Below are 57,671 nucleotides of genomic sequence, written 5' to 3'. Positions count from 1 at the left end.
CCGGGGCCGCGGGCGCCGCCGAAGATCAGCGCGGTCTCGGCGGAGGCGGTTCCGGCGCCGAACACCGTTCCCGCGGCTACGAGACCGACGGCGAAGGTTCCGGCCAGCAGGCCTTGCGGCACGCGTCGGACGGCATCTCGTGACCGGCTCCGACCACGGACTGCTTCGCGACGCCGACGTCCTCCGTTGACTCCAGGCATCCTGCCGTCTCCCTTCTGAGCACCACCCGTCGGCGGTGTCATGCTGTCGCTCATATCCCCAGCAGGCCGATCGTGATGAACAAAGCCCCTGCCGCAGTAAGAATCATCGCCACGTCGCGCCGCGTGCACGAACGGATCCAGGTGTGCACGCGGGTCATCCACACCAGCGTACGTTGCGGCGCGATCAGGTAACTCAGGAGTGGGATCTCTACGAGTGCAAAGGCCACCAGGTTGAATGCGATCACCGCACCAACCTGTGTGCCGGGTGCGACACCGGACGCGTGTATGACCGCCAGTGCCGCCAGGTAGTCGACCGAAGGCAACGCGATACCCAGCCCGCTGACACCGGCGACCCACAGCGAATTACCTTGCATCACTGCCCGTATCCGGTCTCTCAGACCGACTCGCGGCGCCGCGAGTGCCACTTGGCCGGAGCCGGACTCCTCAGCCGCCGCCTCTGCCGGTTGCACCCGCCTCGCACCCACATTCGCCGCCACCAACGCCGCGGCGATCAGGGCGAGGATGCCGATCCCGATCTGCATCCTCGGCACGGTGAGCGTGCCTGCGGCCAGCGGTGCGGCGTCGAGGACAAGCAACGCCGTCCCGCCGACCACCAGGCCCATGAGGAACCCACCGCACAGGAACGCCAGCAATTGATGCACCGGCCGGGGTCGGTTCAGCATCAGCACGGTCAGCCCGATCCGCACCGGTTCGAGGCTGACCGCGATGGCCATCAGCAAAAGGGTTGCCCACATAGTGGTTTCAGCGCTTCGGTTCAGCCCCGATCAGGCGTCCAACCTCGCAAACTCCTGTCGGCGGTACAGCTCTGCACTCGCCTGACGACGGACCTTGCCGCTGGTGGTGATCGGGAGCGAGCCGGGGGCGACCAGTGCCAGGTCGGCGGGGTTGAGTCCATGCGCCGTCGAGATGGCGGAGATCACTTCGCGTTTCATCAACGTGAGACGCTCGGCCAGGGCCTCCGGGCTTTCGTCGGAACGCTTCTTGACCTCGATGACGGCGACCAGCTTCTCTTCCTCGTCGTGGTTCACCGCAATCGCAGCGACGCGCCCACGGGAGATCGCCGACACCGTGGCCTCGATGTCGTCCGGGTAGTGGTTGCGCCCGCGGACGATCAGGAGATCCTTGACCCGGCCGATGATGAACAACTCACCTTCGGAGATGAAGCCCAGATCGCCGGTCCGCAGCCAGGTTCCGTCGGGTACGCCGTCGACCGTCGCGCCGAACGTCTCCTGCGTCTCGTCGGGTCGGTTCCAGTACCCGGCCGCGATGTTCTCGCCCTGTGCCCAGATCTCACCGATCATCCCGGCGGGCACCTCGATGCGGGTTTCCGGATCGACGATCCGTACCGCCGGGCTCTGCGGGGTCCCGTAGCTGATCAGCGCGGTTCCACTGGCACACCGCTCGGCGTGCCCGGCCGCCAGTTTCTCGGGCTCGAAATGAGCCACCACCGGCGGCTTCCCCGGCTCGCGTGTCGCGACGTACAGCGTGGCCTCGGCCAGACCGTAGGACGGGCGAATCACCTTGCCCTGCAGATTGAATGCCGCGAACCGCTTGGTGAAGCGTTCGACGGTCGCCTGGTGGACGCGCTCGGCCCCGCTGATGATGCTCAGTACGTTGCCCAGATCGCAACCCGCCATATCGTCATCGGTGGTCTTGGCCGAGGCCAGGTCGAAGGCGAAGTTGGGTCCGGCGGTCAAGCCGGTGGGGACGCTGCCGAGCTGCTGCATCCAGCGTGCCGGCCGGGCCAGGAATGCCAGCGGGCTCATCATCACGGTGCGCCAGCCACCCAGAATCGGCGCAACGATGCCGGCCATCATGCCCATGTCGTGGTACAGCGGCAGCCACGTCACGACCGTTGTGTCTGACGGCGGCACCCGGTTGTAGTCCGGGTAGAAACTGGCCATCATCTGCTCGAAGTTGGCCGTCAGGTTGCGGTTCGACACCATCACGCCCGCGGGGGTCCGCGTCGAGCCGGAGGTGTACTGGAGGTACGCGGTATCCGGAGCGGCCTCGCGCCTCAGGCGAACCGCCTTGCGGGCATCGAGGTCGAGCTTGTCGACCTCGAGCACGACGGGCGCCGGGTTGCCGTCCTGCGCCACCGCATACGGAGTCACAGTCTCGGAGATGGCGGACGTGGTGAGGATGACGGTGGGCGCCGCGTCACGGAGGACAGCGGTGACCCGCTCATCGTGATTGCCGACCATCGGCGTCGACAGCGGAACACAGACCACGCCGGCTTCCAGCGAAGCCAGGAAGGCGACGATGTAGTCCAGGCCCTGCGGTGCGAGGACCACGGCGCGGTCTCCCGATGCGGCGTGGGCCTGCAGCTCCCCCGCCAGATTTCGGATGCGCCGGTAGAGCTGGCCCCAGGTCAGGGTCTCCTCGACGCCGTCCCAGTCACGTTCGTAATCGACGAAGGTGTAGGCGATATCGTTGGGCTGCATGCTCGCCCGTTCACGCAGCACGCCGTTGAGTGTTGACTCAGCCATCAAGTGTGCCTTCCTGTTCTGACTTCATTCCGCGACTCACTTGCGCGACCCTGCGCCGAGGTTCTCCAGCACCCGCGCACACGTCGATTTCAGCACCTTGACGTACCGACCGACCGATTCATGCGCTTCGGGGTTGTTCGGGTAGACCACAGAGACCGCCGTCCGGTCCTTCAGACGCACCAGGAACACCGTCATCTGGTACGAGTACACACCGTCGCTGAACATTCCGATCCGCATCGATTCCAGCTCGGTGGTGAGCAGGACCGACAATGGCGCCGCTCCCGCGTCCAGGAAGTTGATCACCTGGAAGTTCGGCCTCGGCCAATCCAATTCGGGTCTCAACTCGAGCACCCGATAGAACGGGACATCCACGAGCTGATGTCCGGCGTCGAAGGATTTCTGTGCCGCAACGGCCGATTCGGCAAAGGACCTGCCCGCGATCGGAACGGTGATCGGCACCAGCCCGGTAAACCAGCCCATCGTCATGAGATCGGCGGTGGTCTTGCGGGTATCGCTCGGGGTCAGCCCGTAGTAGGTGTCCGCTCCGGTCAACTCATGCTCGGCCAGCCCCGTGCAGGCGAGCATGCCACCGATGAAGCGGGCCCCGGCAGCGACGCATGCCGACTCGAAATTGGCTGTCTGCTCCTCGTCCATGAGGGTCTCGACCCACATCTCCGCTCCACACGGCTCGAGCGGATCGCCCAGGGGCAGTGGGAAGTCCGGCAGGCTGCCGTTGTTGTTCGTCGCGAAGTCGGCCCATGCCTTGACTTCCGGCGAGTCCGCCGTCAACGAGCCGAGAAGTTCCTTCTGACGCATGCAGAAGGCGTCGTAGCTCCCCGCCTCCGGAAGTGCCAGCGGAGCGCCACCACCGACGAGGGTGGTGTACATCGCGTGGAACTCCATGAGCGTGACACCCGCGAACGTCGCATCCATGTGCAGGTGGTCGATGCTCACGTAGATCGTGAATCGATCCGGGTACTGAACGATGCCGTAGGTGAAGCAATCCCAGTGCAGCGGATCCGGTGTCGACAGCGTGAGCTGACGCAGCTCCTCCGACGTGAGATCGCCGTGCCGGGTGGGCACGAACTTGATGTCGGCCGGGTTCGTCATCTGGTGACGCACGATGTTGTGCACATCGTGGTACTCGAACCAGCTGCGGAACGTGTCATGCCGGCGCACATGGGCATTGACCACATATGTCATCGCCCTGATGTCGCATTGCCCTGGAATATCACATGTCACGATCACCAGACGGGAGTAGTCCAGGCCCTTGGCTCGCTGATCGACGAAGCCCCGCAGGTGCTGGGCCTGCATGTAGCTGACCGGCACGTCGCTGACAGGCGCTTCAGCGGCCTTGGCGCACGAACCGGGCGAAGCACGCCAGGACACAGCAGAACCGGGCGGAGCTTCCCACTCCTCGATCGAACCGATCGCAACGGAACCTAACAGCAACGTGACTCCTCTATAAAATCAACCGAATTCGGCATCACGCCGTCGGTGTCAGCTCCGTGTCGGCACTGGCGATCAATTTCTCGCACAGCTTGTCGGCGAGCCCGCGAACGGTCGTGATGTCCGCCGGGCTGATCCGCACCCCGGTCTCGGTCTCGATCCTGGTCCGTACCTCGAGGTTGCCGAGCGAGTCGATGCCGTACTCGGCCAGCGGACGGTCCGGGTCGATCGAACGACGCAGCAGCACACTGATCTGGTCGGAGACCAGACGACGCAACCGCGAAGGCCATTCGTCCTGCGGAGTGGCATACAACTCGGTAAGGAAGCCGCTGGCGTCGGAATCCCCGGAACTGGCAGGACGGAACGACTCGGCGAACGGGACACGCTTGGCGAAGTCGGCAAGCCAGGACACACCCACGATCGGCGTGTAGCCGGCGTACCCGCGGTCGTGTCGCAGGATCGTCTCGAAGGCGTGTGCACCTTCGTCGGGAACGATCGCCGAGTCGGAGGCCTCGGCGAATCCGGTGCCCTTACCGATCTCGGTCCACGCTCCCCAGGCGATTGCACTGGAGCGCAGCCCTTCATTGCGCCGCCACCGGGTGAATCCGTCCAACCAGCTGTTGGCCGCCGCATACGCACCCTGCCCGGGCGAGCCCACCAGAGCCGCAGCCGACGAGAAGCAGCAGAACCAGTCCAGCGATTCCGACCGCGTCGCCTCGTGGAGGTTCCACGCGCCCACGGCTTTTGGCGTCCAATCTCGGGCCACCAGATCATCGGTGATGTTGGTCAGTGTGGCGTCTTCCACGACCGCCGCCGCGTGCAGGACACCCCGTAGCGCAAGCCCGGTGGCCGTTGCCGCCGACACCAGCGCCTCGGCGGTGGCCGCATCGGCGATGTCGCCGGTCACCACCTCCACCTCGGTACCGAGGCCCCGAATCCGGTCGAGTTCGACCAGCGCTTCGGCGGACGGCTGGGACCTGGCGTTGAGCACGATCCGGCCGCAACCGGCCGACGCCATCTTCTCGGCGAGGAACCGTCCAAGACCGCCGAGTCCACCGGTGATCACATACGCGCCATCGGAGCGGAAGGCCGGTGCGTGCTCGGGCGGCACCACGGCCGTATCGGATCCCGACTCCGGGACCTCCAACACGAGCTTGCCGGCATGCCCTGCCGCATCCATCAGTTCCATCGCCGCCGCCCAGTCGGTGAACGGATAGGTCTTGATCTCCGGAAGGGGTAGTGCGCCTTCGGCAATCTTGCCGAACACGGTGTCCAGCAGACGACGGACGACGTCGGGTCGCCGCTGGCTCAGCGTCGACAGGTCGACCGCGTGGAAGGACAGGCCCTCTCGGATCATCGCCGGCGTGAGGCTGGCGTCGCCGCGGAGATCGGCCACCCCGGTCTCCACGAACCGGCCGCCGAAGGCGAGCAGTTCCAGCCCGGCACGCTGCGCCGACCCGGTCAGCGAGTTGAGCACGACGTCGACACCGTATCCATTGGTGTCGCGGCGGATCTCATCGGCAAAACTCAGCGTGCGTGAGTCGTAGACGTACTTGATGCCCATGTCGCGCAACAGTTGTCGACGCTCGGGACTGCCCGCGGTGGCGAATACCTCGGCACCTGCTTCGCGTGCGATGGCGATGGCCGCCAGACCGAGGCCGCCGGTTGCCGAATGAATCAGCACCTTGTCCTGCGCCGATATCCGCGCCAGATCACGCAGCGCGTACCACGCCGTTGCGTGTGCGGTGGGCACAGCGGCGGCGCTTGCCGTCGCCAGCCCGTCGGGCAGTGCGACGGCAAGGTCGGAGGCACACGTGACGAACGTGCCCCAGCAGCCTGTTGTCGACACACCGGCGACCCGATCGCCCACCTTGTGGTCGGCGACGTCGGGTCCGACGGCCGTGACGATTCCGGCGAAATCGCGGCCCAGGGTTCCGGATTGCTCCGCCAGACCGGGATACCGGCCGGAGGCGGCCAGGACGTCGATGAAATTCAGGCTCGACGCGCCGACCCTCACCTCGATGCAACCGCGCTCGGGAGCGGTCCGCTCAAAGGCGGTGAGCTCCAGAGAACCGAAGTCACCCGGCGTACGGATGCTCAGGCGCACCGCGTCGGTGGACATGTCGACGTTGGTGGACAGACGCTCGTCGGCAGCCAGCGGACTCGCTCCCAGTCGCGCGGTGTACCACTTGCCGTCTCGCCAAGCGGTCTCGTCCTCGGGGCTGCCGGTGAGCAGTTGACGGGCAATGTCTTTGGCGTCGGTCCGCTCATCGATGTCGATCTGAGTCGCATGCAGCTGCGGTTGTTCGTTCCCGATCACCCGGACCAGCCCGCGAAGGCCGATCTGGTCGAGGTTGATCGCGTCGCCGGACAGCACCGATTGCGCACTACGAGTGATCAGATGGAGACGGGGGGCTTGATCGTCGACCTCGATGAGTTCACGCACGATGTGAACTACCCGCTGGACATGTTGCAGACCCCGGGAAGCCGATTGCCGGTCCCCCGCATCCGCCGCGCCGGCCAAGACCACGACGACATTGCTGTACGAGTCGGCGTCGAGGTGGTTGCGCAGTGATTCGGCATGGGCCGAGTGGTTCGCCCCTTCGGGCCAGACCACGGTCGACACGTCGCCGAGATCAGGTTCGAGCGCATCGGCCAATTCGGTGGCCAGCAGATCCGCTTCGTCGGGTGTGATCAGCAACCACCGGCCCGTTCCGGACGTCTGCACCTCCGGAAGCTCCTGCTCTTGCCAATCGACGGCGAGCAGGCGCTCGTTGAAGACGCGTTCCCGCTGACCGCTTTCAGACATTCCGGTGCCCAGGCGCAGGCCCCGAACGACCAGCAGCACCTCACCGTCCTCATCGAGGAGATCGAGATCGGCTTCCACGCTGGTGGCGTCGGCGCTGGTGACCTGCAGCAGGCAGTAATGCGCTGCCCGGGTCGAACCGGATGCCCGCAGGCTGTTCACGCCGAGCGGGAGCAGCAGCCCGCCCGGATCCTCGCCCTCGGCGTACGCCGCCACAGACTGGAAGCACACGTCGAGCAGGGCCGGATGGATCTGGTAGGCGCCCTGTTGGGACCGAATCGCACTGGGCAGGGCCACCTCAGCCAGGACACTGGTGACCGGACCCTCGGCGGTATATGCCGCCGCCAGGCCGGAGAATGCTGGCCCGTACTGAATGCCCTTCTCCGCGAACCATTTACGCAGCCCATCCCCCTCGACACGGCGAGGGTGGGCGGCCTTGAGTTCGGTGAGATCGTGCCGGGCCGGAACATCGGACGGATCGGCCTCGACGATCACCGCCGCCGCACGCCGGAGCCGTTCGCCCTGCTTGGCCGTCTCGACGAGGAAGTCCACCGCGCCCTCGGGTGTCACCGTCGCCTCGGCGGAGACCAGGGTCTCGTCGTCGAGCAGCAGCATCTGCTCGAAGGTGATGTCCCGTACCTCGCAGGCATCGCCCAACAGCGAGCGACCGGCGACCAAAGCCATCTCGCAATACGCGGCGCCCGGAAGTGCAGCCACATTGTGGACCTGATGGTCGGCCAGCCACGGCTGCGCTTCGACACCGACGTCGGCCTGCCAGACATGCCGCTCGGGATCCTCGGGAAGGACCACGTGCGCGCCCAACAACGGGTGGACGCTGAGCAGATGGCCACCGCCCGGAACGTGCTCGCGGGCATCCCGGCTGACGGTCAGGGGCTGGCGGGTCCAGGTGGGAAGCGGCGCGTCGGACAGGGTGCCCGCCGGGTACAGCGTCGCGAAATCGACTGCCGCACCAGCGCTGTGGAGGTCTCCGACATACTGCAGCAGACCGGTGGGCATCTGCGTCTCGCGTCGCATGCTCGGCAGCGCCGCGATGCTGATGTCCAGGCTGCGGGCGACCTGTTCGGCCGGGTGGACCAGCAGTGGATGCGGGGCCAGCTCACCGAACACCCGGTAGCCGTCCTCGAGTGCTGCCTGCACGGCGGCCGAGAACCGCACCGCGTGGCGCAGATTGTCGACCCAGTAATCGGCATCCGTATACGGCTCGTCACGAGGGTCGTAAGAGGTTGACGAGTAGTACGGCACCGACGGAGTGAGTGGGGTCAGGTCCGCGAGCGCCTCGACGAGGTCATCGAGGATCGGGTCGACCTGCGGCGAGTGCGACGCGACGTCGACCGCGACCTCGCGCGCCATGATGTCCCGTTGTTCCCAGTCGGCGACCAGTTCCCGAATGCGTTCGGTGGTACCTCCGACCACGGTGGACCGCGGCGAGGCGATCACCGAGATCACGACGTCGGTGATCCCGCGTGCGGCGAGTTCGGACAACACATGCTGAGCGGGCAGTTCGACCGATGCCATCGCGCCCGAACCCGAGATGCGCATCATCAGGGTCGAACGCCTGCAGATCACCTTCACGCCGTCCTGCAGCGACAGCGCGCCCGCCACCACCGCGGCGGCGGCCTCGCCCATCGAATGGCCGATCACCGCTCCGGGCAGCACTCCCCTTGACTTCAACGCCGCAGCGAGCGCTACCTGCATCGCGAAGATCGTCGGCTGCACCCGGTCAATTCCCTTGACCGGCTCGGGATCTGAAATCGCTTCGGTCACAGAGAAACCCGACTCTGCCGCGATCAGGGGCTCCAGCTCGGCAATGGCTGCCGCGAAGGCAGGCTCATTGGCAAGCAGCTGGGCGCCCATGCCGGCCCACTGCGAGCCCTGACCCGAGAACAACCACACGGGTCCGCGCTCGCCGGTACCCACCGCCGGCTCGTACACGGCGTCGCCCTCGGCGACCTCGCGCAGGGCTGCGGTGAGTTCCTCGGCGGTCGCCGCCGTCACCGTGGTTCGGACCGGCCGATGAGCGCGCCGCCTCGTCAGCGTGTACGCCAGATCAGGCAACGGCTGATCGCCGGCCTCATGGGTCAGCCAGTTGGCCAGCCGGCCCGCAGTGCGGCGCAGTTCATCGGCGGAGGTGGAGGACACCGCGAAGATCATGGCCTCGGAGTCGCCGTTCGACTCGCCGGCAGGTTCGGACCCGGCGTCAGGCGCCTGCTCGAGCACAGCGTGCACGTTGGTGCCCGACAAGCCGTAGGACGACACCGCCGCGCGACGGGGATGCGCCCCCTCGACGGGCCACTGCATCAGTTCGGTGGGCACCACCAGCGAGCTCTTGAGTCGAGCCATCGGCTCGGGCAATTCGGTGAAATGCAGGTTCGCCGGGACAGAGCCGTGCTGCAGCGCGAGCACGGCCTTGATCAGACCGATCGCGCCGGATGCCGACTGGGCGTGTCCGATGTTCGTCTTCACCGAACCGAGTGCGCACGGTCCGTCGGTGCCGTACACCGCAGCCAAACTCGCGAACTCGATGGGATCGCCGACCGGAGTTCCGGTCCCGTGGGCTTCGATCATGCCGACCGTCACGGGATCGACCCCACCGGCAGCCAGGGCCGCGCGGTAGACCGCACTCTGCGACTCCTCCGACGGGGTCGCGATGTTGATCGTGTGGCCGTCCTGGTTCGCCGCGGTCCCACGGATCACGGCGAGCACCCGGTCGCCGTCCCGCTCCGCGTCGGCAAGGCGCTTCAACAGCACCATCGCGACGCCTTCACCGGAGACGAACCCATCGGCACTGACGTCGAACGCGTGGCAGCGACCTGTGGGCGACAACATTCCCTGTGCCGAACCCGCGACCATCTTCTTCGGATCGAGCAAGAGCGAAGCGCCGCCGGCCAGGGCCAGGTCGCTTTCCGACTCGTGCAGGCTCCGGCACGCCATGTGAATGGCCAGCAAGCCCGATGAGCATGCCGAGTCCACTGTCAGCGCGGGCCCGTGAACACCGAGCGCGTAGGCAACGCGACCCGACGCGAGGCTGAAGTTCGTCCCGGCGAAGCCGTAGGCGCCGTCGAGTGCATCGGCCTCGGCGGCCACCATCTGGTAGTCGTTGTGCGTCATGCCGAGGAACACGCCGGTCAGCGAGCCGGAAACGTCGGTCGGGGCCAACCCTGCGTGCTCGAGGGCCTCCCACGACGTCTCGAGGAGCAGACGGTGCTGCGGATCGATGGACGGCGCCTCACGCTCGCCGTATCCGAAGAAGTCGGCATCGAACCCCGTGACATCGTCGAGGAACGCACCCCACTTGGACACCGAACGACCGGGCACGCCTGGCTCCGGGTCGTAATACTCGTCAGCGTCCCAGCGATCCAGCGGAACCTTCGTGACGAGGTCATCGCGTCGCAGGAGCGCCTGCCAGAACCCCGCCGGTGAGTCGATCCCGCCGGGCAGCCGGCAGCCCATGCCAATGACGGCAATCGGGGTGACTGGTGTTTCGGCCAAGTTGGCTCACCTCTCTCGATGCGATCGACCAGCAAAGCATCGATCAACATACTTAGAACGCGGAAAAGAATGTGCGCTACGTCGCCCACAACGGACGGTACCGAATCCCCGTATCCGGCACGAGTCGTTGCCAACGCGGCTCCGTAGCCTAGCGCGTGGGCCAACCTAGATGTTGGAAACATCTGATCGCAAAAACACTCCGATGTTCGCTACGCCGATCCATTTTCGCGAAATGGCAGGGCCGGTCAATTTCACTAGCGAGGCCCCACGAGGGCAACTCCCGGCACCTCATAATGCACTACTTCTACTGTGCCACAGCATGTTTCATGGCAAAGCCGAGCATTCCCAGATGGCGGTGAAAAATTATCCCGCTAACTAGTGCGGCACTAGTTTTGAACACTGAAACACGTATTCACAGGTTGTCCATCGTTTGAAAACGGTGTTCAGTTTGCCGCGTACAGTAAATTCATAGGTTGTCTTCAAATAGTTAGCCAGTGACCGGCACGCAAACTCTCGAAACCGTAGTTGAACCCAATTCATGTTCCACGCAAGCATGACCCGGATAATGGTACGATTACGTACCCGAGAAGCGCATCAGCTAATGGGTTTTGTTGACACCGCAACCTAACAACCAGCAGCGATCATGGAGATCGCAAGAATTTCGCAACCCCTGTGCGCGGCGATGCACCAACGGAGGCGGCCACCGGGCGCCGCCTGAGACTCAGCCCACGTCACGGTTGAACCCGTGACTGAACCCACTATCGGCACCGGAAGCAAACGAACCAGGGTTAACGGCGGAGATGCGCTGCACAGTAAGGAAAGGTGTCCCATGAATGGGACTGGATGTGATGTATATCACTGCAGGTAGAAGGGCCGCGGTCGGTATCGGAGGCCCGCCCGTACCCCCCGCAACGACACGAGCCGGCCTGACGTCATCCGTCAGGCCGGCTCGTGTCGATAAGAGAGAACTACCCCGCCGCGGGCTTGGGCACCTCGTGTGGGGCCGCACCGAGATCGGGTACAGCCACGTATCCCCGCTCACGGGCGCGAGTCACGTCCTTGCGAATCAGTGCGTTCAGACCGACGAACGCAGCCATGTCGAGCACCATCGGGGTCAACAAGCGGTTGTGCACAAAGCCGATCGCCAGGCCACTGGCCGGGTCCGCCCAGCCGACCGAACCACCGAGCCCTACGTGGCCGAATCCGGGCATGACCCCGAACGGAACCGAGTGATATCCGAGATGGAAGCCGAGCGGCACCCCCAGATTTCGGTCCGCACGTATGCCGGGCGGACCGGTCAGCCCGGCCACGGTGTGCTCAGACAGGTATTCCACGCCATCGAGACGGCCCCGGTTCGCGATCGCGCCGTACATCCTGGCCAGGCCGCGGGCCGTCGCGACGCCGTTGACCGCGGGCGCCTCCGAGTCCAAGAACGGGGTATCGCCTTGAACCAGCGACATCACGCCGGGGAAGTACATCGATCCGAACGCACCCGAGAAGTTCAGCGCGGCGATCCGTGGCGCCACGAAGTCGAAGACGTGGTTGGGCCACCGCCGTTGCGGAAGCAGAATCTGTGCGGCCCGGGTGGGAGCCTGCACGGGTGGTCGCCCCAGGTGCAGACCGTCTGTCCCCAACGGCTCTGCCAGCTCGATGCGGAACAGCTCGCGCATGCTCTGCCCCGTCACCGCACGAGCCAGGCCCGACAGCAGCCAGCCGTAGGTCAGCGCGTGATAGGCCGGCTTTCCGAACAGAAGTGAGTTCACCGGCGCAGTGGCAACCCGACTCTCCATCACCAGGTGATCCATCAGATCGGCTTTGCTGACGCCGTTGAGTTGAGACAGCCCGGCCTCGTGCGCCATCACCTGCCGCACCGTGATCGAGGATTTGCCATTGGCCCCAAAATCAGGCCAATACGCGCTCACCGGGCAGTCGTATTCGATCAGACCGCGGTCGACGAGGCGATGGACGACCGTCGAGGCCATCCCCTTCGTCGCGGAGAACACCATCGCGCCGGTGTCGGCTGTCCAATGCTGGGTACCGTCGCGGTCCGAGTAACCGGTCCAGACGTCGACGACAGGCTCACCGTCCTGAAGGATCACCAGCGCTCCGCCGCCGTACTTCCGGCCGGGGAACAACTTCGAGAACCCGCGGACCGTACAGGAGAAGTGCCTGTCCGCCGCGCCTTGGACGCCGTGTGGGAGCGCCTCGTCGCGCTCACCGCTGTGATCGGTCACACACTTGAATTTACCTGGACCCCCGGCAAATTTTACAAGCGTTACCTACCTGTTAGCCGAGGCTCGGCCGCCCGGTCAGGAACTCGGCTTCTCGTCCACCTTGAAGTCGATGTTGACCTTGCCGGACTCGACCGCCTTGACCGTAGCCGTGACGCCATATTTGGTGCCGTTCTTGGCCGTCAGCACACAATGTTGGGTCGCCCCCACCTTGCCGACGATACCGTCGTCGCAGGTCACGGACTTGGCCTTGGTCTTGGCCGCGGCTTCTAGCTTCTCCTTGGCCATGGTTTGCAGCTTGGTCTTGGCCACGGTGGGCTGTGCACCGGTCGACGGGCCGGTCGCCCCGCCGCCGCACGCGGTCAGCACCGCACCACCGACCATCGCGGCCGCCACGAGCGCACGCAGTTTCGCGTTCACGTCCCTCATCTCCGGGTCAGCCCAGCCTTTCGCTTCGGTGTCGCTGCGAACAGCCTAAGTGCGGTAGACGAGGTGTCAGTCGGCCGCGTCGAGAATTTCCTGGGCAGCCAGCGCCGGGGTCAACTCGCCCTCGCGCACCCGGCGTTCCACCTCGTCGCGGATGCTGCGCACACCCGGATGCGACATCACCCGGTCCAGCACGGTGTCACGCACCATCGACCAGGTCCAGTCCACCTGTTGGGCACGACGTCTGGCCTCGAACTCCCCCGCCTCGGTGAGCACCTCACGGTGTTTGAGCACCGTCTCCCACAGCTCGGCCAGCCCGTGGCCTTCGATCGCGCTCATCGTGAGAACCGGTGGCCGCCATAGCGTTTCGCGCGGGTAGATCAGCCGTATGGCGCCGGTCAGTTCACGGGCGGCCGCCTTGGCCTCGATGGCGTGTTCGCCGTCGGCCTTGTTGACGACGATGACATCGGCCAGCTCGAGCACACCCTTTTTGATGCCCTGCAACTGGTCGCCGGTGCGGGCCAGGGTGAGGAACACGAAGGTGTCGACCATGTTCGACACCGTGACCTCGGACTGCCCCACCCCGACGGTCTCGACCAGGATGACGTCGTAGCCCGCCGCCTCGAGCAGCACGATGGTCTCCCGGGTGGCCTTGGCGACCCCGCCGAGCGTCCCGGAGGTCGGCGACGGCCGGATATAGGCATCCGGATGGACCGCCAGGCGGGCCATTCTGGTCTTGTCCCCCAGGATCGAGCCGCCGGTCCGGGTCGACGACGGGTCCACTGCCAGGACCGCGACCCGGTGGCCGGCCTCGATCAGGTACATGCCGAGGGCTTCGATCGTCGTCGACTTGCCGACCCCCGGCACCCCGGTGATACCGACGTGTTGGGCTTTGCCTGCGTCTGGCATGAGCTCCAGCAGCAACTGCTGAGCCTGGTCACGATGATCGGCCCGGGTGGACTCGACCATCGTGATGGCCCGCGCCAGCGCGGCGCGGTCACCACTGCGGACGGCCGCCGCCAGTTCACGAACGGAAGCCACTATTCGCTCAGCTGGTACCCGAGCCGGTCCGCCAACTTCTGCAGCAGGCCGATGGCGGCATCGGCGATCACGGTGCCAGGCGGGAAGATCGCGGTCGCCCCGGCCTCGTACAGCTCGTCGAAATCCCCGGGCGGGATGACCCCGCCGACGACGATCATGATGTCGGGGCGGCCCACCTCGGCCAGCGCGTCACGCAGCGCTGGCACCAAGGTGAGATGCCCCGCAGCAAGCGAGGACACCCCGACCACATGCACGTCGTTGTCGGCGGCCTGACGGGCCACCTCCTCCGGGGTGGAGAACAGCGAGCCCACGTCGACGTCGAAGCCGATGTCGGCGAACGCCGTCGCGATCACCTTCTGCCCACGGTCGTGTCCGTCCTGGCCCATCTTGGCCACCAGGATGCGGGGCCGACGGCCGTCGGCCTCGGCGAACTTGTTCACCAGCTCCGTCGCGGTAGCGATGTTGCTGCCCTTTCCAACCTCGTCGCGGTAGACGCCCGAAATCGTACGGATCTCGGCCTGGTGGCGCCCGTACACCTTCTCCAGCGCGTCGGAGATCTCACCCAGGGTGGCCTTGGCGCGGGCCGCATTGATGGCCAGGGCCAGCAGGTTGTTGCCGAGTCCGTCTTCGCCCGCGGACCCGGTGGCCTCGGCGGCGCGGGTCAGCTCGGCCAGTGCAGCCTGAGTCGCCGACTCGTCGCGATCGGCACGCAGCTGCTGCAGCTTGGCCAGCTGCTCGGCGCGTACCCGGCTGTTCTCGACCTTGAGGACCTCGATCTCCTGGTCCTCTTCCACCTGGTACTTGTTGACGCCGATCAGCGGTTGGGCACCGGAGTCGATACGGGCCTGGGTCCGGGCGGCCGCCTCCTCGATACGCAGCTTCGGAATCCCGTCGCTGATCGCCTGCGCCATGCCGCCGTGCTCGTTCACCTCGTGGATGTGAGCACGTGCCTTCTCCGCCAACTGATGCGTCAGCCACTCGACGTAGTACGAGCCGCCCCACGGATCGATCGGCCGGGTGGTGCCCGACTCCTGTTGCAACAGGAGCTGTGTGTTGCGGGCGATCCGCGCCGAGAAGTCGGTCGGCAGCGCCAGCGCCTCGTCCAGGGCGTTGGTGTGCAGAGACTGCGTGTGGCCCTGCGTGGCGGCCATCGCCTCGATACAGGTGCGCGCGACGTTGTTGAACACGTCCTGCGCGGTCAGAGACCAGCCCGAGGTCTGCGAGTGGGTACGCAGCGACAGCGACTTGTCGTTCTTGGGCTCGAACTGGGCCACCAGCTCGCTCCACAGCAGCCGGCCGGCCCGAAGCTTGGCCACCTCCATGAAGAAGTTCATGCCGATGCCCCAGAAGAAGCTCAGCCGCGGTGCGAACTTGTCGATGTCCAGTCCGGCGTCCAGCCCGGCCTTGATGTACTCGACGCCGTCCGCCAGCGTGTAGGCGAGCTCCAGATCGGCTGTGGCACCGGCCTCTTGGATGTGGTAGCCCGAGATCGAGATCGAGTTGAACTTCGGCATCTTCGAGCTGGTGTAGGCGAAGATGTCCGAGATGATCCGCATCGACGGCTTGGGCGGATAGATGTAGGTGTTGCGGACCATGAACTCTTTGAGGATGTCGTTCTGGATGGTCCCGGCCAGCTTCTCCGGCGGCACACCCTGTTCCTCGGCGGCGACGACGTAGAGCGCCAGGATCGGCAGCACCGCGCCGTTCATGGTCATCGAGACACTGACCTGACCCAGGTCGATGCCGTCGAACAGCTGCCGCATGTCGAGGATGGAATCGATAGCCACACCGGCCATTCCGACGTCACCCTGCACGCGCGGGTGGTCGGAGTCGTAGCCGCGGTGGGTGGCCAGGTCGAAGGCCACCGACAGACCCTTCTGGCCGGCGGCCAGGTTGCGCCGGTAGAACGCGTTGGATTCGGCGGCGGTCGAGAACCCGGCGTACTGGCGGATGGTCCACGGCTGGTTGACGTACATCGTCGGGTACGGCCCGCGCACGAAAGGCGGTGCGCCGGGGAAGCTGTCGAGCGGATAGCCGGCTTCGGCCGCCTCGTCACGGTCGGCGGCGATGTACACCGGCTTGACGTCGATACCCTCGGGCGTGGCCCACGTGAGCTGCTCAGGCGCGTAGCCGTGGGCAGCGGCGGCCGCTGCAACGTGCTCGGTCACCGCTTCCGGGGTGACGGGCCGACCCGGCTCTTCACTGCGCAGCGGGACGTCGGCGAAGCTACGGATCTCTGATCCTGTTGTGGCAGTCATCTCAGGCCCCCAGTCCGGTGAGCAGTTTCGACAGTGCTTCGACCGCATCGATTTTTGCGGTCAGATATCCATCGGGCTTCGAATCAGATTCGGCGACGGCCTTTTCCGGGCCGGCCAGGAGCACCTCGCGGACGCCGGCGGCGTGAGCTGCCGCCACCGCGTCGGAGGCCTCCGCGCCGTAGCGGACGTCGGTGCCGCACAGCACGGCCACCGCCGGCGTACCGGCATCGGCCACCGCTCCGGCGATCGATGCGGCGTCGACGGCGCCCGGGTTGATGGCCTCGATCCCGCCGGAAGCCAACAGGTTCGATGCGAACGTGGTGCGGATGTTGTGCTCGGCCAGCGGCCCCACCGGCAGCAGCAGAACCTTGGGGCGGGCGCCGGTCGCTGCCAGGAAGGCGTCCGAGCGGTCGCGCAGCGCCTCGAATCCGGCCGCATACCGAGCGATCGACGACGCCGAACCACCTTGCGGGAGCGGCTTTTCGTCGAGGTTGGGGAACTCGTTGACACCGGTGATCGCGGTGCGGCGGTGCGCGATGTCGGCACTGCGCCGTGCAGCGACCTCGGCGATCTGGGCGGTGATGTAGTCGCGGGCCGCGACGAATCCGCCGCGCGCCTCGATGTCCTGGAAATGCGCCCAGGCCTGGTCGGCGAGTTGAGCCGTCAGGTCCTCGACAAACCACGAACCACCGGCCGGGTCGAGCACCTGACCGATGTGCGATTCCTCAAGCAGCAGCAGCTGGGTGTTGCGGGCGATGCGGCGGGCGAAACTCGTCGACGTCCCGTCCAGGCCGTCGGGAATCGCCGCATCGAACGAATGCACCTGCACGGTGTCGGCTCCCCCGACGCCCGCCGAGAAGGCGGCCAGCGTGGTGCGCAGCATGTTCACCCACGGATCCCGCTGGGTCATCATCGGCAGCGAGGTCACGGCATGGATCCGGGCGGCTCCGGCCTCAGGAGCACCGACCACCTCGGCGACCCGGGCCCACAGCTGCCGCGCAACGCGCAACTTGGCGATCGTCATGAACTGATCGTCATCGGCGGCGTAGCGGAAACTGATCTGCCGCAACGCATCCGGTGTCGCCACTCCGCCATCGTTGAGGATCCGCAGGTACGCGACGGCCGCGGCGACCGTGCCGGCGAGCTCCCATGCCGCGCTGGCGCCGAGGTTGTGGAAGGCGGGGCCGTCGACGGTGACCGCACGCACTCCACCGGCATGGCCGGTGAGCTTGGCGACGGTAGCCAACAGGTCGGCGTCGTCGGTGGCGGGCTGTCCGGACAGCGGTGCGGTCAGCGGGTCGGCGCCGAGGTCGATCGCCAACCGCGAGCGCTGGTCGTCGTCAAGGTCTTTGAGCAGGGGCAGTACCGCGTCGGCAGTGGCAGCCAGGTCCGCTCCGGTGCATTCCAGGATCACCGGCACCAGATCCAGGAATACACCGTCCAACACACGGTCCAGTTCGCCCAGGGAGATACCTCCCTCGCCGCCGACCCGCAGCGCCAGCGCGCTGGCGCCCTCGGTCAGCGCCACCAGCGCCGCACCGTTGATCGTGCCCGCAGCGCTACCCGCGACAGCGGGGAAGCTCTCGACGACCTTCCAGCCGGATTTCACGTCACGCAGGGCGTCGCCGCCGCGAACGAACGGCCATTGCCCCGGCAGGGTGGACTCCGGCCGAGCGTCCAGGCTCGTGTAGAGCGGCCTGATGGCGAAACCCTCATAGGTCTGCGAATCCAGCAGGCGTTCCGGCTCGGCCGGCAGATCGGCCACATCGCGCCGACTGCTCTTGGCCAGCACGCCGGCGACCGCCGTCCGCCACTGCCGGCGGTCCGACTCGACCGCACTAGTCCCCTGTAACGACACCCGCATCTCCTGTTATCGCAGCGTGTGACCTACCCACTCGCCCATCAGGCTAAATGATCGCCATCACGGCGCTGACCGCTGGTCGGTGGACTCACGGCAGCGCACAGCGGTGTTCACCGCCGACGGCCCGTACTGTTGTAAGACGTGAAACCCGTCGTCAGAACCCTGCGCGTGGTGCGCGCCGCGGTAATTGCGACGGCCTCCCAGTTGCCACCTCGGCGGATCGTCGGGCTGCTGGCAGGCATTGTGATTCTCGTCGCAGTTGCCGTGCTGGTTCCGTTGCCGACAGCGATGCAGATGCGGGACTGGGCCACCTCGGTGGGGCCGTGGTTCCCGCTGGCGTTCCTCGGCGCGCACATCGTGGTGACCGTCTTCCCGTTCCCCCGGACCGCCTTCACCCTGGCCGCGGGCCTGCTGTTCGGGCCGGTGCTGGGCGTGGCGATCGCGGTGGCTGCCAGCGCGGTGAGCGCGGTGCTGGCCTTGTTCCTGATCCGTGCGGCCGGCTGGCAGCTCAACCGGCTGGTGCCCCATCCTCGGATCGACTCATTGGATACCCGGCTGCGGCGGCGTGGCTGGCCGGTGGTGCTGTCCATGCGGCTGATCCCGGTGGTGCCGTTCTCGGTGCTGAATTACGCCGCGGGCGCCTCTGCCGTGCGGGTCGTGCCCTACACCCTGGCGACGTTGGTGGGACTGTTCCCCGGCACGGCGGCGGTCGTCGTCCTCGGTGACGCGTTGACCGGGAACATCAGCCCGGCGTTGGTCCTGGTGTCGCTGAGCACCGCTGCACTCGGGGTGGCCGGACTGGTGTACGAGATGCGCCTGCACCACCGCGAGCGCGCGCGTCCGCAGGCCGACACGCCTCAATCGGTTGGCATCTCGCGCACATTCACGGAGCCGTGAGCGCGGTCGCCGCGTGACGGGGAGGCGGCACGAGGCGGAGGGAGACAACGCATGAGCGCACTGCCCGATCTCGGTGCTCGACTCTTACACAACCGCCGGCTGGTGCGTGCCCCGATATGGCTCTACCGGATGCGGGCGGGGGCGTTGCTCGGCGCGAGAATGATGATGCTCGAACACATCGGCCGCACCTCCGGCGCGCGCCGCTACGTCGTGCTCGAGGTGGTGGACCGTCCCGGTCCCGACGCCGTCATCGTCGCCTCCGGTTTCGGCGCGAAAGCCCAGTGGTTCCGCAACATCGCCGTCAATCCGCAGGTCCGGGTGTGGCTCGGCAGCCACCGGCCGGTGGCCGGCGACGCGCATGTCCTCGACCAGCGCAGCGCCGACCAGGTCCTGACCGACTACCGGCAGCGCCACCCGGCGACGTGGCAGCAGTTCAAACTCGTCCTCGAAGAATCGCTCGGCCAACCGATCACCGAAACCGACACCCCGCTGCCGCTGGTCGAGATCCGGCTACAGCCTCAGCGCTGACGCGCCCGCCTCACAGCGCGCGGTGCGCGCCGCCCTCCAGTTCATTGGGCGGGGTCTGCGGCGGGGTCTCCAACGACGCCTGCGGCGGCCTGGCACCCAGCGGCGGAGTGCTGGCCCGCGCCTCGGCCTCGGCCTTGGCCACGGCCCGGGCGATCTCCGGATCGGTCTCCGTGTTGAACCACGCGGCGACCTCGTCGCTGTCGTCCTCGGGCTTTGGCAGATCCTCGTCGACGGGCGACGGCGTATACCGGAACACGCCGTCCTCGCCCGGTGCCCCCAGCAGCTTGGTGAAACCCTGTAACGCCGAACCGAAGTCGCTGGGCACCACCCAGACCTTGTTGGCCTCCCCCTTGGCCATCTGCGGCAACGTCTGCAGGTACTGATAGGCCAGCATCTCGGGGGTGGGTCGGCCTGCCTTGATCGCGGCGAAGGTCTTCTCGATGGCCTTGGCCTGGCCTTGCGCCTGCAGATATTGGGCGGCCCGCTCACCCTGGGCCCGCAACATCCGGGACTGCCGGTCGGCCTCGGCAGCCAGAATCGCGGCCTGCTTGGCGCCCTCGGCCGCCAGGATCTGCGACTGCTTCTGCCCCTCGGCCTGCTTGATCGACGACTCCCGCACACCCTCGGCGGTCAGGATCATGGCCCGCTTCTCGCGATCGGCCTTCATCTGCTTTTCCATCGACTCCTGGATCGACGGCGGCGGATCGATGCTGCGCAACTCCACCCGCGCCACGCGAAGCCCCCACCGGCCGGTCGCCTCGTCGAGCACGCCGCGCAACTGGCCATTGATCGAGTCACGCGAAGTCAGCGTCTGCTCCAGGGTCATGCCACCGACGACGTTGCGCAGCGTGGTGGTGGTCAGCTGTTCCACACCGACGATGTAGTTGCTGATCGAGTACACGGCGGCCTGCGGATTCGTCACCTGGAAATAGACCACGGTGTCGATGTTGAGCGTCAGGTTGTCCTCGGTGATCACCGGCTGCGGTGGGAAGGACACCACCCGCTCGCGCAGGTCCACCCGGGCCCGGATCCGATCGATGAACGGCACCAGCAGCGTCAGCTGACCGCTGACGGTGCGGCTGTAGCGACCTAGACGCTCGATCACCGCGGCCTCGGCCTGAGGAATGAGCGCAACCGACTTGGCCACGACAATGATCGCGAACACCACAAGCACAAGCAGCAAAACCAGCCCGGCTACGGCACCGTCCATGGTGAACCCCTCCCTGGGTACTACGTCGATTTGAAGCGGTACTACATCGTTTTGAAGACCACCGCGGTGGCGCCGTCGATCCTCACGACGGTCACGTGGTCACCCGGTTCGTACACATCGTGGTCGTTGAGGGGGCGCGCCGTCCAGACCTCGCCGTCGAGCTTGACCTGCCCCTCGTGCTGCGCCACCCGGTCCAGCACCAGCGCGGACTTTCCCTCCAGCGCCTTGACCGGTTCGGGAAGCCCTCGTCCGATCTCGAAACGGCGCCGTAGCGCGGGCCGCACCAAGACCAGCAAAAGCACCGAAACCACGAGAAACGTCGCACCGTCAGCCCACAGCGGCAGGTCGAACAGCCAACTCGAACCGCTCGCGGCCAGTGCGCCGCCGGCCAGCATCAGCAGAAACATGTCGCCGGTCAGCGCCTCTGCCCCGGCGAGTCCCAGCGCCAGGACGAGCCAGATCAGCGGTAGGGGCATACGCCCACCCTATCGGGTCAGGCCTGATCGGCGACCGGCAATTACACTGCCAACATCATGTGGTGTCCAAGTGCAACGCTTTCGATGTGGGCCAACGCCTGGCTCGCCGGCGCAGCCGCGCCTGACGACGTCCTCGACGCGTTATCCCAGTGGGCACCAATGCATTCTGTAACCGCCTACGACTCGCAGGCCGCAGTCCGCACCGGGCTGCCTTGGCCGGAGTTGGAGGACTCCGGTTCGGTGTCGCTGCTGCAGACCCTCCGCACGGCCGTCGGCAGATCCGGCACCAGGCCGTCGATCAGGGTGGCCCTACCGGTTCCCGGCGACGTCCGCGGATTGCCTGCCGGCTCGCAGTTCCAACGGGATGCGCTGACCGTCGGTGAAGCGGTGCTGGTGACCCATGACGAACTGGACGGGGTCGGGCTGGTGCCGGAGTTCGAGTACTTCGAATTCGACGACGTGGAAACCGAATCCGCGTTCGAGCCGGAGCCGCGGGCGCTGTCGTGGACCGTGTACTCACTGCCGGTTCTGCCGGCGCCGCAGCACTACGATCTGGGTGAGGCCGAGTACGAGTTGCGGTCGGCGGTGCGCTCGGCCGCCGACACCCTGGTCGCGTTGCGGGCGGGCGTCGGTGTCGATGTCGACGATCCCCGCGGCATGGTGGAAGACATCCTCGAAGCCGGCCGGTTGCACACGATCCCCGACCATGCCCCGACCCGGGCCGTGCGGGTGCTGGAGAACGCCGCCCATGTGGAGGCGATCGTCACGGTGAGCTCGGGACTGATGCCGATCGGCCTGCAGAGCTCCTCAGAGGTGCAGATCGCCGGCGATGCCATACGGCCGTTGGACCGGGTGGTCCGCTCGGCACGGCTGGCCGCCCTCGAGGCGATCCTGCAATCCGCCTGGCGGGACTGACTTTTCCGGACCCTGATGGTTCGCGCGCTAGGACGGCGTGCCACAGCAGTGCGGCGAGCACGGCGCACCGTTGATGCTGAATCCGTAGCCGGCGACCGGGTCGGGGCCTGCCGCCCGCAGCGGTGCCGCGCCGGCGCGCAACTCATCGATCAACCCGGCGGCCAACCGAGCGAAACGCTTGTCGGCGTTCGGAGTGCTGGCCCGCGCGAAGGCGATACCTGCTTGTTCGGCTTGCAGTCGCAGCTCGTGATCGAGATCCCACACGACCTCGATGTGGTCGGCGACGAACCCGATCGGGCACACGATGACCGCCCGGGTTCCCTTCTGGCCTAACACAGTCAGGTGATCGGCAACGTCAGGCTCCAGCCACGGGATCCGGGGCGGACCCGACCGCGACTGCCACACCTGGTCGAAGTCCTCGTAACCCGCGGCGGCGGCCACCAGCCGCGTCGCGTAGTCGACCTGGCGACTGTAGAGCCGCGGGCCGTGCCGCTCATCGGCGGCGGTCGGGATCGAATGCGCGGTGAACACCAACCGGGCCTCGTCGCGCAGTTCGGCGGGCAGTGTGGCTGCCGAGGCCGAGATCGCGTCGGCGAACATCTCCACCAACAGCGGATGGTCGAAGTACTGGCGCAGTTTGACCAACTCCGGCGCGTCATCACCCACCGCGGTGCGTGCCCGGGCGATGTCCTCGACGTACTGGGTGCAGCTGGAATAACCGCCCCAGGCCGATGTGGTGAACACCGCCGCCCGTCGAATCCCGTTGTCTCGCATCGCCGCAACCGTGTCTTCGACATACGGTTCCCAGTTCCGGTTGCCGAAGTAGACGGGGATACCGGGCAACTCGGCCCGCAACTGCTCGATGAGTGCCCGGTTGATCCCGTTGATCGGCGACACCCCGCCGAAATGCAGGTAGTGCTCGGCGACGTCGGCCAACCGCTCGGCGGGGATGCCGCGGCCCCGGGTCACGTTCTCCAGGAACGGCATCACCTGGTCCGGCGCCTCCGGTCCCCCGAAGGACAGCAGCAGAACTGCGTCAAACTCCATCAGCTTGCCTCTCCCCTAACCGCGAAACCGCATTCCGGCAGGATTTGTGCGAGTACACACCTGCTGGAATGCGGTTTCGGCATAAAACAAGTCAGAGCAGCTGGGTGCTGGCGCCGCCGTCGGCGTAGATGATGGTGCCGGTGGTGGCCGGCAGCCAATCCGACAGCAACGCGCACACCGTCTTGGCGACCGGCTCCGGGTCCTTCATGTTCCAGCCGACGGGCGCACGCTGATCCCAGCCCTCTTCGAGCAGCCGCATCTGATCCCCGGCTTCGGCACCCAGCGCGCCGCCGACGATGGCGCTCATGGCCAGCGTCCGGATCGGTCCCGCCGCAACAAGGTTGGAGCGGACACCGAACGGGCCGGCCTCGCGGGCGACGAACCGGTTGACCGACTCGAGTGCGCTCTTGGCCACCGTCATCCAGTTGTAGGCCGGCATCGCCCGGGTCGGGTCGAAGTCCATGCCGACGATGCTGCCGCCTTCGTTCATGATCGGCAGCGTGGCCTTGGCCAGCGAGGCGTAGGAGTACGCCGAGATGTGGATGCCCTTGGCGACGTCCTCGTAGGGGGCGTCGAAGAAGGGGTTGACGCCCATGCCGGTCTGCGGCATGAAGCCGATCGAGTGCACCACACCGTCGAGCTTGTTGCCCGCGCCGATGACCTCGGCGACCCGGTCGGCCAGGCTTGCCAGGTGCTCCTCGTTCTGCACGTCGAGCTCCAGCAGCGGGGCCGGCTTGGGCAGCCGGTCGGCGATGCGCTGGATCAGCTTCATCCGGTCGAACCCGGTGAGCACCAGCTCAGCACCGGCCTCCTGGGCCACCTTGGCGATGTGGAACGCGATCGACGAGTCCGTGATGATCCCGGTGACCAGAATGCGCTTGCCTTCGAGCAAACCTGCCATTGTCCTGACTCCTACTTCGGTGAAGAGTTGTGCGAAAGTTCTTGCAATCCAGAGCTTTTAGATCAGTGCCCCATGCCCATGCCGCCGTCGACGGGGATCACCGCACCGGCGATGTACCCGGCGTCCTCGGAGGCCAGGAAGCTGACCGCACCGGCCACCTCGTCTGCGGTGCCGACGCGCTTGGCCGGAATGAACTCCAGGGCGCCCGCCTGGATCCGCTCGTCGAGGGCACGGGTCATCTCGGTGTCGATGTAGCCCGGGGCCACGACGTTCGCGGTGACGCCGGCCTTGGACAGCTCCCGGGAGATCGAGCGGGCCATGCCGATCAGACCGGCCTTGGCCGCCGCATAGTTGGCCTGGTTGCCGATACCCCACATGCCCGAGACCGAGCCGATGAAGATGATCCGGCCGAAACGCTTGCGCTGCATGCTGCGCGACGCGCGCTGCGCCACCCGGAATGCCCCGGTGAGGTTCGCGTTGATGACGTTCTCGAAGCGTTCCTCGGTCATCCGCATGAGGAACGCGTCCTGGGAGATACCGGCGTTGGACACCAGTACCTCGACCGGACCCTGGTGCTCTTCGACTTCCTTGAACGCACGGTCGACGGCTTCGTTGTCGGTGACGTCGCACACGACGCCGAACAGCCCGTCGGGCGCTCCGGATCCGCGGTGGGTGACGGCCACCTTGTGCCCGTCGGCGGCCAGTCGCTGCGCGATCGCCAGGCCGATCCCCCGGTTTCCACCGGTGACCAGCACGGAACGGGGAACAAAGGCCGGTCGGCCGCCGGCTTCTCCAGCGGCGCTTTCGGAAACGGTTTCGGCGTCGGCTTTCGCGACAACAGCGTCACTCATGCCCGCCAACTTATCTCCTCACCAGCATGGTCTGAAAATCGCATCACCCGTGTGGACCGGCGCCCGCGGGCGCCGGATCGGGTCCTAACCGGGGAGTCTGCGATTGATCAGCAGGGCCAGCACACCGGCGGCTGCCAGCACCAACGCACCCAGCCGCAGCCAGCCGAGGCTGGCGTCGCCCTTGATGGTCTCGTAGCCGATCTGCTGCTGCAGCGAGGTGAATACCTGCTTGAGCTGTTCCAGGCTGGACGCGGTGAAGGCGTCACCGCCGGACAGCTTGGCGATCTTGCCGAGCATCTCGTCGTCGACGGGCACCGGCTGGCGCTGATCATTGATCTCGACGTAGCCGTACGGCGTGCCGAAGGACACCGTGGAGATCGGCACTCCCTGGTCCTTGGCGGTGCGGGCGGCGGTGTACGCGCCCTTGGGATTGTCCGGGTTGGACGGCACGGTCTCCTTGCCGTCGGACATCAGCACGATGCGCGCCGGCGGCTTCTCGTCACCGCCGCCGATCACCGCGCCGACGGTGGCGATCGCCTGCAGCGCCGTGAAAATGCCCTCACCGGTGGCGGTCCGGTCGGCCAACTGCAGCTTGTCCAGGCCGTTCTTGGTGGCCTCACGGTTGGTGGTCGGCTGCACCAGCACAGTCGCCGTGCCGGCGTAGGCGATGAGGCCGAGGTTGATCCCCGGGGTCAGCTGATCGGCGAACTGCTTGGCGGCTTCCTGCGCGGCGGCCAACCGGCTGGGCGCGACGTCGGTCGCACGCATCGATTGCGACACGTCGATCACCAGCATCACCACCGCACGGTTGCGCGGAATCCGCACATCATGGGTAGGACCGGCCATCGCGACCGTCAACAGGACGAGTGCGACGGCCAACAGCGCCGCCGGCAGATGCCGCCAGCGGGTCGGCTGCTTGGGCGCCACACTTTCGAGCAGCTCCATGTTGGCGAACCGCAGGATCCGCTGCTTCCGCGCACGCTGCACGATGACGTAGTACGCCAACAGGCCCAGTACCACGAAGAGAAACAGGAACCACCACGCGTGCGCGAAGCCCGTCAGGCTCATCGGACCGAGAATCGGTAAAGTCATGTGCTAGAAGTCATTTCGGTTGGTTGCTGGTCAAGCTTCGTCTACCTGTGTCCGTCGCTCTTCGCGCGAGCGCTCATCGGCTGGCCAGGGCGCCGCGCCGCCGACTCGCCACAAACCGGACCACATCGGCGATCCAGTCCCGGTCGGTGCGGAGGCTCAGCAGCGGTGCATCGCACCGCCGCAATGTGCGGGCCACTTCCTCACGATGGGTCGCGGCGGCCCGCTCGAAATCGCTGCGCAACTGCTCGTCGATGGTGAACTCGCGGGTGACACCGGTCTCGGTGTCCTGCAGCACCACATCGCCGACAGCAGGCAACTCGACGTCGCGCGGGTCGAGGATCTCGATGCCCAGTACCTCGTGGCGCCCGGCGATGGCCCGCAGCGGGCGCATCCAGTTGATCGGCCCGAGGAAGTCACTGATGATCACGGCCATGCCGCGCCTGCGCTCGGGACGACGGAGAGCATCGATGGCACCGGCCAGGTCGCCCCGCACCCCGGGCGCGGCCTTCGGCGTGGTGGCGATCGCCCGCAGCAGCTCCTGCTCGTGCAGACGCCCACTCAATGCCGGAACCCGTCGCACGGTCTCCCCGTTGGCGATGATCGCGCCGATCCGGTTGCCGCCACCGCTGTTGAGGAACGCGATCGCGGCCGCGGCCGCCACCGCCAGATCACGCTTCTCGCAGCCGGTAGTACCGAAGTCCATGCTGGCCGACATGTCGACGACCAACCAGGTCTCCAGTTCGCGGTCGGCGATCATCTGTCGCACGTGGGGCGTCTGTGTCCGCGCCGTCACCGACCAGTCCATCCGGCGCACGTCATCGCCGGGCTGGTAGATCCGCGAGTCCCCCGGCTCTGATCCCGGACCCGGGATCAGACCGAGGTGGTCGCCGTGCAGAACCCCGTCGAGCTTGCGCCGCACCGTCAGCTCAAGCTTGCGCAACGCCGCCGTCAACGCCGGGTCCCGAATCTCCCCGCGCTTCAGAGACGGCAGGTCGACGGTGCGTCGGGAACTGGTCACCGACCACCCGCCGCGCCGGCCGCGGCGGGTACGGCGGGCGGAACCGAATGGCCTTGCTGCGGTAGAGCGTTCACCTGCGGCAGGGCAACCGTCTGCAGGATCCGGTTCACCACGGTCTCCGCGGAGACCTCGTCGGCCAGCGCGTCGTAGGTGAGCACCAGGCGGTGCCGCAGCACGTCGGGGATCACCTCGACGACGTCCTGCGGGATGACGTAGTCACGCCCGCGCACCAGGGCCAGCGCGCGGGCGGCCGAGATGATGCCGAGCGAGGCACGCGGCGAAGCACCGTAGGCGATCCACGCCTTGGCGTCGGGCATGCCGAACTTCTCGGGCTCGCGCGTGGCGGTGACGATTCGCACCACGTAGTCCACCAGCGCGTGGTGCACGAAGGTGTTGGCCGCGAGTTCCTGCAACCGCAGCAGGTCGCCGGTGTTCAGGATCTGCTTGGGCTCCGGGGGCTTGACGCCCATCCGGTAGATGATCTCGCGCTCTTCCTCCGGCGACGGGTAGTCGACGTTGAGCTTGAACAGGAAGCGGTCGCGCTGGGCTTCCGGGAGCGCGTAGACGCCTTCCTGCTCGATCGGGTTCTGGGTGGCCATCACCAGGAACGGGCTGGGCAGCGGGAAGGTCTTGCCGCCGATGGAGATCTTGCGCTCGGCCATCACCTCGAGCAGGGCCGACTGAACCTTGGCAGGCGCACGGTTGATCTCGTCGGCGAGCAGGAAGTTGACCACCACCGGGCCGAGCTCGATGTCGAAGTCTTCCTTGCCCTGCCGGTAGATGCGGGTACCGATGATGTCGGTGGGCACCAGGTCAGGGGTGAACTGGATGCGGGCAAAGGTGCCGCCGACGACCTTGGCGAACGTCTCGACGGCCAGCGTCTTGGCCACACCGGGCACGCCTTCGAGCAGCACATGGCCCTTGGCGAGAAGTCCGACGAGCATCCGCTCGACGAGCTGATCCTGGCCGACGATGATCCGCTTGACCTCGAAGATGGCGCGTTCCAGGGTGTGCACCTCGGCCTGCAGACTGCCGTTGGTCGCTGCTGGTGGTGCGGCCGGCGCGGCAGGGGAGCCGGTCGATCCGGGCGGGAAACCTGGCGCCGGGCTCGAGCCGGGATAACCTCCGGCGCCCTGCGGCGGTCCACTCGGTGACGTCATCAACTTCCTCCCACGGTATTCGACTACAAACGCTGGTCTTGCATTTTTTGCTCTACGGGCAATCGGGAGCCCGCCGTCAACTATTCCAGGCACTTCGAGATCCGTCGACGCTGCCCGGAAGAGTTAAGGTTCCGCTCAGGATTCGATGATGCGGGCCGCATAGGGCTGGATGCCTCCGGTGCGGACCGGGCTCACCGTCACTTTGCCCGCACTGCCCGACGCCTCCAACATCTTTCCGCCGCCGAGGTACATCGCGACGTGCTGGCTACCGCCCGGACCCCAGAACAAGAGGTCACCCCGCTTCGCCTGGGCCACCGGCACCTTGCGGCCGGTGTTGTACTGGTCCCCGGAGTACTTGGGAATCTGCACTCCGACCCCGGCGAACGCATATCGGGTGAAGCCCGAGCAGTCGTAGCCCATCTTGCCGGCGTCGTAGTCCACACCGGGGCCGGGACCGGTCAGCGTGCCACCACCCCACGAGTAAGGCACGCCCATCTGGGAACCTCCGCGCCGGATGGCGTATTCGATGGCCTGCGGACCGCGTACCCGGCCGCCGGGGAACGTGGAGGCCGCTTGTTTCGGGGCCAGCCCGATGGTCTGTAGGAACTGCTGTCCGAGGTTCTGGGTGGTCTGTAGCGCGAGCTGGCTGACTTGGAACGAAGCGTTGGCGATAGCCACCGGATCACCCGGTGCCCCGGAGCTGACGATCTTCGGGAGGGTGGGATCCCACTGCCCGTCGTCGGGCGCGGCACTGGCCGGCGTCACCAGACCGATCGCCGCGAACGCAGTTGCGGCGATCAGGATCAGGCATCGTAAGACGAAGGAGCGCAATGTATTCCCATCAGTATTCGATGTAGCGGACGACGTACGGGGTCATCCCGCTCGTGCGGACCGGCGAGATCTTGACCTGCGAACCCGTGTACGGCGCTTCGAGCATCTGGCCGTTGCCGAGGTAGAGCGTCACGTGCTGGCTGCCGCCGGGGCCGTAGAAGATCACGTCGCCGCGCCGCATCTGCGAGGACGGGATCTTGCGGCCGGCGTTGTACTGCGAGCCCGAGTAATGCGGCAACTTGATGCCGACACCGGCGAACCCGTAGAGGATCAGGCCCGAGCAGTCGAACCCGACGGTGTTGGCCCCCGAATCGATGCCGCGACTCGGACCGGCGGCGTTGCCACCACCCCAGGAGTACGGAACGCCCATCTGGGAACCGGCCCGCTGGATGACGTATTCAGATGCCTGCCGTCCGTACACCCGGGGAATGGACCCGTTCGTGTAGCCGGTCGGCGTGGGCAGGATGCCCATCTTCTGCAGGAACTGGCGCCCCATGTTCTGGGTGACCTGCGCCGAGGTCGACGAGATCCCCAGGACCGTGTTGATGATGGCGATCGGGTCACCGCTGACGAACGCGCTGGGAATCGCCGGCAGCGTGGGATCCCATTCGCCGTCCCATTTCTGGCCCGCTTGAGCCGGCGCGCCCGGAGCTCTGTCCCAGTCCCCCGCCGCCGCCTGAGGCACCGGCCCCTGCACCGGAGCGGCCGGTGCCGATGCCTTGTGCACCTGAGCGAGTTGAGCTTGGGCCGTTGCCCGTTCGGCCGTCAGCCGCTGCAGCTCGCCCTGCTGGGCACTGAAGGTCTGCTGCGCCTGTTGCAGTGCGGCGACGGCGCTGTCTTGACTGGTCTGAGCGTTGGCCGTGGCCCGGTCGGCATTCTGCTTGGCCAGCCGGGCAGCCGATTCGCGGTTGACCTGCTCGGTGCGGGCCCGCTGCAGATCGGCGATCACCTTGTCGGTGCTGGCGGCCAGGGTTTGACCGGTCGCCGCGGTGCGCGCGATGTCGGCGGGGTCGGACGCAGTCAGATACGAGCTCGACGGCCCGTTGACGTAGGTGGCCGCCGCGAAGGTGTCGAACCTCTTCTGCGCCTCGGCGATGGCGCGATTGGCGTCGGCGATGCCTTGTTGGCTGGCGTCGACCTCCTGCTGCGCCGTAGCGGCTGCATCGCGGGCGTCCTGCACATCGACGATTGCCTTGTTGACGGCTTCCTGCTGAGTCTGGATGGCAGCGCCCAGCTCCTGCAGCTTCTGGTCGGCGTTGGCCACCGCGGCCACGAGCGTTGCGATCTGATCGGGCGCCCCCGGATCCGCCGCGGCCGGGACGCCACCCGACAACGCTGTCGCCAACAGCATCGCCGCGGTCAGCGGCACCGCCCAGAAACGGCCGCGCAGACGCGATGCAGAGACCCCATCTGCTGCTCGCGCATGCGAAGCCCCATCTGCTCCGCGCGTGCGCGGGACGCCAACGGTGCGTCTCATTCGACTCAAGTCTCCTATGGCTCAACGTCGGCGTGCCGGCGTTTGCTCGGGGCCTTTGCACAGAAGTCACATGAAGCACAACTGCAACAATGGCTACCGATTGCACCGTACGTCACATCTGAAACCAAAGAAACTTTAGTCACAAATTACAGGAATGTAATTGCGAATAGTGTGACCAATTAGTGATATTTGGACGGTATTCCGAACTAATGTTCGACGGGTTTTTCAGACCTCGACTGAGGGGGCACTCGAGGCCCCTGACCCGGCCAATCGTTTGCTGCGCACCTGCAGGGCGCGAGTCAGCGCAGCCGCCGCGGCAACCCCGAGCGTCAGCACGATCGTGAGCGCAGTCCAGGGAAAGTCGGGGGTCGAAATCTCCCCGACGAAATTCTTAGCCGACAACACCGGATTACCGGTCTTGGCCACATCCTGCCCGGCTTCCAAAGTCACGCGGTCGATTGTCGGGCTGTACGTACCGGCAAACGACGGGCTCAGCGCGAGCACGGTCGCACCCGGATTGGCCGCCCCGACCTCGCTGGCGATGTCACGCAGCGGCGTGTCGATACCGGGGTTCTGCGGCAGAACCACGATCTTGAGATCGACCCCGCCCTGACGGGCATCGCTGACGACCTGGCGCAGAGCCTCAACATCGGCGTCGGGCGCGCTGACGCCGTCGTCGCGAACGTCGGCCTGCACGGCCGCCATGCACTTGGCCACTCCGTCGGGTTGCGCCGGATCCATCCCGACGGTCTCGCAGACCTCGACCGGGATATAGGCCGGCAGGAACGGGATGACATGGGGTCCGGTCACAGACGCACGGTATCCCGAGCCCATCCGCCGCTGCGCAGCGACACTGGAATCGTCACCGCATCGACCGCCTATCGTCACGCCGGAGTGACGCTCGCGGTGCCACGCCTCATCGCCGCCGCATTGCCCCGGACCGAGCGGGCGGATCGCACGGATCGGCCGAACGGGGTAGCAACCAGAACCCGACAAGGGAAGACTGGACCCCGGCCCGCTGGGCATTGCAGGACAAGCGTACTGTTAACATCGGAACGCCGTCGACACAGCCCGTCGCGGTGAGATCTAGCCGGGAGTTGATGTGAGCAGCGAGAATACGGAAAATTCGTCCCTTAACTCATTTGGTGCCCGCGACACATTGACTGTCGGGGACAAGAGCTACGAGATCTACCGCCTCGACGCGGTACCTGGTACCGAGAAACTTCCCTACAGCCTCAAGGTGCTCGCGGAGAACCTCCTGCGGACCGAAGACGGCGCCAACATCACCAAGGACCACATCGAGGCCATCGCCAACTGGGATCCCTCGGCCGAGCCGAGCATCGAGATCCAGTTCACCCCGGCGCGGGTGTTGATGCAGGACTTCACCGGCGTGCCGTGCATCGTCGACCTGGCCACCATGCGCGAGGCGGTCGCGGCCCTGGGTGGGGACCCGGACAAGGTGAACCCGCTCTCGCCGGCCGAGATGGTCATCGACCACTCGGTGATCCTCGACGTGTTCGGCAATGCCGGCGCCTTCGAGCGCAACGTCGAACTCGAATACGAGCGCAACTCCGAGCGCTACCAGTTCCTGCGCTGGGGCCAGGGCGCGTTCGACGACTTCAAGGTCGTCCCCCCGGGCACCGGCATCGTGCATCAGGTCAACATCGAGTATCTGGCCCGGGTGGTGTTCGAGCGCGACGGCGTGGCCTACCCGGACACCTGCGTGGGCACCGACAGCCACACCACCATGGAGAACGGTCTCGGCGTGCTGGGCTGGGGCGTCGGCGGGATCGAGGCCGAGGCCGCCATGCTGGGCCAGCCCGTCTCGATGCTCATCCCCCGCGTCGTCGGCTTCAAGCTGACCGGTGAGATCAAGCCCGGCGTGACCGCCACCGACGTGGTGCTCACCGTCACCGACATGCTGCGCAAGCACGGCGTCGTCGGCAAGTTCGTCGAGTTCTACGGCAAGGGCGTGGCCGAGGTGCCGCTGGCCAACCGGGCCACCCTGGGCAACATGAGCCCCGAATTCGGTTCCACCGCAGCGATTTTCCCGATCGACGAAGAGACCATCAACTACCTGCGGCTGACCGGGCGTACCGAGGAGCAGCTGGCACTGGTCGAGGCCTACGCCAAGACGCAGGGCATGTGGCACAACGCCGACCACGAGCCGGCCTTCTCCGAGTACCTCGAGCTCGACCTGTCGACCGTGGTGCCCTCCATCTCCGGGCCGAAGCGCCCGCAGGACCGCATCGAGCTGTCGGACGCCAAGAACGCGTTCCGCAAGGACATCCACAACTACGTCGAGGAAAACCTCCCGACCCCGCACACGCAGCTCGACGAGGCGGTCGAGGAGTCGTTCCCGGCCTCGGACCCGGCCAAGCTGTCGTTCGCCGACGACGGTGCGATCGACGTCCGTCCGTCGGCCGCCAACGGCGCCGAGGGCCGGCCGTCCAAGCCGATCACCGTGAAGTCTGACGAGCGGGGCGAATTCGTGCTCGACCACGGCGCGGTCGTCGTCGCGGGCATCACCTCGTGCACAAACACCTCCAACCCGTCGGTCATGCTGGGCGCGGCACTGCTGGCCAAGAAGGCCGTCGAGAAGGGCCTGACCTCCAAGCCGTGGGTCAAGACCAACATGGCGCCGGGCTCGCAGGTCGTCACCGACTACTACAACAAGGCCGGCCTGTGGCCGTACCTGGAGAAGCTGGGCTACTACCTGGGCGGCTACGGCTGCACCACGTGCATCGGCAACACCGGTCCGCTGCCCGACGAGATCTCCAAGGCCATCAACGACAACGACCTTTCGGTGACCGCGGTGCTCTCGGGTAACCGCAACTTCGAGGGCCGAATCTCCCCCGACGTCAAGATGAACTACCTGGCGTCTCCGCCGCTGGTGATCGCCTACGGCATCGCGGGCACGATGGACTTCGATTTCGAGACCGATCCGCTCGGGCAGGACCAGGCGGGCAATGACGTCTTCCTCAAGGACATTTGGCCGTCGGCGGCCGAGATCGAGGAGACCATCGCGTCTTCGATCAACCGGGAGATGTTCACCGACTCCTACGCCGATGTGTTCAAGGGCGACGACCGCTGGCGTTCCCTGTCCACCCCGGAGGGCAACATCTTCGAGTGGGACGACGCCTCCACCTACGTGCGCAAGGCGCCGTACTTCGACGGCATGCCCGCCGAGCCGGAGCCGGTCGGCGACATCAAGGGCGCCAGAGTCCTTGCCCTGCTGGGCGATTCGGTGACCACCGATCACATCAGCCCGGCAGGTTCGATCAAGCCGGGCACCCCGGCCGCGCAGTACCTGGACGCCAACGGCGTTGCGCGCAAGGACTACAACTCGCTGGGGTCGCGACGCGGCAACCACGAGGTGATGATCCGTGGCACCTTCGCCAACATCCGGCTGCGCAACCAGCTGCTCGACGACGTCTCCGGCGGCTACACGCGGGACTTCACCCAGCCCGGCGGCCCGCAGGCGTTCATCTACGACGCCTCGGTGAACTACAAGGAGGCCGGCATCCCGCTGGTCGTCCTGGGCGGCAAGGAATACGGCTCGGGCTCCTCGCGTGACTGGGCGGCCAAGGGCACCGTGCTGCTCGGCGTCAAGGCCGTCATCACCGAGTCCTTCGAGCGCATCCACCGGTCGAACCTGATCGGTATGGGCGTCATCCCACTGCAGTTCCCGGCGGGTGAGTCGGCTGCGAGCCTCAAGCTCGACGGCACCGAGACCTTCGACATCACCGGCATCGAGGATCTCAACAAGGGCAAGACGCCGAAGACTGTGAAGGTGACCGCCACCAAGGAAGACGGATCCAAGGTGGAGTTCGACGCGGTCGTCCGCATCGACACCCCCGGCGAGGCCGACTACTACCGCAACGGCGGCATCCTGCAGTACGTTCTGCGCAACATGCTGAAGTCGAAGTAATCCTGAATCCGACAACCGAAGCAGCACAGGCGCGGCGCCGAGCCGCGCTTGGGCGAGGAGTTCTCCAGTGCCCAGGGTGACGGACGATCATCTTGCCGCCCGGCGTCGTCAGATTCTCGACGGCGCCCGGCGCTGCTTCGGTCAGTACGGATATGAGAGTGCGACCGTGCGACGGCTCGAAGAAACCATCGGGCTGTCGCGCGGCGCAATCTTTCATCACTTCAAGGACAAGGACACCTTGTTCTTCGAACTGGCCAGGGAGGACGCCGAGCGGATGGCCGAAGTGGCCGCCCGCGAAGGCCTGATCCAGGTGATGCGGAACATGCTTGCCGCGCCCGAGCAGTTCGACTGGCTGGCCACCCGGCTGGAAATCGCCCGCAAGCTGCGCAACGATCCGGCCTTTCACCAAGGCTGGGCGGAACGGTCCGCCGAGCTGGATGCCGCGATCACCGAGCGCCTGCGCCGCCAGAAACAGGCCGGGCGCCTACGTGACGACGTGCCGAGTGCGGTCCTGCACATCTACCTGGATCTGGTTCTCGACGGCCTGGTAGCCCGCATCGCCTCCGGCGAGGACCCGAAGAACCTCACCGCGGTGCTGGACCTGGTCGAGGACAGCGTGCGGCAGCAGACGCCGGCGGATAGCTGAATCTTGCTACCGCACAGCGGTTGTGCTCATCACACCCTCGACCGGGTGCGGTGGTTGGGACCGCCGCGGCTGCGCATCGTCGTTCCCGACTCACGCAGCAAGCTGTGGATCGAGCCGTAAGAACGTCCGGTCGTCGCCACAAGCGTGCGGATGCTGGCACCCCCCTCGTACGCCTTTCGAAGTTCTGCCAGCAGCTCGCCGCGATTCTTGTTCATTTCCCTCATCGACATCTCCCCGCTTGTGATGTCCCGACGGATACCCAGAGTAGGAACCACCCACACACCGAGGGGTCGATTTGTCCAACGTCTTAAATTGACGTTCTCGAAGGTGCGGTGGTTCTTGAGAATTCGCTGTCAGGCGAGCTCGATGAGATCCCGGTATTCGGTGGACCAGAAGTCCTCGGTACCGTCCGGCAGTAGCACCACGCGCTGCGGATCGAGGGCCTCGGCTGCGCCCGGATCGTGGGTAACCAGCACCACCGCACCCTGGTAGCTGCGCAGCGCGTCGAGAACCTGCTCTCGTGACGCGGGATCGAGGTTGTTGGTCGGCTCGTCCAGCAACAACACATTGGCCGTCGAAGCAACCAGGCCGGCCAGCGCCAACCGCGTCTTCTCACCGCCGGACAGCGTGCCGGCGGGCTGATCCAGCTGCGGGCCGGTGAACATGAACGCGCCCAACAGACCTCGAAGGTCCTGCTCCCCGGTGTCCGGCGCGGCGTGGCGGATGTTCTCCCAGACGGTCGACTCGTTGTCGAGGGTGTCGTGTTCCTGGGCGAAGTATCCGATCTTGCACCCGTGCCCGGGTTCCAGGACTCCGGCGTCGGCGGTCTCAGCACCGGCGAGCAGGCGCAGCAATGTCGTCTTGCCCGCACCGTTGAGTCCGAGCACCACCACCCGGGATCCGCGGTCGATCGCCAGATCGACACCGGTGAAGATCTCCAGCGACCCGTAGGTCTTGGTCAGCCCCTTGGCCACCAGTGGGGTCTTACCGCACGGCGCCGGCGTGGGGAACTTGATGCGGGCCACCTTGTCGGCCACCCGCTCGGCGTCGAGCTCGGCGATCATCCGCTCGGCCCGACGCAACATGTTCTGTGCGGCAACGGCTTTGGTGGCCTTTGCGCCCATCTTGGCGGCCTGGGCGCGCAACGCGCCGGCCTTCTTCTCGGCGTTGGCACGTTCGCGGCGACGACGCTGTTCGTCGGTCGCGCGCGCATCGAGGTACTTCTTCCAGCCCATGTTGTAAACGTCGGCCTCACCGCGTACCGCGTCGAGGAACCACACCCGGTTGACGACCTCGTCGAGCAGCTCGACATCGTGGCTGATGACCACGAGTCCACCGGTGTGGTTGTGAAGGAAGTCGCGAAGCCAGCCGATCGAGTCGGCGTCGAGGTGGTTGGTGGGCTCGTCGAGCAGCAGCGTGGTGGCAGATCCCGAACCGGTGTCGCTGGCCGCGAACAGGATGCGGGCCAGCTCGACACGCCGGCGCTGGCCACCGGAGAGCGTGCGCAGCGGCTGTGTCAGCACCCGATCGGGCAGGCCCAGGCTGGCGCAGATCCGGCCGGCCTCGCTCTCGGCGGCGTAACCACCCAGCGCCGAGAACCGCTCCTCCAACTGCCCGTAGCGGCGCACCGCTTTGTCGCGGGCCGCATCATCGGCCACCTCGGCCATCAAGACCTGCTGCTTCTCCAGGTCCGCCAGCAGCGTGTCGAGACCGCGAGCCGAGAGCACCCGGTCCCGGGCCAGGACGTCGAGGTCGCCTTCTTTGGGGTCCTGTGGCAGGTAACCGACCTCACCCGTACGCGAGATGCTGCCGGCGTACGGTTCGCCCTCCCCGGCCAGGATGCGCATGGTGGTGGTCTTGCCTGCGCCGTTGCGCCCGACCAGTCCGATCCGGTCGCCGGGCTGCACCCGCAACGCAGAGCCCTCGAAGGACAGCAGCGTGCGCGCGCCGGCGCGGACCTCCAGGTCCGTTGCGGTGATCACGCTGCGTCCTCCTCAGTGTTTGTCTTACTTCTCGTCGGTAAATACGGCGGGGCGCTTCTCCGCGCGCGCGGCAACCGCTTCCTCAAAGTTTGCGGTGAGCAGGCGCACGAAGAGTTGTCCCAGGCCCTCGGCCTGCATGTGCCCCTCCAGACTAGCGGCGTCCAGTCCACTCCAAAGAGTGCGCTTGGTCAACTCGATACCCGGCCGGGAGAACGCCGCCATGCGGTCCGCCATCGCGTAGCAGGTGTCCAGGAGCGCCTCCTCGGCCACCACGCTGGAGACCAAACCGATGCGCTCTGCCTCCTGCGCGTCGACGTCACGGCCGGTCAACATGATCTCGAACGCCCGTGACGACCCGATGGCCCGCGGCAGCAGGTAGGACAAGCCCAGCTCACTGGCGGTAAGCCCGTTGTTGATCCCGGCGGCGCGGAAGTAGGCACCTTCGGCGGCGACCCGGACGTCACACGCCAGCGCCAGGCAGAGACCACCCCCGATGGCCGCGCCGTTGACGGCGGCGATCACCGGCTGGTGCAGCCGGCGTAGGGCGAGAATCACATCGTCGAGGATCTCCATCGACCGCAGGGCGTACGTCGGTCTGGTCAGACCGACGACGTGCGGAACCGAGCCGGCCGACTTGTGATCGGCCCCGGACGAGAAGCCGCGGCCGGCCCCGGTCAGCACCACGACGCGCACGCTGTTGTCGTAGCGGAGCTCTTCGAGGACGCCCTTGAGCGGCACCATGACGTCGAACGCCATCGAGTTCATCCGCTCAGGCCGGTTGAGGGTCACCAGGGCCACGTCCGGTCGCGGACGGTCAACCAGTACGAATTCGTTCTGCGCAGTCACGGACAGCACGCTATCGCGTGCCGTTCATCACACCTGTTCGGCGTCGCCCTGAGCGGCCTGCTCTTTCATGGCCGCATCGATGTCGAATTCCTTGATCTTCTGAACCAGATCCTCCAGCGCCGCCGGCGGCAGTGCTCCGGCCTGGTTGAAGACCAACTTGCCCTTCTTGAACGCCATCAGGGTCGGGATCGACCGGATGTCGGCAGCCGCGGCGAGCCCCTGCTCGGCCTCGGTGTCCACCTTGGCGAAGACAACGTCGGGGTGCTGCTCGGAGGCGGCCTTGAACGTCGGCGCGAACGCACGACACGGTCCGCACCACGACGCCCAGAAATCCACCAGCACGATGTCGTTGTCGTTGACGATGTCATTGAACTGGTCTGCGGTGATGTCCTGCGTGCTCACACTTTTCCTAACGTCGGATTGATACAGCCTGTTCCCAGCATTGTGGTCGAGCAAACCGGAACCCGCGAGCACCAGCCAGTCTCAACCTGTGCGCGTCCGTCCCGGTCGATCAGCGCGGACGGCCACCGCAAACCAGCACCGAAGCGGGATCACACCCCGCTGAAACCCGGCGATCCCCACCCCACAGCCAGTTTGCAGCAGATGAGAAGCAAAGCAGCAGAAAACAATTGGACGCGGCCGCAGCCGGACTTGCGTACTATCAGAGCATGCCGTGCGTTGACCGGCGCACTGTGCTTGCCGGCATCACGTTGGGCGTGATTTCCGCCCTGACCCGGGCACCCGTGGCTAGCGCCATCCGGGTACCCATACCGCTCGCGCGGATGCCGGTGGCGGTGATCTCCCGGCTGCCCGGAGAGGGCAACCAGTTGGCTCTCACCGTCGACGACGGTAAGAGCAGTATGGTGGTCGGCGCGTTCGCGCAGTTCTGCCGTGACACCGGGACCAGGCTGACCTTCTTCGTCAACGGTGACAACGCTTCCTGGACCGACAACGCGCCGGCACTGCGGCCGATGGTCGACTCCGGCCAGATCCAGATGGGCAACCACACCTGGTCCCATCCGTTCCTGAACCAGCTGTCGCTTGCCCGGGTCGGCGACGAGATCCGGCGGAACGCCGACTTCTTGCGCAACACTTACGGCAGCGACGGAACCCCGTACTTCCGGCCGCCGTACGGCGTGCACAATGCCGACATCGACGGCGTCGCAGCAGACCAGGGATACACGACGGTGACGATGTGGAGCGGCACCGTCGGAGATTCACTCCCCGAGAACGAAGCCAGCCTGATCGCGGCGGCCACCCGCTCGTTCAACCCACAGCAGATCATCCTGGCGCACGCCAACCTGCCGACGGTCACGCACTGCTACGCCCAGCTCCACGATCTGATCACGAGCCGCAATCTGCAGACGGTCACCCTGCGAGACGCGTTCGGCTGACCTCACGCGGCCCCCGACAGTGAAACCGAGCGCGCCCCGCCGAAAGCCGCTGATCTACCGGCCAGCCGTCACGCTGGCACGTCCCGCTGATACGGGCGTTTCGACTCGAATCGCCAGATGGCGTGGTCGAGGTCGATGACGTTCCAACCGCCCGCTTCTGCCGTCGCATAGACCAGTTCGGCCGCCCGGACCGCATCGACCGGCCCCACTTCCCGACAGACATAGCCGAGCACCATCCGGTCGGCTTTCACGCCAGGGATCTTCGCCAAGATCTGCGCGTACTCCCAGGTAATTCCGGACCGCTGCCCCGGCACGGCACACCAGGCCGCCTTGACTTCTTCGCGGCGGGGCTCGTCTTCGACCATCGCCCGCAGCTCGTCGGTCGTCCGAATACCCAGGGCGACAAGCACTTCCGCTGCCTGCGCGACGGCCACGGACTTCAGTGGAGCGCTCACCGCGGTCGATGTGGGCCGACGGTTCCCGATCTGCGAGGCCCACGGGTCAGGACCGCCCAGCTCGGCGATGTTCTGTAGGAGCTCGGTGGCGCCATCAGTCTCAGCATCCGCCCCCTGGGCCGCCCGATAGCCGCGGTACCGGGCGACGACCTTCTCAACGGTGACGTAGCGCGCCCCGGTCGAGTAGATCGAATCGATCACACACAGCGCCAACGAATCCGGATATCCGCGCGGGCTGAACCAGCGCTGCGGATCACCGAGATCGCGCAGGCATGCCCCGTACAACTTCTCGACGTCTGAACTCATCGCAGTTCCTTCCGACTGTCCGGGAACTCCATCGGTTCCCGATGAGCTGGAAGCTAGCGCCGTGGGCCGACAAGAAGTCAGCGCAGCGCCAAAGTTATCCACAGGCCTGCCGGGTATTGGCCAGCAGCTGGGCCTGACGCCTGGGCCACCAGGCCAACTCCACCGCCAGAGCCGCCAAGTAGATAACCGACACCACGACATTTCCGACCGAACCGAACACGGCGTCCCACAACGCACTCGCTGCGGCGACGACGAGCACCACCGGCAGCAGCCACCGAAACGGGCGGGCTGTCTCCGCAGCCGCGTGCACTCCCCGGCTGTAATCGCGGGCGGCGTCCACCAATCGCGGATCGTCGATCCGTTCACCGCCGCGGGCAGCCCGCACGACCGCCACCCGATCGGTCCCGGCGAGCTCCTTCGACATCGGCCAGTACCTCGCCATCCGGCGCGCCATCCCGATGCCGTAAAACACGCCGACGATCACGAATACCAGTACGCCCGAGACCCAGAAACCCGAGTCCAGCCAGGCGAGCACACCCACGACCGCGCCCACCCCGGCGCCGATGATCATCGCCCGGCCCACGAAGCCGCTGCGCCAGACGAACGCTGGGACCGTGACCATGAGCCCACACGGTATCCGCAGGAGGCGGGTTTGCTCCCGGGTTACTACCAATCTCCATCGGTGACAACGTCGCCGGGCGCACCCTTCAGCGAGACAACCTTCGTGGGATCGACCGGGACGAACGGCATCTCGCCTTCGCCGAACCACTCGCCGACACTCTTGACGTTCGTCAACGCATCGGCGGCGGCCAAGTCACGAGCGTCGGCGTCGTAGTAGTCGAACCACGGCAGGCCCGCCGCAACGTACGCGTCGCGGTCCACCGGGGTGGGTGGCGAAACCTCACCCGTGATCGCCGTCCACTGAGCCGCGCTACACAGATGCACGAACACCCGCCGCGAGCCAGCCACTCGGCCGGCACCGTATCCGGATAGTCCTGAACCCGGCGTAGCGGAAACGAGCCGAGACTCGGCGGCAGCGGGTGCAACCCGATCTCCGGGATGCGCAACGTCCGTTCGAATCCGACCGTGACCGGCCCCAGGACCAACCGGTTTACGTCAGGACTGTGCCCCATGCGCGCCTCCGTTTCGCCTAGTGGCGATATTGGTAGCACCGGGTGCCGACAAGCCTGTCGGCTGAACGGGGTGGCGCCCAGGAGAGGCGCCCGGCCGTCAGACCGTGAAACCGAGGGCGCGAAGCTGCTCGCGGCCGTCGTCGGTGATCTTGTCCGGCCCCCACGGCGGGTTCCAGACCCAATTGATCTTGATCTCGTTCACCAGGCCCGCGCCCACCAGCGCGGTGCGTGACTGATCCTCGATCACGTCGGTCAGCGGGCAGGCCGCCGAGGTGAGCGTCATGTCGATAAGGGCGACCTTGCCGGCATCACCCTCCTCGACATCGAGGCCGTACACCAGGCCCAGGTCGACGACGTTGATGCCGAGCTCGGGATCCACCACGTCACGCATGGCCTCCTCGACGTCGGCCAGCAGTTCGTCAGAAGCGGTGTCACTCATCGCTTGTCCTCCACGTCGTCGCTGGCCTGCACCAGCGCATCTTTAAAAGCCATCCAACCCAGCAGCGCACACTTCACCCGCGCCGGATACTTGGCGACACCGGCGAACGCGATGCCGTCACCGATTACATCTTCGTCCCCCTCCACGTTGCCGCGTGAGGAAATCATCTCGGTGAATGCCTCGACCGTCTTGAGTGCATCGCCGACGCTCAGGCCGATGACCTGGTCGGTGAGCACCGAGGTGGCGGCCTGGCTGATCGAACAGCCCTGCCCGTCGTACGAGATGTCGGCCACCGTTTCCGCGTCGTCGGAGAGTGCGACCCGCAGCGTCACCTCGTCCCCGCAGGTCGGGTTGACGTGATGTACCTCGGCGGCGAACGGCTCCCGCAGTCCGCGGTGATGCGGATGCTTGTAATGGTCCAGGATCACTTCCTGGTACATCTGTTCCATTTTCACGAGAAGAACTCCACGGCGCGCTTGATGCCGGCCACCAGGCGATCCACCTCGTCGAGCGTGTTGTACACCGCGAACGACGCGCGAGCCGTCGCGGCGATCCCGAAGCGACGATGCAGCGGCCAGGCGCAATGGTGTCCGACGCGTACCGCGACGCCCTCGTCGTCGAGCACCTGCCCGACGTCGTGGGCGTGGATCCCGTCGACCACGAAACTGACCGGGGACCCACGATGATCCATCGTCGTCGGTCCGATGATGCGCACCTGGGGAAGTTCGGACAGTCCTTCCAGCGCGGCCGCGACCAGTTCGGCTTCGTGCGCCTCGACGGCGCCCATCCCGATGTCGCTCAAATACCTTGCCGCAGCAGCTAATCCGACCACCTGCGAGGTCATCGGGGTGCCTGCCTCGAAACGCTGTGGGGCCGCCGCATACGTGGTCTGTTCCATCGTGACGGTCTCGATCATCGAACCGCCTGTGATGAACGGCGGCATCGCGTTCAACAGCCGCCGCCGGCCGTAGAGGACGCCGATACCCGTGGGGCCGAGCATCTTGTGACCCGAGAATGCCGCGAAATCGACGTCGAGAGCGTGGAAGTCGACCGGCTGGTGCGGCACCGACTGGCACGCGTCCAGCACGGTCAGAGCGCCGACCGTCTTGGCCCGCGACACCAATTCGTCGACTGGGGCAACCGCACCTGTGACGTTCGAATGATGGCTGAACGCCACCACTTTCACCCGCTCGTCGAGCTCCAGCGAATCCAGATCGATGCGGCCGTCATCGGTGACGCCATACCATCTCAGCGTCGCACCGGTGCGCTGGGCCAATTCCTGCCACGGAATCAGATTTGCGTGGTGCTCCAGCTCGGTGGTGACGATGACATCGCCGGGGCCGACGGCAGTCTCGAACCGCTTGTCCCCCAGCACATACGACACCAGGTTGATCGACTCGGTGGCGTTCTTGGTGAACACCAATTCGTCGGTCTCGGCACCGACGAACGCCGCGATGTCGGCACGGCCCTGCTCGTAGGCGTCGGTGGCCTCTTCCATCAGCTGATGCGCACCGCGGTGCACCGCACCGTTGGAGGTGGTGAGGAATTCCCGTTCTGTGTCGAGGACCTGTAGCGGCTTCTGCGACGTCGCACCGGAATCCAGGTACGCGAGCTGTTTCCCACCGCGCATCACCCGGCTCAGGATCGGGAAATCAGCTCGGATCCTGGCCAGCCCGGCTTGGTCCAATGTCGCCGCCGAGGTGGTCATCTCAGGCTCCGACGGCTTGGGTGAAGCGCACGTATCCGTTCTCTTCGAGCTCGTCGGCGAGTTCGGGCCCGCCCGATTCGACGATGCGCCCACCCACGAACACATGCACGAACTGCGGCTGGATGTAGCGCAGGATCCGGGTGTAGTGGGTGATCAGCAGAACGCCGCCGTGCTCGGCTTCGGCATAGCGGTTGACGCCCTCGCTGACGATGCGCAGCGCGTCGACGTCCAGGCCCGAGTCGGTCTCGTCGAGGATCGCGATCTTCGGCTTGAGCAGGCCGAGCTGCAGGATCTCGTGGCGCTTCTTCTCGCCACCGGAGAAGCCCTCGTTGACGCTGCGCTCACCGAACGCCGGGTCGATATCCAACTCGTCCATCGCGGCCTTGACTTCCTTGACCCAGTGGCGCAGCTTCGGTGCCTCGCCCCGAACGGCGGTGGCCGCCGTGCGCAGGAAGTTCGACATCGACACCCCGGGCACCTCGACCGGGTACTGCATGGCCAGGAAGAGGCCCGCGCGCGCCCGCTCGTCGATGCTCATCTCGAGGACGTCCTTGCCGTCGAGGGTGATCGAACCGGAGGTGACGGTGTACTTCGGGTGCCCGGCGATGGCGTAGGACAGCGTCGACTTGCCGGAGCCGTTGGGGCCCATGACCGCGTGGGTCTCCCCCGACTTCACGGTCAGGTCGACACCCTTGAGGATCGGGATCTCGGTGTTCTCAGCGCCTTCGGCGGCGTTGACCGAGACGTGCAGGTCCTTGATTTCCAGAGTGGTCATTAGTGCGTAGCTTTCGATTCGGTGATGGCAAGTTCTTTTTCGATGGCTGCGGTCAGGCGCTCACGCACCTCGGGGACAGCGATCTTGGCGATGATCTCGTTGAAGAATCCGCGTACGACCAGGCGGCGGGCCTGATCCTCGGGGATGCCGCGGGCGCGCAGGTAGAACAACTGCTCGTCGTCGAAACGTCCGGTGGCACTGGCGTGCCCGGCACCGACGATCTCGCCGGTCTCGATCTCCAGGTTGGGTACCGAATCGGCGCGGGCGCCGTCGGTGAGCACCAGGTTGCGGTTCACCTCGAAGGTGTCGGTACCGGTGGCCTCGGCCCGGATCAACACGTCGCCGATCCACACCGTGTGCGCGTCGGGCTTCTTGGAGTCCGGATCTCCCTGCAGGGCGCCCTTGTAGAGGACGTCGGACTTACAGTGCGGCTGGGCGTGGTCGACCAGCAACCGCGACTCGAAGAACTGACCGTCGTCGGCGAAGTACGTACCGAGCATCTTGGCGTCACCGCCGGGCCCGGTGAACCGCACGGTGGCCGAGGTGCGCACGACATCGCCACCGAGGGTGACGTTGACGTGCCCGAGCACCGCGTCCTTGCCGAGCTTGGCGTGGTGGGAGCTGACGTGCACCATGTCGTCGGCCCAGTCGGCGATCCAGATGACGCCGAGGCCGGCCGCGTCACCGACGATGATCTCGACGTTGTCGGCGTAGGTTCCGCTGCCGCGCAGATCGACCACGACGATCGCCCGGGACAGTTCCTCCACCCGGATCTGAAGGTGGCCATAGCCCACGGTGTCCACACCGGGCCCGTCGACGACGATCTCGATCGGCTCGGCCACCTCGGTGTCGCGCTTGACCGTCACCACCGTCGCCGTCTCGAACGACGAGTAGGCCTGGGCGGCAACGCGATCGGTGGGCACACCGCCCTCGCCGAGACGCTTGTCGTCGCGGCCGACGGTCTCCACGGTCACACCCGGCCGCTCGGTCACGGTGATGCCGGCCTTGCCGTTCGCGACAGCCGAGCCGTCGTGTAGACCGCGAAGCCTCTTGAGCGGGGTGAATCGCCACAGCTCGTCGCGACCGCCAGGCACCTCGAAGGCGTTGACATCGAACGATGCGAACAGCTCGCCCTTGTTGGCGGCAGCCAACGTTGAGCCTGAGCTGTGAGCGGCCGTTGCTCCGTCAGTCAGATTCTGTGTCACTTAACCGACCGCGCCTTCCATTTGCAGCTCGATCAGCCGGTTCAGCTCGAGCGCGTATTCCATGGGCAGTTCCTTGGCGATGGGCTCGACGAAGCCGCGCACCACCATCGCCATCGCCTCGTCCTCGGTCATACCGCGGCTCATCAGGTAGAACAGCTGATCCTCGCTGACCTTCGACACCGTGGCCTCATGACCCATCGTCACGTCGTCCTCGCGGATGTCGACGTACGGGTAGGTGTCCGAGCGACTGATCGTATCGACCAGCAGCGCATCGCATTTCACGCTCGACTTGCTACCGTGCGCGCCCTTGTTGATCTGGACCAGGCCGCGGTAGGAGGCTCGGCCGCCGCCACGGGCCACCGACTTGGACACGATGTTCGACGACGTGTTCGGGGCCAGGTGCAGCATCTTGGCGCCGGTGTCCTGGTGCTGGCCCTCACCGGCGAACGCCACCGAGAGCACCTCACCCTTGGCGTGCTCACCGGTCATCCAGACCGCCGGGTACTTCATGGTGACCTTGGAGCCGATGTTGCCGTCGATCCACTCCATGGTGGCGCCGGCCTCGGCCCGGGCCCGCTTGGTGACCAGGTTGAAGACGTTGTTCGACCAGTTCTGGATCGTGGTGTACCGCACCCGCGCACCGGGCTTCACGATGATCTCCACGACAGCGGAGTGCAGTGAATCGGACTTGTAGATCGGCGCGGTACAACCCTCGACGTAGTGCACGTAGGAGCCCTCGTCGGCGATGATCAGCGTCCGCTCGAACTGGCCCATGTTCTCGGTGTTGATCCGGAAGTAGGCCTGCAGCGGGATGTCGACGTGCACACCCGGCGGCACGTAGATGAACGAACCTCCCGACCACACCGCGGTGTTCAGCGCCGAGAACTTGTTGTCGCCGGCCGGGATCACCGTGCCGAAGTACTTCTTGAAGATCTCGGGCTGCTCACGCAGCGCGGTATCGGTGTCCAGGAAGACCACACCCTGGGCCTCGAGGTCCTCACGAATGGAGTGGTAGACCACCTCGGACTCGTACTGCGCGGCCACGCCGGAAACCAGACGCTGCTTCTCAGCCTCCGGGATACCCAGCTTGTCGTAGGTGTTCTTGATGTCTGCCGGCAGGTCGTCCCACGTGGCGGCCTGCTTCTCACTGGAGCGCACGAAGTACTTGATGTTGTCGAAGTCGATGCCCTCGAGGTTGGAACCCCAGTTCGGCATGGGCTTCTTGTCGAAGGTGCGCAGCGCCCGCAGCCGGGTCTCCAGCATCCATTCCGGCTCGCTCTTCTTGGCCGAGATGTCACGCACGACGGCTTCGGACAGGCCGCGCTGCGCACTGGCGCCTGCGACGTCCGAGTCCGACCAGCCGTAGCCGTAGTTGCCCAGCGACGCGATGGTCTCTTCCTGGGTCAATGGCGTTTCGGGCGTGATGGTCATGTCGCCGCTCCTTGTTTGATCGTGGCGGTCGTCCGGGCGCGGGCTGTGCTCCGAACCTTGGTCGAACTGTCTGTACTTGCCTTGTTTTCGACGCTGTCCGCATCGAGTGGGACGTGAGTGGTGCAGGCGCAGTCACCGTTGACGATGGTGGCCAGGCGCTGCACGTGGGTGCCCAGAATCTCGGCGAACGCCTCGTTCTCCGTCTCACAGAACTCCGGGAACTCTTCGGCGACGTGCGAAACCGGGCAGTGATGCTGACAGATCTGCACACCGTGGATCGGGCCGTCCACCGGATTCGTTGTGGTGGCATACCCGGCCCTACTCAACGCGCCGGCCACCCGCTCGGCGGTGTCGGCGACTCCGCCCGGCCCCTCGGTGACCCCGGCCAGGATGGTGTCCATCCGGCGCCGCGCGAACGTCCGCACGGCTTCCTTGCCACCGATTTCGCGCAACTGCCGAATCGCAGCGACCGCGAGGTCGTCGTAGGTGTGGCCGAGTTTGGCGCGCCCCGCAGCAGTCAACCGGTAGCGCTTGGCGGGGCGACCCCGACCGTTGTGCTGCCACGCAGCGGCGGCGCTGGCTTGCGCATCGCCGGCCTCGATCAGGGCATCGAGGTGACGACGCACGCCGGCAGCCGAAATGCCGAGCCGCTCGCCGATCTGCCCGGCCGTGATGGGCCCCTCCAGCAAGAGGTGGATGATCGCGCGCCGAGTATGTCCGTCGGAAGCCGGCACCACGTCGTTGACCGGCTTCGGCGCACTGACCGAAGCCGAGCCCGCAGCCGCCCGACGTATTTTCACAACACCATTGTGACGGAATTCCCCGCGGGGTTCTAGCAAGGGCACCCTTACGTGACCTGGGCCACCGTTGCGTGGCGAAGACCGCGTCCGCCGACGGTTACGCTGCCCTGATGGCAAGCCGCCTGTCGACCTTCAGCTCATCGATCGCCCGGTGGCACGGCGACGAACGCACCGTCGGGTCCCCGCTCAATCCCGCCGAGGTCATCGCGCAGCGCCGTACCCGGCTGTTCGGGGCCACCGGAACCGTACTCATGGCGATCGGCGCCCTCGGCGCGGGCGCCCGCCCCGTCGTGCAGGATCCGACCTTCGGCGTCCGGCTGCTCAACCTGCCCTCCCGCATCCAGACCGTGTCGCTGACCATGACCACCACCGGCGCGGTGATGATGACGCTGGCCTGGCTCATGCTGGGACGCTTCGCCCTCGGCCCACGCCGGATGTCGCGCAGCCAGCTCGACCGCACGCTGTTGCTGTGGGCCATACCCCTGCTGATCGCGCCGCCGATGTACAGCAAGGACGTCTACTCGTATCTGGCCCAGAGCGAGATCGGGTACATCGGGCTCAACCCCTACAAGGTCGGCCCGGCGACCGGTCTCGGGCTCGATCACGTGTTCACGTTGTCGGTGCCCAGCCTGTGGCGCGAGACCCCGGCGCCGTACGGACCGCTTTTCCTGTGGATCGGCGAGAGTATCTCCGCCCTGACCGGCGAGAACATCGTCGCCGCCGTGCTGTGCCACCGCGTCGTGGTGCTTCTCGGTGTCGGCCTCATCGTCTGGGCCACACCGCGGCTGGCCCGGCGCTGTGGCGTCGCCGAGGTCAGCGCTCTGTGGCTGGGCGCCTGTAATCCCCTGCTGTTCATGCACCTGGTGGCCGGGATCCACAACGAGGCGCTGATGCTCGGGCTGATGCTGGCCGGCACGGAGTTCGCGTTGCGCGGCATCGACGCCACGGCTCCATTAATTCCCCGGCCACTGACCTGGCCGCACTCACGCGAGGACTGGGAGCACTGGTATCCCGCGGCGATGCTGCTGGCCGGCACGGTGCTGATCACCCTGTCCTCCCAGGTCAAGCTGCCGTCACTACTGGCACTCGGATTCGTGGCGATGGCCCTGGCCTGGCGTCTGGGCGGCACGATCAAGGCGTTTTTCGTGGCGAGCATCCCACTCGGCACGGTGTCTATAGCAGTGATGGCCCTGATCGGCTGGGCCAGCGGGCTGGGCTTCGGGTGGCTGGGCACCCTGGGCACGGCCAACGTGGTGCGCAGTTGGATGTCACCGCCGACACTGCTGGCCCTGGGCACCGGCCAGGTCGGCATCCTGCTGGGGCTCGGCGATCACACCACCGCGGTACTCGCCCTGACCCGCGCCATCGGCGTCTTCCTGATCGCGATCCTGGTCAGCTGGCTGCTGCTGGCCGTGATGCGCGGCCGCCTGCATCCCGTGGGCGGTCTGGGCGTCGCCCTCGGCGGCACGATTCTGCTGTTCCCGGTGGTCCAACCGTGGTATCTGCTGTGGGCGGTGATCCCGTTGGCCGCGTGGGCAACCCGGCCGGGGTTCCGCGGATCCACGATCGCCATCACGCTGGTCGTCGGCATCTTCGGTCCGACGGCCAACGGCGACCGGTTCACGTTGTTCCAGATCGTGATGGCGACGCTGGCCAGCGCGCTGATCGTGCTGATCCTGATCGGGCTGACGTGGCGCCGGCTACCGTGGCGCGCGTCACGTCAGACGGACACAAGCCCACCGCCGGCACGCACGCAGTCCCCCGACGCCTACGCTGAATCCCCGTGACCTCGCGTTCTGAACATCCGGTGCTGCTCCGCGGCGTCAGCAAGCGCTACGGATCGACAACAGCGGTCGCCAACCTCGACCTCGACGTGCAACGCGCCGAGGTGCTCGCCCTGCTCGGCCCGAACGGCGCGGGCAAGACCACCACCGTCGAGATGTGCGAGGGCTTCATCCGCCCCGACGGCGGCCGCGTCGAGATCCTCGGCCTGGATCCCGTTGCGGACAACGCGCAGTTGCGCGAACGGATCGGCGTGATGCTGCAGGGCGGCGGCGGGTACCCCGCAGCGAAGGCCGGCGAGATGCTCAATCTGGTCGCCTCCTACGCCGCCGATCCCCTCGACCCGGCCTGGTTGATGGACACCCTCGGCCTGACCGAATCCGCCCGCACCACCTACCGGCGGTTGTCGGGCGGTCAGCAACAACGCCTGGCACTGGCCTGCGCCGTGGTGGGCCGCCCGGAGTTGGTCTTCCTCGACGAGCCCACCGCCGGAATGGACGCCCACGCCCGAATTGTGGTGTGGGAGTTGATCGATGCGCTGCGCCGCGACGGTGTCACGGTCGTGCTGACGACCCACCATCTCACCGAGGCCGAAGAACTCGCCGACCGGATCGTCATCATCGATCACGGCGTTGCAGTCGCCACCGGCACACCGGCCGAGCTGACCCGCAGCGGTGCCGAGAACCAGCTGCGGTTCAGCGCGCCACGCAAGCTCGACCTGTCCCTGCTGGCGGCCGCCCTACCGGAGAACTACAAGGCCACCGAGACCGCTCCCGGCGAGTACCTGGTCGAGGGGCACATCGATCCGCAGGTGCTGGCCACCGTGACAGCGTGGTGCGCCCGACTCGACGTGCTCGCCACCGATATGCGAGTGGAGCAGCGCAGCCTCGAAGATGTTTTCCTCGACCTGACAGGACGGGAGCTGCGGTCATGACGAGTGCTACGAATCGATTCGCCCCGGGCACCTTCTCCCCGGACCCCCGCCCGGCCAAGGTGCCGGCCATGCTGGCCGCCCAGTTCGGGCTGGAACTGAAGTTGCTGCTGCGCAACGGCGAACAGCTGCTGCTGACGATGTTCATCCCCATCACGCTGCTGGTCGGGATGACACTGCTGCCGCTGGGCTCGTTCGGCGACAATCGGGCGGCGACCTTCACTCCGGCCATCATGGCCCTGGCCCTGATCTCCACGGCGTTCACCGGGCAGGCCATCGCGGTGGCTTTCGACCGCCGCTACGGGGCCCTGAAACGGCTCGGCGCCACCGCGCTCCCGGTGTGGGGAATCATCGCCGGCAAGTCGCTGGCAGTCGTGACCGTCGTGTTCTTGCAGGCGATCCTGTTGGGCGCCATCGGTTTCGCGCTGGGTTGGCGCCCTTCACCGGCGGGGCTGGCGCTGGGTGCGGTGATCATCGCCCTGGGGACGGCCACGTTCGCCGCGTTGGGGCTGTTGCTCGGCGGCACCCTCAAGGCCGAGATCGTGCTGGCCCTGGCGAACCTGCTGTGGTTCGTGTTCGCCGGTCTCGGCGCGCTGACCCTCGAAGGCGGCCCGGTTCCGTCGGCGCTGCGCTGGGCTGCCCGGCTCACGCCATCGGGAGCCCTCACCGAATCCCTGACCCAGGCGATGACGGTGTCGATGGACTGGTTCGGCGTGGCCGTCCTTGCGGTGTGGGGTGCCGTCGCCGCGATCTGCGCGCTGCGCTGGTTCCGGTTCACCTGATTCACACCAGCCCTACTACGGGCTGTAGTTCCTGATCAACTACGATCAGCCCGTGCCCGGCGGAACAGCTTTCCAGCGACTGGTCGATCTGCTGCCCATGCCGAGTCTTCGGGTCCAGCGCCTGATCGCGTTCCTGGTGATCCTCACCCAGGGCGGTATCTCGGTCACCGGGGCGATCGTCCGGGTCACCGCGTCCGGACTGGGCTGTCCTACCTGGCCCCAGTGTTTCCCGGGCAGCTTCACGCCCGTCCCGCATGCCGAAGTCGCCGTCGTGCACCAGGTGGTCGAGTTCGGCAACCGGATGATCACCTTCCTGGTGGTACTGACCGCCATCGCCGCCGTCCTGGCCGTGACCAGGGCCCGCCGTCGCCGCGAGGTGTTGATCTACGCCTGGCTGATGCCGGCGTCCACCGTGGTCCAGGCGATCATCGGCGGCATCACGGTGCGGACCGGCCTCCTGTGGTGGACCGTGGCCATCCACCTGCTCGCATCTATGGCGATGGTCTGGCTCGCGGTTCTGCTGTTCGTCAAGATCGGTCAGCCCGACTCCGGTGCGCCCACCGCAGCCGCGCCGAAACCGTTGCGGCAGTTGACCGCGCTGAGCGCCGTCATCCTGGCCGCAGTCCTGGTGACGGGCACGCTGGTGACCGGCGCCGGCCCGCATGCCGGGGACAAGAGCCTGGATCGCGTGGTCCCGCGTTTACAGGTCGAGATCACCACGCTGGTGCACATGCATTCGTCGCTGCTCGTCGCCTACCTGTCGCTCATCATCGCGTTGGGATTCGGACTCACCGCGGTGCGCGCACCACGCCCGGTCATGGTCCGCCTCGGTGTCCTGGTGGCACTGGTGTGCGCACAGGGGCTGATCGGGATCGTGCAGTTCTACACCGGGGTGCCCGCCGTCCTGGTCGCGGTGCACGTCGCCGGCGCGGCCGCCTGCACCGCGGCCACCGCGGCGCTGTGGGCGTCCATGCGTGAGCGGGTGCGACCCGCCGGTGATAGCGCGGCGGACTCCGACCACTGACTGTTGGGGCATCAGCACCGATCCGGCCCGGCGCGCCCACACCTGTGATTGCTGTGAATAATTCACAACAGTCCCCTACGCTGCAACCATGGCACCAGGCATGAACGCCCACGCGCGGCGGGCGGCGATCGCCGCGCGGATCCACACCGACCGCGAAGTCGATTTCACCACCCTGGCCGACGAATTCGAAGTCTCGGCCATGACCATCCGCCGCGATATCGAACGGCTCGAGGAACAAGGCATCGCCCGCCGGGTACTGGGCGGCGCGATCGCGTTCGGCGGCAAGTCGACCGAACCATCCTTTGCCTCGCGGGCCGCCGATGCCGCCGACGAGAAACTGCATATCGCCCGCGGGGTCGCCGATCTGCTGACTCCGCGCGAAACCGTGATCTTGGACAGCGGCAGCACGGTCCTGGCAGTGGCCCGGGCCCTCAAGGGCCGCAATCTGGGACTCACCGTGATAACGCCCAGTGTGCTGGTGGCCGTCGAACTCGCCGACGAACCCGATACCACCATCCTGCTGACCGGAGGAAAGGTCCGCCCCGGCGAGCTGAGCCTGATCGGCGCCGAGGCCGAGGACTTCTACCAGCGCTACAACTGCGACACCTATGTCATGGGCATCGCCGGAGTGGACGGGAAACGTGGTGCTTCGGAATACCATCGCGAGGAAGGCAATGTGAAGCAGGCCGCCATGCGGGCGGCGGACCGCGTGATCGTGGCCGCCGATGCCACCAAGCTCGGCCGAGTCCAGCTGATCAATGTCGCACCGGTATCGGCCATTTCCATCCTCGTCACCGACGGCCCGCCGACGCATCCCGCGGTCGAGGCCCTGCAGTCGGCCGGAGTTTCGGTGATCTGCGTCAACGCAGAGCGGTCAACTCCAGCGCGCTGACAGCACCGAGTCGTGCCCCTGGGGCCGCGACACCCGGACCCCGGCCTCCTCGGCGATCAGAGCGCCCGCGGCCCAATCGTGCACCGCCAGGTCGTCCTCGACGAACGCGTCGAGACTGCCCTGAGCCAGCAGACACAGATCGACCGCCGCCGCACCGAACCGGCGCATATCGGTGTAATCGGTCATCAGGGCACCGAGTTCGCCCAGTTGCCTGCGCCGAAGACCGGGATCGTAGGACAGCCCGGTACCGACCAGCCGCGCCGACGATTGCACCATCGCGAGCGGCAGACGCCTCTCACTCGATCCCGAGTCGACCTGTGCCCCAAGATTTTTCGCGGCACTCCAGGTTGTGGCCAGCGCGGGCGCACACACCGCGCCGGCCAGCCAGCTACCGTCGGCCATCGACCGCGCCGCCACCGACGTGCCGAAATACGCGATACGCCGGGTGTAGTTGGTGGTGCCGTCGAGCGGGTCTACCACCCACTGCACCGGCCCAACGCCGGTGTGCTCGGCCAACTCCTCGCCGAGCACACCATCGTCGGGCCGAGCGTTCAACAACACGGCGCGCACCGCCTCTTCGGCGGCACGGTCCACGATGGTCACCACATCGCCGGCCGCACTCTTAGTCTCGGCCTGCACCGGTTCACCCCACTGCCGCAGGCACACCGCGGCCCCATGCCGGGCGGCCTCGACCGCCAGGCGGCGCAGCTGTTCACTCATAGCGTCTTGCGGAATTCCTTGACCGCGGTCATCAATTCGGCGGCACGGGAGGCCACGGCGCGGTTCTCGAAGATGCCGCCTTCCTTGAAGTAGGTGCCAACGACCGCCCCGTCCGCGATCGACAACTGGTCGGCAGCGTTGTGGGCGCGCACTCCCGTGTTGACGAACACCGGCACCGCACCCGCGTTGTCCTTGACCACCTGCAATGCCTGGGTATCCGTTGATGCACCCGCGGTCAGTCCGGAGACACAGATACCGTCCGGCTTGGTGGCGAACACGGTGGTGGCGGTGACCGAAGCGAGGTCACGCTCGGCCAGATACACGGCCGACTCCGGAACGATGTTGAACAGCAGCTTCACCCCGTCGCCACCGATGCGGTGACGGTGCCGGGCGACCTCACCGACATTGGTGTTCCACAGGCCGAAGTCGCTGGCGTACACGCCGGTGAAGATCTCGCGGACCCACTGCGCACCGGTGGCCACCGCCAGATCGATGGAGGCCCGCCCGTCCCACAGCACGTTCACGCCGTAGGGCCCCGAGATATCGGGCAGAAGCTCACCGATCACCCGGGCCATGGTGATCGCGGTGATCGGTTCGGTCTTGGTCAGGTACGGCAGGCTGAACTCGTTGGAGAACATCACACCGTCGACGCCGCCCTCCTGCAGCGCCGCCAGCTCACCGCGAGCCCGGTCCACGACCGCACGAATACCGGCGGCCGAGTCGAATCCCGGGTCCCCCGGCAGTGCCGCGAGATGCAGCATCGCGATCACGGGCTTTCGCACAGCAAATACGTCGTCGAGCCAACTGTTCATGGGGCGTCTCTCCGCTTCGTCATCGGCGTGTTTCGCTACAACACCTGTTACTAAATCACAGTGATCGTACAGAATCTCGTGAGATGTCGTGACTATCCCACACATCTTGTGAGAATCTAACAGCGTCAGTAGTGTGGTCCCACCGCGGCAATGGCTGCGCGCAACGCACCCAAGCGAACCCAAGGGGAAGGACGGCATGCCGGAGTTCACGATCGGGATCGACATCGGCACCACGGGCACCAAGACCGTGCTCGTCGATATCGGCCAAGCACGCATCGTCGCCCAGGCCACTTGCGGCGCCCCGCTGTATTCGGACGCCCCCGGGCAGGCGGAAGCCGACCCGGCCAAGTGGCTGGACAATGTGCACGACGGGATCCGCGCCGTATTGGCCGATTCCGGCATCTCCCCCAAGCGGATCGGCGCGCTGTCGACCACCGGCATGGTCCCGGCGGTCGTCCCGGTCGACAGCAACGGTGCGCCGGTTCGCCGCGCCCTGCTGCAGAACGATGCGCGCGCCACAGCGGAGATCACCGAACTCCGAGATGCCCTTGACAACGACGTCGTGCTGCGAGCCACCGGATCGGCGGTGACCCAACAATCCGTGGGGCCCACCGCCCTGTGGCTGCAACGGCACGAACCTGAAATCTGGCGCGCCACCGCACACCTGGTCGGCTCATACGACTGGGTGCTCATGGCCCTCGGTGCTCCCGCGCACGTCGAGCTGAACTGGGCCATCGAATCGGGGCTCGGCACCGTCGACGGACACCGCTTCGAGCCCATGTATGACGCGGCCGACCTGGCAGCCGGGCTGGTGCCGACGGTGCTCTCCCCCGGAGCGCAGGCCGGCGAGCTCAGTGCCGCCGCCGCGGCCGCCACCGGCCTGCCCGCAGGGCTACCGCTGATCGTCGGCGGCGCCGACCACGTGCTCTCGGCCTACGCGGCCGGGATCAACAACGAGGGCGATTGGCTGGTGAAGCTTGGCGGCGCCGGAGACATCCTGGCCGCCGCCGACCACCCGGTGATCGACGCCCGGCTCTACCTCGATGCCCATCCCGTTCCGGGCCGCTGGCTGCCCAACGGCTGCATGGCAACCAGCGGCAGCCTGATCCGCTGGTTCCAGACCCTGTCCGGCGGCATCGACCTGGTGGCACTGGATGACGAGGCCGATGCCCGCAGGCCCGCCGAAATCCTCTGTCTCCCCTATTTTCTCGGCGAGAAGAGCCCGCTGCACGACCCCGATCTGCGCGGCGCCTTCGTCGGGCTCGATCTCGCCCACAACCGCGCCGACATGTACCGCTCGGTGCTGGAAGCCATCGCCTACGGCTTCAAACATCACACCGAGGTGTTCGCCTCGATGGGCGTGCCGCTGCGGCGGGCCCTGGTCACCAACGGCGGCAGCCGATCGGTGCTGTGGAAGCAGATCCTCGCCGACGTACTCGACACCCCACTCTCCCCGATCATCGGCCATCCCGGCGCCTCACTCGGCGCGGCGATCATCGCGGCCGTCGGCACCGGCATGCTCGAGGGCTGGGACAGCACCGAGGCCTTCCAGACCGTCGGTGAACCCGTTGTGCCCAACCCCCGACACGTCGACCGTTACGCCGAGGCCTATACCGAATGGCGCGAGCTCGGCGACGTGCTCACCCCCGTTTCCCACCGCATCGCCCGAAAGGCCCGGTCATGACCTCCCCTGACAACTCTGCAACCACCACCGACGCGCCACAGACCGTCGTCGTCACCGGCGCCGGCTCCGGCATCGGCCGGGCGATCGCCACCACCCTGGCCGACCGCGGCTGGCGGGTGGTGGCAACCGATATCGACGAGGTCGCGGCCGAGCAGACCCGCGCCGGTCTGGCCGGAACCGGGCATGAGGCCGGCCGGCTCGATGTCACCGACGCGGCCACCGCCGGCCGGCTCGCTGATGATGTAGCCGACCGCACAGGGCTGCACGCATGGGTCAGCAATGCAGGCATCTCGGCGATGGCCAGCTTTGTCGACGTTTCTCCCGAGCAACTCGACCGCAGCCTCGACATCAACCTCAAGGGCGTGTTCCTATGCGGGCAGGCCGCGGCTCGCGCCATGATCCGCACCGGCGTGCGCGGAACCATCGTCAACACCGCATCGATGGCGGCCAAGCAGGGCCGGGTGCCGTTCCTGGCGGACTATGTAGCCTCCAAGTTCGGCGTGTTGGGTCTCACCCAGGCGATGGCCTATGAGCTTGCCGCCCACGGCATCACTGTCAACAGCGTGTGCCCCGGTTTCGTCGCCACCCCGATGCAGACCCGAGAATTGGAGTGGGAGGCCACCCTGAGCGGCTCCACTCCCGACGGCGTGCGCCAGTCCTGGGTCGATGCCACCCCCCTGGGTCGGTTGCAGACCCCCGACGACGTCGCCCGCGCGGTGGCGTTCCTGGTTTCCGAGGATGCTCGGTTCATCACCGGAGAAGCACTGTCCGTCAACGGCGGTGCCTACATGGATTGAGCGGAATCCGTCCCAGTGAACGCCTCGATCCACCCCACCCGCATCAGGGAAAGTGAGAACGCATGAAAATTCCGATGTTGAGCCGGCGGGCGGCCCGACGTGCCCCGTCCAAGGCGACCCGGTGGTTGCCTGCGGTCGTTGCCGCCGCCGGACTCACCCTGGCCGGCTGCGCCGGCACCGGCGGCTCCGGTGAGCAGAGCTCATCCGGGCTCGGCGATGTTCCGACCGACACCAGCGCCACCGTGCGGGTTCTGATGGAGAATGTGCCGGACACCGACGTCGTGAAAAACCTTGTCGGGCAGTTCAACCAGAAGTACCCCAGCATCAAGGTCCAAATCGAGACCATGACCTTCGACCAGATGCGTGACCGTCTGGTGTCGTCGTTCCAGGCTTCCGAGCCGGCCTACGACCTGATCGTGGTGGACAACCCGTGGATGGACGATTTCGCCGCAGCCGGGTTCCTTGAGCCGCTCAACGACCGGATCTCCTCGACCACCGGGT

51 protein-coding genes (2 of these 51 cut by a window edge) are annotated in these 57,671 nt (G+C 66.6%); 14 read left to right on the top strand and 37 right to left on the bottom strand.

Annotated features, from left to right (window positions below):
* The 10 genes from EYZ64_RS15205 to mutA all read right to left on the bottom strand — a co-directional run.
* Positions 1 to 122, bottom strand: the start of a protein-coding gene (locus tag EYZ64_RS15205) for a PE-PPE domain-containing protein (RefSeq protein WP_167857842.1). It extends 1,069 nt beyond the left edge of the window; the window shows 122 of its 1,191 coding nt (coding positions 1–122); it begins with the start codon at positions 120 to 122; its stop codon lies off the left edge, out of view.
* 128 nt (positions 123 to 250) lie between these two features.
* Positions 251 to 955, bottom strand: a complete 705-nt coding sequence (locus EYZ64_RS15200; protein ID WP_167857841.1) for a GAP family protein — start codon at positions 953 to 955, stop codon at positions 251 to 253.
* A 30-nt stretch (positions 956 to 985) separates the two neighbouring features.
* A complete protein-coding gene (locus EYZ64_RS15195; RefSeq protein WP_135454387.1) occupies positions 986 to 2,710 on the bottom strand; it encodes an AMP-binding protein in 1,725 nt (574 codons plus the stop codon).
* Positions 2,711 to 2,746: 36 nt separating this feature from the next.
* On the bottom strand, positions 2,747 to 4,162 hold the full coding sequence (locus tag EYZ64_RS15190; RefSeq protein WP_135454385.1) for a condensation domain-containing protein: 1,416 nt from the start codon (positions 4,160 to 4,162) through the stop codon (positions 2,747 to 2,749).
* Between the two features lie 34 nt (positions 4,163 to 4,196).
* On the bottom strand, positions 4,197 to 10,475 hold the full coding sequence (gene pks2 / locus EYZ64_RS15185) for a sulfolipid-1 biosynthesis phthioceranic/hydroxyphthioceranic acid synthase (protein ID WP_135454382.1): 6,279 nt from the start codon (positions 10,473 to 10,475) through the stop codon (positions 4,197 to 4,199).
* Between the two features lie 968 nt (positions 10,476 to 11,443).
* Positions 11,444 to 12,709, bottom strand: a complete 1,266-nt coding sequence (lipL, locus tag EYZ64_RS15180) for an esterase/beta-lactamase LipL (RefSeq protein ID WP_135454380.1) — start codon at positions 12,707 to 12,709, stop codon at positions 11,444 to 11,446.
* A 75-nt stretch (positions 12,710 to 12,784) separates the two neighbouring features.
* A complete protein-coding gene (locus EYZ64_RS15175; RefSeq protein WP_167857840.1) occupies positions 12,785 to 13,135 on the bottom strand; it encodes a DUF4333 domain-containing protein in 351 nt (116 codons plus the stop codon).
* Between the two features lie 66 nt (positions 13,136 to 13,201).
* Positions 13,202 to 14,176 (bottom strand): methylmalonyl Co-A mutase-associated GTPase MeaB, encoded by a 975-nt coding sequence (gene meaB, locus EYZ64_RS15170; protein WP_210115656.1) that lies wholly within the window; start codon positions 14,174 to 14,176, stop codon positions 13,202 to 13,204.
* Positions 14,173 to 16,431: a methylmalonyl-CoA mutase gene (scpA, locus tag EYZ64_RS15165; protein WP_135454373.1), complete on the bottom strand. Its 2,259-nt coding sequence runs from the start codon at positions 16,429 to 16,431 to the stop codon at positions 14,173 to 14,175. The genes meaB and scpA overlap by 4 nt, the downstream gene beginning before the upstream one ends.
* Position 16,432: 1 nt before the next feature.
* Complete coding sequence (gene mutA, locus EYZ64_RS15160) at positions 16,433 to 18,295, bottom strand: methylmalonyl-CoA mutase small subunit (RefSeq protein WP_210115514.1); 1,863 nt, start codon at positions 18,293 to 18,295, stop codon at positions 16,433 to 16,435.
* 138 nt (positions 18,296 to 18,433) lie between these two features.
* Here mutA and EYZ64_RS15155 point away from each other — a divergent pair, with 138 nt between their 5' ends.
* Both EYZ64_RS15155 and EYZ64_RS15150 read left to right on the top strand, forming a co-directional pair.
* A complete protein-coding gene (locus EYZ64_RS15155) occupies positions 18,434 to 19,189 on the top strand; it encodes a TVP38/TMEM64 family protein (protein WP_135454369.1) in 756 nt (251 codons plus the stop codon).
* Between the two features lie 51 nt (positions 19,190 to 19,240).
* Entirely contained in the window at positions 19,241 to 19,717 is a 477-nt protein-coding gene (locus EYZ64_RS15150) for a nitroreductase family deazaflavin-dependent oxidoreductase (protein WP_135454366.1), read from the top strand.
* A gap of 10 nt (positions 19,718 to 19,727) precedes the next feature.
* Here EYZ64_RS15150 and EYZ64_RS15145 read toward each other — a convergent pair whose 3' ends face one another.
* Both EYZ64_RS15145 and EYZ64_RS15140 read right to left on the bottom strand, forming a co-directional pair.
* Positions 19,728 to 20,927 carry an SPFH domain-containing protein gene (locus EYZ64_RS15145; RefSeq protein WP_135454364.1) on the bottom strand — a complete coding sequence of 400 codons (1,200 nt, stop codon included), beginning with the start codon at positions 20,925 to 20,927 and terminating at the stop codon, positions 19,728 to 19,730.
* Positions 20,928 to 20,968: 41 nt separating this feature from the next.
* Complete coding sequence (locus EYZ64_RS15140; RefSeq protein WP_135454361.1) at positions 20,969 to 21,403, bottom strand: NfeD family protein; 435 nt, start codon at positions 21,401 to 21,403, stop codon at positions 20,969 to 20,971.
* Positions 21,404 to 21,460: 57 nt separating this feature from the next.
* Here EYZ64_RS15140 and EYZ64_RS15135 point away from each other — a divergent pair, with 57 nt between their 5' ends.
* The gene (locus tag EYZ64_RS15135) at positions 21,461 to 22,318 is read left to right on the top strand and encodes an Rv1486c family protein (RefSeq protein WP_135454359.1); all 858 of its coding nucleotides are present in this window, start codon (positions 21,461 to 21,463) and stop codon (positions 22,316 to 22,318) included.
* Between the two features lie 27 nt (positions 22,319 to 22,345).
* On the opposite strand, the gene EYZ64_RS15130 is transcribed toward EYZ64_RS15135, so the two are convergent.
* The 9 genes from EYZ64_RS15130 to EYZ64_RS15090 form a co-directional block, all read right to left on the bottom strand.
* The gene (locus EYZ64_RS15130; RefSeq protein ID WP_135454357.1) at positions 22,346 to 23,365 is read right to left on the bottom strand and encodes a ferrochelatase; all 1,020 of its coding nucleotides are present in this window, start codon (positions 23,363 to 23,365) and stop codon (positions 22,346 to 22,348) included.
* Between the two features lie 91 nt (positions 23,366 to 23,456).
* Positions 23,457 to 24,266 (bottom strand): NADH-dependent enoyl-ACP reductase InhA, encoded by an 810-nt coding sequence (gene inhA / locus EYZ64_RS15125; protein WP_135454354.1) that lies wholly within the window; start codon positions 24,264 to 24,266, stop codon positions 23,457 to 23,459.
* A 62-nt stretch (positions 24,267 to 24,328) separates the two neighbouring features.
* The gene (fabG1, locus tag EYZ64_RS15120) at positions 24,329 to 25,117 is read right to left on the bottom strand and encodes a 3-oxoacyl-ACP reductase FabG1 (RefSeq protein WP_135454352.1); all 789 of its coding nucleotides are present in this window, start codon (positions 25,115 to 25,117) and stop codon (positions 24,329 to 24,331) included.
* 84 nt (positions 25,118 to 25,201) lie between these two features.
* Positions 25,202 to 26,209, bottom strand: a complete 1,008-nt coding sequence (locus tag EYZ64_RS15115) for a VWA domain-containing protein (RefSeq protein ID WP_135454350.1) — start codon at positions 26,207 to 26,209, stop codon at positions 25,202 to 25,204.
* 73 nt (positions 26,210 to 26,282) lie between these two features.
* Positions 26,283 to 27,227, bottom strand: a complete 945-nt coding sequence (locus EYZ64_RS15110; protein WP_135454348.1) for a DUF58 domain-containing protein — start codon at positions 27,225 to 27,227, stop codon at positions 26,283 to 26,285.
* A complete protein-coding gene (gene moxR1 / locus EYZ64_RS15105; protein ID WP_135454346.1) occupies positions 27,224 to 28,387 on the bottom strand; it encodes a chaperone MoxR1 in 1,164 nt (387 codons plus the stop codon). Before moxR1 ends, EYZ64_RS15110 begins: the two co-directional genes overlap by 4 nt.
* A 135-nt stretch (positions 28,388 to 28,522) precedes the next feature.
* On the bottom strand, positions 28,523 to 29,218 hold the full coding sequence (ripB, locus tag EYZ64_RS15100) for an NlpC/P60 family peptidoglycan endopeptidase RipB (RefSeq protein WP_135454344.1): 696 nt from the start codon (positions 29,216 to 29,218) through the stop codon (positions 28,523 to 28,525).
* A gap of 10 nt (positions 29,219 to 29,228) precedes the next feature.
* Positions 29,229 to 30,695: an NlpC/P60 family peptidoglycan endopeptidase RipA gene (ripA, locus tag EYZ64_RS15095; protein WP_286174931.1), complete on the bottom strand. Its 1,467-nt coding sequence runs from the start codon at positions 30,693 to 30,695 to the stop codon at positions 29,229 to 29,231.
* Positions 30,696 to 30,920: 225 nt separating this feature from the next.
* Complete coding sequence (locus EYZ64_RS15090; protein WP_135454342.1) at positions 30,921 to 31,505, bottom strand: Rv1476 family membrane protein; 585 nt, start codon at positions 31,503 to 31,505, stop codon at positions 30,921 to 30,923.
* 292 nt (positions 31,506 to 31,797) lie between these two features.
* Here EYZ64_RS15090 and EYZ64_RS15085 point away from each other — a divergent pair, with 292 nt between their 5' ends.
* Together EYZ64_RS15085 and EYZ64_RS15080 are read left to right on the top strand one after the other, a co-directional pair.
* Complete coding sequence (locus tag EYZ64_RS15085; protein ID WP_135454339.1) at positions 31,798 to 34,626, top strand: aconitate hydratase; 2,829 nt, start codon at positions 31,798 to 31,800, stop codon at positions 34,624 to 34,626.
* Positions 34,627 to 34,693: 67 nt separating this feature from the next.
* Complete coding sequence (locus EYZ64_RS15080; RefSeq protein WP_044518305.1) at positions 34,694 to 35,272, top strand: TetR/AcrR family transcriptional regulator; 579 nt, start codon at positions 34,694 to 34,696, stop codon at positions 35,270 to 35,272.
* A 29-nt stretch (positions 35,273 to 35,301) separates the two neighbouring features.
* Here the strand turns inward: EYZ64_RS15080 and EYZ64_RS15075 are convergent, their stop codons facing one another.
* From EYZ64_RS15075 to trxA, 4 genes are all read right to left on the bottom strand, one after another.
* Positions 35,302 to 35,496, bottom strand: coding sequence for a helix-turn-helix domain-containing protein (locus EYZ64_RS15075; RefSeq protein ID WP_135454337.1), 195 nt, complete (start codon positions 35,494 to 35,496; stop codon positions 35,302 to 35,304).
* A gap of 129 nt (positions 35,497 to 35,625) precedes the next feature.
* Complete coding sequence (locus EYZ64_RS15070) at positions 35,626 to 37,254, bottom strand: ABC-F family ATP-binding cassette domain-containing protein (RefSeq protein WP_135454335.1); 1,629 nt, start codon at positions 37,252 to 37,254, stop codon at positions 35,626 to 35,628.
* A 24-nt stretch (positions 37,255 to 37,278) separates the two neighbouring features.
* Positions 37,279 to 38,109 (bottom strand): enoyl-CoA hydratase, encoded by an 831-nt coding sequence (locus EYZ64_RS15065; RefSeq protein WP_135454332.1) that lies wholly within the window; start codon positions 38,107 to 38,109, stop codon positions 37,279 to 37,281.
* A gap of 18 nt (positions 38,110 to 38,127) precedes the next feature.
* Complete coding sequence (trxA, locus tag EYZ64_RS15060; protein ID WP_135454330.1) at positions 38,128 to 38,502, bottom strand: thioredoxin; 375 nt, start codon at positions 38,500 to 38,502, stop codon at positions 38,128 to 38,130.
* Positions 38,503 to 38,768: 266 nt separating this feature from the next.
* On the opposite strand from trxA, the gene EYZ64_RS15055 reads away from it, so the two are divergent.
* Positions 38,769 to 39,494 (top strand): polysaccharide deacetylase family protein, encoded by a 726-nt coding sequence (locus tag EYZ64_RS15055; RefSeq protein ID WP_135454327.1) that lies wholly within the window; start codon positions 38,769 to 38,771, stop codon positions 39,492 to 39,494.
* 68 nt (positions 39,495 to 39,562) lie between these two features.
* Here EYZ64_RS15055 and EYZ64_RS15050 read toward each other — a convergent pair whose 3' ends face one another.
* From EYZ64_RS15050 to EYZ64_RS15005, 10 genes are all read right to left on the bottom strand, one after another.
* Complete coding sequence (locus tag EYZ64_RS15050) at positions 39,563 to 40,255, bottom strand: DUF8548 family protein (RefSeq protein WP_135454325.1); 693 nt, start codon at positions 40,253 to 40,255, stop codon at positions 39,563 to 39,565.
* Positions 40,256 to 40,349: 94 nt separating this feature from the next.
* A complete protein-coding gene (locus tag EYZ64_RS15045; protein WP_135454323.1) occupies positions 40,350 to 40,877 on the bottom strand; it encodes a hypothetical protein in 528 nt (175 codons plus the stop codon).
* A 44-nt stretch (positions 40,878 to 40,921) separates the two neighbouring features.
* Positions 40,922 to 41,224, bottom strand: coding sequence for a hypothetical protein (locus EYZ64_RS32430; protein ID WP_286174928.1), 303 nt, complete (start codon positions 41,222 to 41,224; stop codon positions 40,922 to 40,924).
* Between the two features lie 261 nt (positions 41,225 to 41,485).
* Complete coding sequence (locus tag EYZ64_RS15035; protein ID WP_135454321.1) at positions 41,486 to 41,827, bottom strand: metal-sulfur cluster assembly factor; 342 nt, start codon at positions 41,825 to 41,827, stop codon at positions 41,486 to 41,488.
* Positions 41,824 to 42,276 (bottom strand): Fe-S cluster assembly sulfur transfer protein SufU, encoded by a 453-nt coding sequence (sufU, locus tag EYZ64_RS15030; protein WP_167858118.1) that lies wholly within the window; start codon positions 42,274 to 42,276, stop codon positions 41,824 to 41,826. Before sufU ends, EYZ64_RS15035 begins: the two co-directional genes overlap by 4 nt.
* Before the next feature lie 2 nt (positions 42,277 to 42,278).
* Positions 42,279 to 43,535 (bottom strand): cysteine desulfurase, encoded by a 1,257-nt coding sequence (locus tag EYZ64_RS15025; protein WP_135454317.1) that lies wholly within the window; start codon positions 43,533 to 43,535, stop codon positions 42,279 to 42,281.
* Between the two features lies 1 nt (position 43,536).
* Positions 43,537 to 44,310 carry a Fe-S cluster assembly ATPase SufC gene (gene sufC, locus EYZ64_RS15020; RefSeq protein ID WP_135454314.1) on the bottom strand — a complete coding sequence of 258 codons (774 nt, stop codon included), beginning with the start codon at positions 44,308 to 44,310 and terminating at the stop codon, positions 43,537 to 43,539.
* Positions 44,310 to 45,461 (bottom strand): Fe-S cluster assembly protein SufD, encoded by a 1,152-nt coding sequence (gene sufD, locus EYZ64_RS15015; protein ID WP_210115654.1) that lies wholly within the window; start codon positions 45,459 to 45,461, stop codon positions 44,310 to 44,312. The genes sufC and sufD overlap by 1 nt, the downstream gene beginning before the upstream one ends.
* Before the next feature lie 54 nt (positions 45,462 to 45,515).
* Positions 45,516 to 46,946, bottom strand: a complete 1,431-nt coding sequence (gene sufB, locus EYZ64_RS15010; RefSeq protein ID WP_135454309.1) for a Fe-S cluster assembly protein SufB — start codon at positions 46,944 to 46,946, stop codon at positions 45,516 to 45,518.
* Positions 46,943 to 47,791 (bottom strand): helix-turn-helix transcriptional regulator, encoded by an 849-nt coding sequence (locus EYZ64_RS15005; RefSeq protein ID WP_210115513.1) that lies wholly within the window; start codon positions 47,789 to 47,791, stop codon positions 46,943 to 46,945. The genes sufB and EYZ64_RS15005 overlap by 4 nt, the downstream gene beginning before the upstream one ends.
* Positions 47,792 to 47,856: 65 nt before the next feature.
* Here EYZ64_RS15005 and mptB point away from each other — a divergent pair, with 65 nt between their 5' ends.
* The 5 genes from mptB to EYZ64_RS14980 all read left to right on the top strand — a co-directional run bounded on the left by mptB (position 47,857) and on the right by EYZ64_RS14980 (position 53,157).
* On the top strand, positions 47,857 to 49,533 hold the full coding sequence (gene mptB, locus EYZ64_RS15000) for a polyprenol phosphomannose-dependent alpha 1,6 mannosyltransferase MptB (RefSeq protein WP_167857839.1): 1,677 nt from the start codon (positions 47,857 to 47,859) through the stop codon (positions 49,531 to 49,533).
* On the top strand, positions 49,530 to 50,462 hold the full coding sequence (locus tag EYZ64_RS14995) for an ABC transporter ATP-binding protein (protein WP_135454307.1): 933 nt from the start codon (positions 49,530 to 49,532) through the stop codon (positions 50,460 to 50,462). The genes mptB and EYZ64_RS14995 overlap by 4 nt, the downstream gene beginning before the upstream one ends.
* Entirely contained in the window at positions 50,459 to 51,241 is a 783-nt protein-coding gene (locus EYZ64_RS14990; RefSeq protein WP_135454305.1) for an ABC transporter permease, read from the top strand. The genes EYZ64_RS14995 and EYZ64_RS14990 overlap by 4 nt, the downstream gene beginning before the upstream one ends.
* Before the next feature lie 97 nt (positions 51,242 to 51,338).
* Positions 51,339 to 52,265 (top strand): COX15/CtaA family protein, encoded by a 927-nt coding sequence (locus tag EYZ64_RS14985; RefSeq protein ID WP_135460020.1) that lies wholly within the window; start codon positions 51,339 to 51,341, stop codon positions 52,263 to 52,265.
* Between the two features lie 88 nt (positions 52,266 to 52,353).
* The gene (locus tag EYZ64_RS14980) at positions 52,354 to 53,157 is read left to right on the top strand and encodes a DeoR/GlpR family DNA-binding transcription regulator (protein ID WP_135454303.1); all 804 of its coding nucleotides are present in this window, start codon (positions 52,354 to 52,356) and stop codon (positions 53,155 to 53,157) included.
* On the opposite strand, the gene EYZ64_RS14975 is transcribed toward EYZ64_RS14980, so the two are convergent.
* Together EYZ64_RS14975 and EYZ64_RS14970 are read right to left on the bottom strand one after the other, a co-directional pair.
* Positions 53,140 to 53,877, bottom strand: coding sequence for an inositol monophosphatase family protein (locus EYZ64_RS14975; RefSeq protein WP_135454301.1), 738 nt, complete (start codon positions 53,875 to 53,877; stop codon positions 53,140 to 53,142). The two genes, EYZ64_RS14980 and EYZ64_RS14975, sit on opposite strands and share 18 nt — an antisense overlap.
* Complete coding sequence (locus tag EYZ64_RS14970) at positions 53,874 to 54,689, bottom strand: BtpA/SgcQ family protein (RefSeq protein WP_135454299.1); 816 nt, start codon at positions 54,687 to 54,689, stop codon at positions 53,874 to 53,876. Before EYZ64_RS14970 ends, EYZ64_RS14975 begins: the two co-directional genes overlap by 4 nt.
* Positions 54,690 to 54,885: 196 nt before the next feature.
* On the opposite strand from EYZ64_RS14970, the gene EYZ64_RS14965 reads away from it, so the two are divergent.
* From EYZ64_RS14965 to EYZ64_RS14955, 3 genes are all read left to right on the top strand, one after another.
* The gene (locus EYZ64_RS14965) at positions 54,886 to 56,373 is read left to right on the top strand and encodes an FGGY-family carbohydrate kinase (protein ID WP_135454297.1); all 1,488 of its coding nucleotides are present in this window, start codon (positions 54,886 to 54,888) and stop codon (positions 56,371 to 56,373) included.
* Positions 56,370 to 57,170 (top strand): SDR family NAD(P)-dependent oxidoreductase, encoded by an 801-nt coding sequence (locus tag EYZ64_RS14960; RefSeq protein ID WP_135454295.1) that lies wholly within the window; start codon positions 56,370 to 56,372, stop codon positions 57,168 to 57,170. The genes EYZ64_RS14965 and EYZ64_RS14960 overlap by 4 nt, the downstream gene beginning before the upstream one ends.
* 62 nt (positions 57,171 to 57,232) lie before the next feature.
* A protein-coding gene (locus EYZ64_RS14955) for an ABC transporter substrate-binding protein (protein ID WP_135454293.1) crosses the window boundary here: on the top strand, positions 57,233 to 57,671 show its beginning. The gene runs 899 nt beyond the window's last position; only the first 439 of its 1,338 coding nucleotides appear in the window; the start codon lies at positions 57,233 to 57,235; the stop codon falls past the right edge of the window.

It is taken from the genome of Mycobacterium sp. DL99 (assembly GCF_004762045.1).
In the GTDB taxonomy this organism is placed as follows: domain Bacteria; phylum Actinomycetota; class Actinomycetes; order Mycobacteriales; family Mycobacteriaceae; genus Mycobacterium.
The sequence above is the reverse complement of the archived record's forward strand: the minus strand, read 5'-3'. Positions and strand labels throughout refer to the sequence as shown.

Excerpts from the sequence above, each read along its gene's own strand:
- EYZ64_RS15200 (WP_167857841.1), bottom strand. The coding sequence starts at position 955 with ATGTGGGCAACCCTTTTGCTGATGGCCATCGCGGTCAGCCTCGAACCG.
- EYZ64_RS15195 (WP_135454387.1), bottom strand. The coding sequence starts at position 2,710 with ATGGCTGAGTCAACACTCAACGGCGTGCTGCGTGAACGGGCGAGCATG.
- EYZ64_RS15175 (WP_167857840.1), bottom strand. The coding sequence starts at position 13,135 with ATGAGGGACGTGAACGCGAAACTGCGTGCGCTCGTGGCGGCCGCGATG.
- scpA (WP_135454373.1), bottom strand. The coding sequence starts at position 16,431 with ATGACTGCCACAACAGGATCAGAGATCCGTAGCTTCGCCGACGTCCCG.
- mutA (WP_210115514.1), bottom strand. The coding sequence starts at position 18,295 with ATGCGGGTGTCGTTACAGGGGACTAGTGCGGTCGAGTCGGACCGCCGG.
- EYZ64_RS15150 (WP_135454366.1), top strand. The coding sequence starts at position 19,241 with ATGAGCGCACTGCCCGATCTCGGTGCTCGACTCTTACACAACCGCCGG.
- EYZ64_RS15145 (WP_135454364.1), bottom strand. The coding sequence starts at position 20,927 with ATGGACGGTGCCGTAGCCGGGCTGGTTTTGCTGCTTGTGCTTGTGGTG.
- EYZ64_RS15140 (WP_135454361.1), bottom strand. The coding sequence starts at position 21,403 with ATGCCCCTACCGCTGATCTGGCTCGTCCTGGCGCTGGGACTCGCCGGG.
- EYZ64_RS15135 (WP_135454359.1), top strand. The coding sequence starts at position 21,461 with ATGTGGTGTCCAAGTGCAACGCTTTCGATGTGGGCCAACGCCTGGCTC.
- EYZ64_RS15130 (WP_135454357.1), bottom strand. The coding sequence starts at position 23,365 with ATGGAGTTTGACGCAGTTCTGCTGCTGTCCTTCGGGGGACCGGAGGCG.
- inhA (WP_135454354.1), bottom strand. The coding sequence starts at position 24,266 with ATGGCAGGTTTGCTCGAAGGCAAGCGCATTCTGGTCACCGGGATCATC.
- fabG1 (WP_135454352.1), bottom strand. The coding sequence starts at position 25,117 with ATGAGTGACGCTGTTGTCGCGAAAGCCGACGCCGAAACCGTTTCCGAA.
- EYZ64_RS15115 (WP_135454350.1), bottom strand. The coding sequence starts at position 26,209 with ATGACTTTACCGATTCTCGGTCCGATGAGCCTGACGGGCTTCGCGCAC.
- moxR1 (WP_135454346.1), bottom strand. The coding sequence starts at position 28,387 with ATGACGTCACCGAGTGGACCGCCGCAGGGCGCCGGAGGTTATCCCGGC.
- ripA (WP_286174931.1), bottom strand. The coding sequence starts at position 30,695 with ATGAGACGCACCGTTGGCGTCCCGCGCACGCGCGGAGCAGATGGGGCT.
- EYZ64_RS15075 (WP_135454337.1), bottom strand. The coding sequence starts at position 35,496 with ATGAGGGAAATGAACAAGAATCGCGGCGAGCTGCTGGCAGAACTTCGA.
- EYZ64_RS15055 (WP_135454327.1), top strand. The coding sequence starts at position 38,769 with ATGCCGTGCGTTGACCGGCGCACTGTGCTTGCCGGCATCACGTTGGGC.
- EYZ64_RS15050 (WP_135454325.1), bottom strand. The coding sequence starts at position 40,255 with ATGAGTTCAGACGTCGAGAAGTTGTACGGGGCATGCCTGCGCGATCTC.
- EYZ64_RS15045 (WP_135454323.1), bottom strand. The coding sequence starts at position 40,877 with ATGGTCACGGTCCCAGCGTTCGTCTGGCGCAGCGGCTTCGTGGGCCGG.
- EYZ64_RS15035 (WP_135454321.1), bottom strand. The coding sequence starts at position 41,827 with ATGAGTGACACCGCTTCTGACGAACTGCTGGCCGACGTCGAGGAGGCC.
- sufU (WP_167858118.1), bottom strand. The coding sequence starts at position 42,276 with ATGGAACAGATGTACCAGGAAGTGATCCTGGACCATTACAAGCATCCG.
- EYZ64_RS15025 (WP_135454317.1), bottom strand. The coding sequence starts at position 43,535 with ATGACCACCTCGGCGGCGACATTGGACCAAGCCGGGCTGGCCAGGATC.
- sufC (WP_135454314.1), bottom strand. The coding sequence starts at position 44,310 with ATGACCACTCTGGAAATCAAGGACCTGCACGTCTCGGTCAACGCCGCC.
- sufB (WP_135454309.1), bottom strand. The coding sequence starts at position 46,946 with ATGACCATCACGCCCGAAACGCCATTGACCCAGGAAGAGACCATCGCG.
- mptB (WP_167857839.1), top strand. The coding sequence starts at position 47,857 with ATGGCAAGCCGCCTGTCGACCTTCAGCTCATCGATCGCCCGGTGGCAC.
- EYZ64_RS14990 (WP_135454305.1), top strand. The coding sequence starts at position 50,459 with ATGACGAGTGCTACGAATCGATTCGCCCCGGGCACCTTCTCCCCGGAC.
- EYZ64_RS14985 (WP_135460020.1), top strand. The coding sequence starts at position 51,339 with ATGCCGAGTCTTCGGGTCCAGCGCCTGATCGCGTTCCTGGTGATCCTC.
- EYZ64_RS14980 (WP_135454303.1), top strand. The coding sequence starts at position 52,354 with ATGGCACCAGGCATGAACGCCCACGCGCGGCGGGCGGCGATCGCCGCG.
- EYZ64_RS14975 (WP_135454301.1), bottom strand. The coding sequence starts at position 53,877 with ATGAGTGAACAGCTGCGCCGCCTGGCGGTCGAGGCCGCCCGGCATGGG.
- EYZ64_RS14970 (WP_135454299.1), bottom strand. The coding sequence starts at position 54,689 with ATGAACAGTTGGCTCGACGACGTATTTGCTGTGCGAAAGCCCGTGATC.
- EYZ64_RS14965 (WP_135454297.1), top strand. The coding sequence starts at position 54,886 with ATGCCGGAGTTCACGATCGGGATCGACATCGGCACCACGGGCACCAAG.
- EYZ64_RS14960 (WP_135454295.1), top strand. The coding sequence starts at position 56,370 with ATGACCTCCCCTGACAACTCTGCAACCACCACCGACGCGCCACAGACC.